53 protein-coding genes and 1 tRNA gene are annotated in these 50,316 nt (G+C 55.5%); 48 read left to right on the top strand and 6 right to left on the bottom strand.

Going from position 1 to position 50,316, the window contains the following annotated elements; translation table 11 throughout:
* Positions 1-739: 739 nt before the first annotated feature.
* Positions 740-892 carry a hypothetical protein gene (locus tag QZ302_RS01115; RefSeq protein WP_294591531.1) on the bottom strand — a complete coding sequence of 51 codons (153 nt, stop codon included), beginning with the start codon at positions 890-892 and terminating at the stop codon, positions 740-742.
* 241 nt (positions 893-1,133) lie between these two features.
* On the opposite strand from QZ302_RS01115, the gene QZ302_RS01110 reads away from it, so the two are divergent.
* On the top strand, positions 1,134-1,703 hold the full coding sequence (locus tag QZ302_RS01110; RefSeq protein ID WP_294591529.1) for a cyclic nucleotide-binding domain-containing protein: 570 nt from the start codon (positions 1,134-1,136) through the stop codon (positions 1,701-1,703).
* Between the two features lie 104 nt (positions 1,704-1,807).
* Positions 1,808-2,947 (top strand): acyltransferase, encoded by a 1,140-nt coding sequence (locus QZ302_RS01105; protein ID WP_294591527.1) that lies wholly within the window; start codon positions 1,808-1,810, stop codon positions 2,945-2,947.
* A 504-nt stretch (positions 2,948-3,451) separates the two neighbouring features.
* Here the strand turns inward: QZ302_RS01105 and QZ302_RS01100 are convergent.
* Both QZ302_RS01100 and QZ302_RS01095 read right to left on the bottom strand, forming a co-directional pair.
* On the bottom strand, positions 3,452-4,771 hold the full coding sequence (locus QZ302_RS01100; RefSeq protein WP_294591525.1) for a phage integrase SAM-like domain-containing protein: 1,320 nt from the start codon (positions 4,769-4,771) through the stop codon (positions 3,452-3,454).
* 1 nt (position 4,772) lies between these two features.
* On the bottom strand, positions 4,773-5,189 hold the full coding sequence (locus QZ302_RS01095; RefSeq protein ID WP_294591523.1) for a hypothetical protein: 417 nt from the start codon (positions 5,187-5,189) through the stop codon (positions 4,773-4,775).
* A 150-nt stretch (positions 5,190-5,339) separates the two neighbouring features.
* Here QZ302_RS01095 and QZ302_RS01090 point away from each other — a divergent pair, with 150 nt between their 5' ends.
* From QZ302_RS01090 to QZ302_RS00905, 38 genes are all read left to right on the top strand, one after another.
* On the top strand, positions 5,340-5,567 hold the full coding sequence (locus tag QZ302_RS01090; RefSeq protein WP_294591521.1) for an XRE family transcriptional regulator: 228 nt from the start codon (positions 5,340-5,342) through the stop codon (positions 5,565-5,567).
* Entirely contained in the window at positions 5,554-6,114 is a 561-nt protein-coding gene (locus QZ302_RS01085; RefSeq protein ID WP_294591519.1) for a helix-turn-helix transcriptional regulator, read from the top strand. Before QZ302_RS01090 ends, QZ302_RS01085 begins: the two co-directional genes overlap by 14 nt.
* Positions 6,111-6,431: a hypothetical protein gene (locus tag QZ302_RS01080; RefSeq protein WP_294591517.1), complete on the top strand. Its 321-nt coding sequence runs from the start codon at positions 6,111-6,113 to the stop codon at positions 6,429-6,431. Before QZ302_RS01085 ends, QZ302_RS01080 begins: the two co-directional genes overlap by 4 nt.
* Positions 6,428-8,182, top strand: coding sequence for a DNA cytosine methyltransferase (locus QZ302_RS01075; protein WP_294591515.1), 1,755 nt, complete (start codon positions 6,428-6,430; stop codon positions 8,180-8,182). Before QZ302_RS01080 ends, QZ302_RS01075 begins: the two co-directional genes overlap by 4 nt.
* Positions 8,182-8,619 (top strand): hypothetical protein, encoded by a 438-nt coding sequence (locus QZ302_RS01070; protein ID WP_294591513.1) that lies wholly within the window; start codon positions 8,182-8,184, stop codon positions 8,617-8,619. Before QZ302_RS01075 ends, QZ302_RS01070 begins: the two co-directional genes overlap by 1 nt.
* 89 nt (positions 8,620-8,708) lie before the next feature.
* A complete protein-coding gene (locus QZ302_RS01065) occupies positions 8,709-8,849 on the top strand; it encodes a hypothetical protein (RefSeq protein WP_294591511.1) in 141 nt (46 codons plus the stop codon).
* Between the two features lie 2 nt (positions 8,850-8,851).
* On the top strand, positions 8,852-9,397 hold the full coding sequence (locus tag QZ302_RS01060) for a phage antirepressor N-terminal domain-containing protein (protein ID WP_294591509.1): 546 nt from the start codon (positions 8,852-8,854) through the stop codon (positions 9,395-9,397).
* Between the two features lie 2 nt (positions 9,398-9,399).
* Positions 9,400-9,720: a hypothetical protein gene (locus QZ302_RS01055; protein ID WP_294591507.1), complete on the top strand. Its 321-nt coding sequence runs from the start codon at positions 9,400-9,402 to the stop codon at positions 9,718-9,720.
* 1 nt (position 9,721) lies between these two features.
* Positions 9,722-12,712 (top strand): hypothetical protein, encoded by a 2,991-nt coding sequence (locus tag QZ302_RS01050; RefSeq protein WP_294591505.1) that lies wholly within the window; start codon positions 9,722-9,724, stop codon positions 12,710-12,712.
* Between the two features lie 10 nt (positions 12,713-12,722).
* A complete protein-coding gene (locus QZ302_RS01045; RefSeq protein WP_294591502.1) occupies positions 12,723-13,235 on the top strand; it encodes a hypothetical protein in 513 nt (170 codons plus the stop codon).
* Positions 13,236-13,877: 642 nt separating this feature from the next.
* Positions 13,878-14,417, top strand: a complete 540-nt coding sequence (locus QZ302_RS01040) for a hypothetical protein (RefSeq protein WP_294591500.1) — start codon at positions 13,878-13,880, stop codon at positions 14,415-14,417.
* Positions 14,418-14,491: 74 nt separating this feature from the next.
* Positions 14,492-14,845: a hypothetical protein gene (locus QZ302_RS01035; protein WP_294591499.1), complete on the top strand. Its 354-nt coding sequence runs from the start codon at positions 14,492-14,494 to the stop codon at positions 14,843-14,845.
* A gap of 43 nt (positions 14,846-14,888) precedes the next feature.
* Positions 14,889-15,812, top strand: a complete 924-nt coding sequence (locus QZ302_RS01030) for a S49 family peptidase (protein ID WP_294591497.1) — start codon at positions 14,889-14,891, stop codon at positions 15,810-15,812.
* Between the two features lie 5 nt (positions 15,813-15,817).
* Positions 15,818-17,836, top strand: a complete 2,019-nt coding sequence (locus QZ302_RS01025; RefSeq protein WP_294591496.1) for a hypothetical protein — start codon at positions 15,818-15,820, stop codon at positions 17,834-17,836.
* Positions 17,837-17,899: 63 nt separating this feature from the next.
* A complete protein-coding gene (locus QZ302_RS01020; RefSeq protein WP_294591494.1) occupies positions 17,900-18,916 on the top strand; it encodes a hypothetical protein in 1,017 nt (338 codons plus the stop codon).
* A gap of 11 nt (positions 18,917-18,927) precedes the next feature.
* Positions 18,928-19,563 carry a hypothetical protein gene (locus QZ302_RS01015; protein WP_294591492.1) on the top strand — a complete coding sequence of 212 codons (636 nt, stop codon included), beginning with the start codon at positions 18,928-18,930 and terminating at the stop codon, positions 19,561-19,563.
* 26 nt (positions 19,564-19,589) lie between these two features.
* Complete coding sequence (locus tag QZ302_RS01010) at positions 19,590-20,006, top strand: hypothetical protein (protein WP_294591490.1); 417 nt, start codon at positions 19,590-19,592, stop codon at positions 20,004-20,006.
* Entirely contained in the window at positions 19,987-21,285 is a 1,299-nt protein-coding gene (locus tag QZ302_RS01005; RefSeq protein WP_294591488.1) for a site-specific DNA-methyltransferase, read from the top strand. Before QZ302_RS01010 ends, QZ302_RS01005 begins: the two co-directional genes overlap by 20 nt.
* Positions 21,282-21,590: a hypothetical protein gene (locus QZ302_RS01000; protein ID WP_294591486.1), complete on the top strand. Its 309-nt coding sequence runs from the start codon at positions 21,282-21,284 to the stop codon at positions 21,588-21,590. The genes QZ302_RS01005 and QZ302_RS01000 overlap by 4 nt, the downstream gene beginning before the upstream one ends.
* 4 nt (positions 21,591-21,594) lie before the next feature.
* Positions 21,595-22,251 carry a hypothetical protein gene (locus QZ302_RS00995; protein ID WP_294591484.1) on the top strand — a complete coding sequence of 219 codons (657 nt, stop codon included), beginning with the start codon at positions 21,595-21,597 and terminating at the stop codon, positions 22,249-22,251.
* On the top strand, positions 22,238-23,980 hold the full coding sequence (locus tag QZ302_RS00990; protein WP_294591482.1) for a hypothetical protein: 1,743 nt from the start codon (positions 22,238-22,240) through the stop codon (positions 23,978-23,980). Before QZ302_RS00995 ends, QZ302_RS00990 begins: the two co-directional genes overlap by 14 nt.
* A 290-nt stretch (positions 23,981-24,270) precedes the next feature.
* The gene (locus QZ302_RS00985; RefSeq protein WP_365320573.1) at positions 24,271-24,624 is read left to right on the top strand and encodes a hypothetical protein; all 354 of its coding nucleotides are present in this window, start codon (positions 24,271-24,273) and stop codon (positions 24,622-24,624) included.
* Positions 24,615-26,066 carry a hypothetical protein gene (locus tag QZ302_RS00980; RefSeq protein ID WP_294591480.1) on the top strand — a complete coding sequence of 484 codons (1,452 nt, stop codon included), beginning with the start codon at positions 24,615-24,617 and terminating at the stop codon, positions 26,064-26,066. Before QZ302_RS00985 ends, QZ302_RS00980 begins: the two co-directional genes overlap by 10 nt.
* Before the next feature lie 4 nt (positions 26,067-26,070).
* The gene (locus tag QZ302_RS00975) at positions 26,071-26,925 is read left to right on the top strand and encodes a hypothetical protein (protein ID WP_294591478.1); all 855 of its coding nucleotides are present in this window, start codon (positions 26,071-26,073) and stop codon (positions 26,923-26,925) included.
* Positions 26,922-27,896, top strand: a complete 975-nt coding sequence (locus QZ302_RS00970; RefSeq protein ID WP_294591476.1) for a hypothetical protein — start codon at positions 26,922-26,924, stop codon at positions 27,894-27,896. Before QZ302_RS00975 ends, QZ302_RS00970 begins: the two co-directional genes overlap by 4 nt.
* Entirely contained in the window at positions 27,890-28,345 is a 456-nt protein-coding gene (locus QZ302_RS00965) for a hypothetical protein (protein WP_294591475.1), read from the top strand. Before QZ302_RS00970 ends, QZ302_RS00965 begins: the two co-directional genes overlap by 7 nt.
* A gap of 114 nt (positions 28,346-28,459) precedes the next feature.
* Positions 28,460-28,960 (top strand): hypothetical protein, encoded by a 501-nt coding sequence (locus tag QZ302_RS00960; RefSeq protein ID WP_294591473.1) that lies wholly within the window; start codon positions 28,460-28,462, stop codon positions 28,958-28,960.
* Entirely contained in the window at positions 28,944-29,369 is a 426-nt protein-coding gene (locus tag QZ302_RS00955; protein ID WP_294591471.1) for a helix-turn-helix transcriptional regulator, read from the top strand. The genes QZ302_RS00960 and QZ302_RS00955 overlap by 17 nt, the downstream gene beginning before the upstream one ends.
* A 23-nt stretch (positions 29,370-29,392) precedes the next feature.
* Positions 29,393-29,854: a hypothetical protein gene (locus QZ302_RS00950; RefSeq protein ID WP_294591470.1), complete on the top strand. Its 462-nt coding sequence runs from the start codon at positions 29,393-29,395 to the stop codon at positions 29,852-29,854.
* Positions 29,855-29,966: 112 nt separating this feature from the next.
* Complete coding sequence (locus tag QZ302_RS00945; RefSeq protein ID WP_294591468.1) at positions 29,967-31,223, top strand: hypothetical protein; 1,257 nt, start codon at positions 29,967-29,969, stop codon at positions 31,221-31,223.
* A 248-nt stretch (positions 31,224-31,471) separates the two neighbouring features.
* Positions 31,472-31,702, top strand: coding sequence for a hypothetical protein (locus QZ302_RS00940; RefSeq protein ID WP_294591466.1), 231 nt, complete (start codon positions 31,472-31,474; stop codon positions 31,700-31,702).
* Positions 31,699-32,010 carry a hypothetical protein gene (locus QZ302_RS00935; protein ID WP_294591464.1) on the top strand — a complete coding sequence of 104 codons (312 nt, stop codon included), beginning with the start codon at positions 31,699-31,701 and terminating at the stop codon, positions 32,008-32,010. The genes QZ302_RS00940 and QZ302_RS00935 overlap by 4 nt, the downstream gene beginning before the upstream one ends.
* A gap of 18 nt (positions 32,011-32,028) precedes the next feature.
* On the top strand, positions 32,029-32,289 hold the full coding sequence (locus QZ302_RS00930) for a hypothetical protein (RefSeq protein ID WP_294591462.1): 261 nt from the start codon (positions 32,029-32,031) through the stop codon (positions 32,287-32,289).
* A 31-nt stretch (positions 32,290-32,320) separates the two neighbouring features.
* Complete coding sequence (locus QZ302_RS00925; protein ID WP_294591460.1) at positions 32,321-32,752, top strand: hypothetical protein; 432 nt, start codon at positions 32,321-32,323, stop codon at positions 32,750-32,752.
* Between the two features lie 97 nt (positions 32,753-32,849).
* Positions 32,850-33,308 carry a hypothetical protein gene (locus QZ302_RS00920; RefSeq protein WP_294591458.1) on the top strand — a complete coding sequence of 153 codons (459 nt, stop codon included), beginning with the start codon at positions 32,850-32,852 and terminating at the stop codon, positions 33,306-33,308.
* A complete protein-coding gene (locus tag QZ302_RS00915; RefSeq protein ID WP_294591455.1) occupies positions 33,305-37,663 on the top strand; it encodes a phage tail tape measure protein in 4,359 nt (1,452 codons plus the stop codon). Before QZ302_RS00920 ends, QZ302_RS00915 begins: the two co-directional genes overlap by 4 nt.
* A complete protein-coding gene (locus QZ302_RS00910; protein ID WP_294591453.1) occupies positions 37,660-37,959 on the top strand; it encodes a hypothetical protein in 300 nt (99 codons plus the stop codon). The genes QZ302_RS00915 and QZ302_RS00910 overlap by 4 nt, the downstream gene beginning before the upstream one ends.
* Positions 37,960-37,978: 19 nt before the next feature.
* Entirely contained in the window at positions 37,979-39,799 is a 1,821-nt protein-coding gene (locus QZ302_RS00905; RefSeq protein WP_294591451.1) for a hypothetical protein, read from the top strand.
* A 4-nt stretch (positions 39,800-39,803) separates the two neighbouring features.
* On the opposite strand, the gene QZ302_RS00900 is transcribed toward QZ302_RS00905, so the two are convergent.
* Positions 39,804-40,253, bottom strand: a complete 450-nt coding sequence (locus QZ302_RS00900; protein WP_294591449.1) for a hypothetical protein — start codon at positions 40,251-40,253, stop codon at positions 39,804-39,806.
* A gap of 133 nt (positions 40,254-40,386) precedes the next feature.
* On the opposite strand from QZ302_RS00900, the gene QZ302_RS00895 reads away from it, so the two are divergent.
* The 7 genes from QZ302_RS00895 to QZ302_RS00865 all read left to right on the top strand — a co-directional run bounded on the left by QZ302_RS00895 (position 40,387) and on the right by QZ302_RS00865 (position 47,202).
* The gene (locus tag QZ302_RS00895; protein WP_294591447.1) at positions 40,387-43,359 is read left to right on the top strand and encodes a hypothetical protein; all 2,973 of its coding nucleotides are present in this window, start codon (positions 40,387-40,389) and stop codon (positions 43,357-43,359) included.
* Positions 43,360-43,386: 27 nt separating this feature from the next.
* Positions 43,387-43,689, top strand: coding sequence for a hypothetical protein (locus QZ302_RS00890; protein WP_294591445.1), 303 nt, complete (start codon positions 43,387-43,389; stop codon positions 43,687-43,689).
* The gene (locus QZ302_RS00885; protein ID WP_294591443.1) at positions 43,686-44,369 is read left to right on the top strand and encodes a hypothetical protein; all 684 of its coding nucleotides are present in this window, start codon (positions 43,686-43,688) and stop codon (positions 44,367-44,369) included. Before QZ302_RS00890 ends, QZ302_RS00885 begins: the two co-directional genes overlap by 4 nt.
* A gap of 5 nt (positions 44,370-44,374) precedes the next feature.
* Positions 44,375-45,799 (top strand): hypothetical protein, encoded by a 1,425-nt coding sequence (locus QZ302_RS00880; RefSeq protein ID WP_294591441.1) that lies wholly within the window; start codon positions 44,375-44,377, stop codon positions 45,797-45,799.
* Between the two features lie 9 nt (positions 45,800-45,808).
* Complete coding sequence (locus tag QZ302_RS00875) at positions 45,809-46,180, top strand: hypothetical protein (RefSeq protein WP_294591439.1); 372 nt, start codon at positions 45,809-45,811, stop codon at positions 46,178-46,180.
* A 105-nt stretch (positions 46,181-46,285) separates the two neighbouring features.
* Entirely contained in the window at positions 46,286-46,699 is a 414-nt protein-coding gene (locus QZ302_RS00870; protein WP_294591437.1) for a D-Ala-D-Ala carboxypeptidase family metallohydrolase, read from the top strand.
* 83 nt (positions 46,700-46,782) lie between these two features.
* Positions 46,783-47,202, top strand: coding sequence for a hypothetical protein (locus QZ302_RS00865; protein WP_294591435.1), 420 nt, complete (start codon positions 46,783-46,785; stop codon positions 47,200-47,202).
* A 71-nt stretch (positions 47,203-47,273) separates the two neighbouring features.
* On the opposite strand, the gene QZ302_RS00860 is transcribed toward QZ302_RS00865, so the two are convergent.
* Both QZ302_RS00860 and QZ302_RS00855 read right to left on the bottom strand, forming a co-directional pair.
* A tRNA-Leu gene (locus QZ302_RS00860) sits at positions 47,274-47,355 on the bottom strand.
* A 125-nt stretch (positions 47,356-47,480) separates the two neighbouring features.
* Positions 47,481-48,173: a YjjG family noncanonical pyrimidine nucleotidase gene (locus QZ302_RS00855; protein WP_294591433.1), complete on the bottom strand. Its 693-nt coding sequence runs from the start codon at positions 48,171-48,173 to the stop codon at positions 47,481-47,483.
* A gap of 175 nt (positions 48,174-48,348) precedes the next feature.
* Here QZ302_RS00855 and dnaK point away from each other — a divergent pair, with 175 nt between their 5' ends.
* The gene (gene dnaK / locus QZ302_RS00850; RefSeq protein ID WP_294591431.1) at positions 48,349-50,268 is read left to right on the top strand and encodes a molecular chaperone DnaK; all 1,920 of its coding nucleotides are present in this window, start codon (positions 48,349-48,351) and stop codon (positions 50,266-50,268) included.
* Positions 50,269-50,316 lie beyond the last annotated feature (48 nt).

The following is a 50,316-nucleotide window of genomic DNA, read 5'->3' as shown; positions in this document are numbered from 1 at the left end:
GGAGCTCGTTGCATTCACCGCTGGCGGCGAACAGCTAAGACTAAGAGCTAATAGCGCGATGCAGAGTGACGCATTAGCAGTGCGAGGGGGCACACCGAGAGCGAATGTCACCGAATGGGAGACGGTAAATGGGCTGTGCTCTTGCGACCCAAAGGGTCGCCGGGCTTGCGGCGGGGCGTCTATGATGCCCGGGCCGGACGCCGCAGGCCGAACTCAACAGAATTGGGCTGAACTTTTGTCGTGGTTTGGGCTGATTTGTTGGTTGAGCTTTTGCGACCCTTTGGGGCGCGCTTTTACTTAATAGATAGGGGTGTCCACTTGTGATTCGGGTCGGAGCCAGCGTGGGCCGAACGAGCTCCGCGAAGTTGCGGCCCTACGCCTGGGGTGGCTCCGGCCCGGGCGGTTCTTCGAACCGCAGGGATGCAACTTAAATGCAGGGTTGAGAGGTCAGTTACTCAGGGTTGTTCCACTCCTTTGCCCACCGTGGGCCCGCAGCCCGTTTATTCCGAGAGGCAACGCAACGGAAAACCGAAAGCATGACCTGCCGTGTTGCAAGGGCGGAGTTCCGTCGCGTAGAAGCCTAAGTACATGCCATTGGAGCCACTGATCTGCGAAGCCCAGCTGTAGCCGCTATTACCGACATACCACAATGCGCCATCGCCGATGCCGCGGTGGCCCGGGGCTCGCCCATAGGGCATTTTAATGGCCGCCTCTACCCTAAATGACTCCGCCTTCTCGTTTATTCCGAGAGGCAACGCAACTGAAGAGCGTGGCCGCGGCTGCCTTTGTGGTTGCGATTGTGGTACGTCACGCCGAAACGCAAGTATATGCCATCAGTACCGTCGGCCCCGGACGACCAGCTGTAACCGTAGTACCCGGTGCCCGACAACACCCCCAAACGCCCATAGTAGCCCGTGTCGCGGAAGCCCGGGGCGGCCCCTCGGAACTTGTTTTAGATGTGGGAGAAATGAGGATGTTTTGCCCCTCCGAGAGGCGGGAATCGGAATATGTGCTATATTTATGATCGCATTTGCCGCGTACAAAAAGCCCCATCTTCGGTCGACCTCCGGAAAGAGGCCCATCGCCGGAAAGAAGTCGACCTTCAGAAACCGTGACGGGCGGAACGATTGACGATGAAAAAAGTGATAGATACGATTCGGTCGCAGTGGCCCCTTTCCGACCAGACGGTGCGCGAACTGGAGTCCGTCGTCGTTCCGTGTCGTTTCCCCAAACGTTATCGGCTGATTCGCAAAGGCGAGTATAACCGGTACGCCTATTTTATCGAACAGGGCATGACCCGCTCCTACTGGGTGGTGGACGGCGAGGAGGTGACCACCTCCTTTTCGGTCGAAGGCGGCATCGTCTTCAGCATGGACGAACTCTACTACGGTCGACCGAGCGAAGAGGAGGTCGAGACGCTGGAGGAGGTCGAAGCCTACCGTATTCCGCTGGCCGAGCTCACACGCCTGTGGGAGACCAACCTCGAACTATGCAACTGGGGGCGGATCGCCCACCAGAACGAATATCGCCGCCTCCATCGCAGCCATCAGGAGCGGCTGGCACTGCCCGCTCGGGAGCGGTACGAGGCCTTTCGGAGACAGTTTCCCGATGTCTGTCGGCGGGCCAATCTGAGCTACATCGCTTCCTATCTGGGGATTACGCTTTCAACGCTCAGCCGGTTGCGCGCGGGCGAAGGGCGGTGAGGCGCGGGCGGATTTTGATGTAGGACAAATTTTCGAGGCCCCGTTCTGTCATATCTTTGCGGGTGAACCTCCGGAAACCGGAAACTAACCCTCACGCTTTTCGTATGACCTCCAATTTACCCCTGCAATTCCCGCAAAAACCGCACTACGAGATTCTCGACGGCCTGCGCGGCGTGGCGGCCCTGATCGTCGTAGCCTTCCACCTCTTCGAAATCTACGCCGTCGATCCGCTCTATGTCGTGCCGTTCATCAACCACGGCTATCTGGCCGTCGATTTCTTTTTCGTCCTCTCGGGCTTCGTGATCGGCTATGCCTACGACGACCGCTGGGGACGGATGACCCTCTGGGATTTCTGCAAGCGACGCGTCATTCGGCTCCAGCCGATGGTCGTCGTCGGGGCGGTGATCGGGGGATTGTGCTTTTATTTCGGCGCCGGAAAGATGTTCCCTCAAATCGGAGAGGTGCCCGTCTGGCAGATGCTGCTGGTCATGCTGGCCGGCTGCCTGCTGATTCCGACAACGGCGGCGATTCGTCAGCCGTGGCACGAGATGTTTCCCCTGAACGGGCCGGCCTGGTCGCTCTTCTTTGAATACATCGGCAACCTCCTCTATGCGGCGGTCGTGAGGCGATTCTCGAAACGCGTGCTGGTTGCGTTCGTGGCTGCGTCAGGCGTTGCGTTGCTGTGGATGGCGGTGGGCAGTTCGGACGGCAGCGTGCTCGGCGGGCACGAGCTGACGGGCCGGCAGTTCGGGATCGGAATGGTGCGACTGCTCTATCCGTTCTTTGGCGGGCTGTTGCTCTTTCGGCTGGGGCGGCGGATTCGGATTCCGGGCGGTTTTTGGCTCTGTTCGTCGGTGTTGGCGGCGATTCTGTTTTTCCCGCGGCTGGGAGGCGAGCAGCGATTGTGGCTCAACGGGCTGTATGAGTCGATCAGTATTCTGTTCCTGTTTCCACTGATTGTGTTGGCGGGAGCGGGCAGCCCGATCCGGGGCAAAGTGTCGGTCGGGATATGTAAGTTTCTGGGCGAAATTTCGTTCCCGCTCTATATCATTCATTATCCGTTCGTCTATCTGTTCATGGCTTACGTGAAAGAGCACGATCTGGGATGGCAGGAGAGCTGGCCCCTGATGATCGCCGTGGGAGTCGGGTGTGTCGTGCTGGCTTACGGATTCCTGAAACTCTTCGACGAGCCGGTTCGGGCCTGGTTGCGGAACCGCTTTCTGCGCCATGCGGCGCAGCGGTGAGTGTTCGGTCGTGCGGTTCAGCGTCCCGCAAAATCTGAATAGGAAAGCGGGCCCAAGCCCGGGTTCTAAGTCCCCAATCGGTTCCGTCGAAAGCTCTCCTGCTCCGTTGATTCCGAGAGGCACCGCAACTGAAAACCGTAGCCGCGGCGACTCGGATAGCTCGCCTCGGACCATGTCATCCGGAAATCCAAATCGAAACCGTTGATTCCGTCGGCAGTGGATGACCAGCTGTACCCGCAGTTGCCGACGCCGTACAGTGCTCCCAGTCGATTTTGTTCCCCTGAGTCGCGGTAGCCCGGGGCGGGGTATCGAAAGGCGATGGAGTTGCCGGGAAAAACAAAAAAGGCTGTCGATCAAACGATCGACAGCCTTTTTGTGCCCAGGACAGGAGCTGTGATATTTCTCTTGAGAAAGGAAAAGAATTGATTCCCTTACTATTAAGATTTCTATGAGAGAAGAAATTGCGCCGTTTTCTATGCAAGAAATCGCAATTTAGTCCCCTTTTTAGTCCCCCTCTGACGGTTGTTTGAAGAACGACGATTTGGCCAAGATGTCCGCATTCTCTTCCAGCGAGATCTTTAGGTACGCCATAAAGGATTTCACTGTCGTGTGAGTGGAAATTTTCATCGCAGCAGCAATAGGAACTCCCGCTTTGACCATATTCGTTATGCCACTTCGACGGGCAGTGTGATTCGACACCAATTGCCATTTGGGCGACACTTCCGTGATGCGTCGTCCGCCCGCGTAGTGTGTGGTTTCGATTGGACTGTCAATGCCTGCCAACTTGCACACTTCTTTGATATGCTCGTTTAGCTTTTGCTCGCTAAGCGGTGTAGTGATGTCAAATCCGGAATCGAGTATTTCTCGAATCACCCAATGAACAGGAATGACTGTGTGAGCGTCTGTCTTCTTTGTGCGAATGCGAATACGATCGTCTTGGATGTTGACTTCGGAAAGCCGGTTGAAATCAGAAACTCGCAATCCCGTAAAAGCACCGATCAGGAACTTGTTCTTGGCCACGTTGTATCCCGCGATCCGGCGAGCCATATTTTGCGGTCGCTGGTCGGCTTTGGGGAAATGCTGCAACACCAATTCCGGAGTGATCTGAAGGCGATGGATGCGAACCAACTCTTCCACAGTCAAATAAATCGTGTCCGCCGTTCGCTGAACCGCTTTGAACTCCCTATGCGCCGTTCCGTTCAGGTTATGGAGACCGTCGGTATCTCTTGCCTCGCGATAGACCACCATGATGCACTTTACCAATGCCCCGAAATAGTTTAGGGAGTAAGGCATGTCCGAGTCTTCACGCTTTAGACCGTAAATGAATCGTTCGAAGTCGCGATAAAATTTGATGTCGATATGCTCAAAAGTCAGTCGCACTTTGCGGGCATCCTCGTATTGTTTCAACTTGCGGATTGCTGTTACATACTTATTGGTCGTTGAAACCGCACGAATGCCCCGGTAACGATCGATGTATTCTTGAAAATAATCGGTAAAGAAGATATCCGGAATGGTCTTGCCGCCGGACAAAAAGAAGTCTGTTTTTGCCCAGAACTCAGACTGGTTTGGAATCGATCGATGTTCGACGAAATAATCGCACGCTTGCGTTGCGGCCACGAAGATCTCGTTCAGCGTCTTGTTGATTCGCCGACCGGGAACTCGAAATTCTGAGGATTCTTTACAGCGTTGCGAGGCGCTATTCCAGTATCGCACAGGTACACTTTCGCCAACCGCTCTCCGGAAGGTCAATCCTTTGAAGGCGATCTTAGTGATGATGGGGGTGGATTCCCGATCCTTGTATTTCAGATAGAACCCAATCGACATATTATTTCTTCAGCAATACACCGATCAAGCGTTCCTTTTCTGCGATCATTTTATCTTTCTCTTCGATCAGCAGATTCTTATTGTCGAGCTCAGTCTGCAGATGCTTGATCTGCAAGTTGGCTTTCTCCAGTTCATCTTCACATGCAGCCCAATGGATGTCCCCTTTCACTTTGTTGCGATTACCAGAAACCCGATGCCCAATCTCAGTAGGGTGAATGACAGTATTTTCATCAAAAAAATAGGCTGCTGGGACTTGAAGGGTACTTGCTATTTTGGATAACAATGCAGCGTCGATCGATGCTTTGCGAAGAATCTTGTAAAGATTAGCTTCTGTGGTGCCGATTTCTTCGGCAAATCTCTTTTTGACAATATTTCTCGACTCCAGTATGGCGTTGATTTCTTGGCCGATATGCTTCATAGTTGCTCAATTAAATGGATACATATCAATATTTGATTTGGATAGTGCTATCCAAATTGTTATGTTTGTGATGTCATAAATACACTGACGCGACAAATATACACATTAGAAAAGTGTTGAGATAGGAATGGTATTCAAAAACGAGCAAAAATGACCTTCAAAGACTACTATGACGCATTGCCTAAGCGGGCTCCAATGGCGCCAAAGCGCATGTTTGTTCTGAAAATTGCCAAGTTATGCAAGCGTTCCGAACGGACAGTCTACATGTGGATAATGGGTATTCAAAAACCCGATGCGCTGGTTCGATCTGTAATCGCAAAGGAGCTCAACATTCCCGAAGAAGAACTATTCCCGTTGGATGGCCATGAAACGCATTGAATTTTTTACCGACCCCCGCACTGGCGAAGCGATGTTTCAGTTGATCGGCGACACCACAGCTCGTCAACTCACGGAAAATGATCGTGAAATCATCGAAGAGTTGCTGAGGATTAGCGAGACATTTTATCCGGAACAATTTGCTGCACTCGGTCGGGAGTATGCTGCAAGCGCACGTAATCCAAAGTATTACGATTTTCTTCGCGCCCGTCGTATTGCAAACTGCTGTTTTGGAGCAAATGAAAGCCATCCGGATATTGACGAACAGGGGAATTGCCAGTTCGAAGACGTGTCGTGTCCTCGTAAGGCTGAATGTAAATATTTCCGAGTCATTTGTCATCCCACATTCAGCACTTCACTATCCGATCGGGAACTGCAGGTGATGCAACTGATTTTCCGAAACGAGTCGGCCGACCAGATTGCGGATCATCTCTACTTGTCAGTTCACACGGTGCGTAATCATCGAAAGAATGCTTTGCGCAAACTCGGGTTTCACTCGACAGAAGAGTTCATAGATTTTGCCCACCGCACCCACATGTTTGAACGATGAATGCTATTGATTTGACTCCGTATATCAACGAGAAAGGCATGGCCCGTATCGATGATTTATTGAAAGATCTGGGGTATGTAGAGGCCGAAGAGGTTTTGGCGACACGGATAGATACAGTCGCCATTGCTCAAGTATTGCACATATCTCTGAAAACACTCTATACCTACATCGGATTAGAGTTGATCGAACTCGGCCCGGATCGTCGGATGCCACTCAAGAAAGTGCTGAGGCTGGACTTCAAACAGTTACAGCGTGAAGCGAAGTTGCGAAAAAGCGTCCCCGTCAAGAGGCAAAACAGAGGAGGCAAACGACAATGATCAAACTGCTCTACATAGATCTGTTTTGTGGAGCCGGTGGTACCAGTACCGGCGTCGAAAACGCCCGGATCGATGGCCGGAAGTGCGCCAAGGTGATCGCCTGCGTTAATCATGACGCAAATGCGATCGCTTCTCACGCCGCAAACCACCCGGACGCGATGCACTTCACCGAAGACATCCGAACCCTCGACTTAGCTCCACTTGCGGCCCACGTTTCCGCAATGCGTGAACTATATCCGACAGCCCGGGTGGTTCTTTGGGCATCTTTAGAGTGTACCAATTTCAGCAAAGCGAAGGGTGGCCTACCACGCGATGCGGATAGCCGGACACTCGCCGATCACCTATTCCGATACATCGAGGCCCTGAACCCCGAGTATATCCAAATCGAGAACGTCGAGGAGTTCATGTCATGGGGAGACCTCGACGAAAGAGGAAAGCCGATCAGCCGGGACGCCGGGCGGCTCTATCGGCAATGGGTCGGGAATGTGTGCGGTCACGGATACCGTTTCGAGCACCGTATTCTGAATGCCGCCGACTACGGGGCCTACACTTCCCGTCGCCGGTTCTTCGGGCAGTTCGCCCGGCCCGATCTGCCGATCGCATGGCCCCGGCCCACTCACTCGAAGACCGGTAGCAGCGATCTATTCGGCTCACTCAAGAAATGGAAGCCAGTCCGCGAAGTGTTGAACTTCGAAGATGCGGGCCGGTCGATTTTCGGCCGCAAGAAACCGTTGGTGGATGCGACGCTCGAACGCATCTACGCGGGTCTTATCAAATTCGTTGCCGGAGGCAAGGAGGCGTTTATGGTCAAGTACAATTCGATGTCCAAGCGCGGCGTCTATCACGCGCCCAGCATCGACGATCCGTGCCCCGTTGTAGCTACCCAGAGCCGCCTCGGACTGGCAAAAGCCCATTTCATTCAGCAACGCCACAGCGGGAACCCGGCACGCAAAATAGTCTCTGTGGATGGCCCGGCCCGAACCCTGACGACTACCGGCGGGAATCAAGACCTCGTACAAGCTCACTTCCTCGCCAAGCATTTCAGCGGTCGGCCGGAGGGAAAATGCGTCAGCGTCGACGGCCCCGCCGGGGCGGTTACAGTCCGAGACCACCACGCACTCGTCGGAGCTCGGTTCCTTCAGGTGTATTACGGGAACGGGTTCTCCAGCAGCGTCGAGTCTCCGGCTCCAACGGTCACGACAAAAGACCGATTTCAACTCGTAAGCCCGTGCTTCCTGGATATGCAGTATGGAAACGGGAAACCGGCGGATATAAACGCCCCAGCTCCGACGATAACCTCCACCCCGAAGCAGAACCTCGTCCAGCCGTGGATACTCAACCCGCAATATCGGTCGCCTGGAGGATCGGTAGACGCGCCGTGCTTCACCCTGATCGCCCGGATGGACAAGATGCCGCCCTACCTGATGGGTGCCGAGCGAGGATCGGATAGCCTGCCCACGTTCGTCCGCTCGGTCGACGGAGGAATGATCTACGAGATATATTCGGACGATACCCCGGCGATGGTCAAGATCAAGGAGTTTATGGCCCTCTACGGACTCTCCGACATCACTATGCGGATGCTGCGGATACCCGAATTGAAGCGTATACAAGGATTCCCGTCCGACTACGTACTGATCGGAACCCAAGAGGAACAGAAGAAGTACATCGGCAACGCCGTGGTGACCGAGCAGGCCGAGGCCATTTGCGTCGCTACTTGCGCGGCTCTCGAAAAAATCAGACTAACTGCGTAATGAAAACGAACCAAGTATTTGTAAATCCCAAGACGCCGGAAGAGTATGAATCTGTCGCCAGTCGAAACGGGGCAAGGAATATGGGCTGGAAACACGAAAGGATACCGTACAACTACCGCGAAATGGCATTTGCCAAAGAATGGGAGCGCGAAAATAAAAAGTCGTTGATACTCGGAGGGTCAATTTTAACCGAATTGCATCGAGGGCCAAGAGAGAGCCTTCTATCCGAAGGCACGCTTCTTTGCGAGCCAACGAATCGAGAACGTTGTATTGTGGCAACCATAATCCAATGGCTCGGTAGCAATGTCGGTTTCGCGTGGCTTGAACGAGTATTGAATAACTGCGGCTACACAATTGTTCAGATACCCAGAGATCAATGGAATGAAGAAGCTCGAAAAAATTATGCGAAATACGAACGGAGAAAACCCGATTGGTAAACAAAAAATCGGGTTATGAGACGAATCAAGAATAAAAAACAGCCATGTACCCTGACCGCGACGCCACTGGCCAAATAAGCATATTGGAGATGACCCCGGCGGAGGCCGAGACGCTCCACACCGCCTTGATGCGGATTTTGAACGACCTGCCGCCGATTGAGCAGGTCGCCTTCCGCCGACTCCTTATTCAACTCGAAAAACTGATGACACGAACCTCTAAAATTGAATAATCATGAAAGACACTATTATCGCCACGATCAACCATGTGGAAATCGTCGTTACGTCCGATATGTTCGTCCCGATCAAGCCGATATGCGAAGCACTGGGAGTCGATGCGAAGGCCCAGCGAGACAAAATTCAAGCACATCCGATTTTAAGTTCAGTTGGGGGGCTGAGCACCTCGACTGGAACTGATGGAAAACGATACGAAATGTTCTGCTTACCGGTGGAATTTGTTTATGGTTGGCTTTTCACAATCCATCCGGATAATGTTCGTGCCGAATCTCGTGATAGGCTGATCTCTTATCAACAAGAGTGCTACCATGCTTTGTACGAGCATTTTTACAAGCGATACATCAACTACGACGCGCGCGAGCAATCTTTCGAGCGGACGATCGCTTTGCAGAAAGAGTTGACTGATCTGAGACTCAAGGTAGAGAAGAGCGGTGCGGACTTCGATCGCTATCTGGAGATCGAACGGCAATTACGCCATGAAAAGGCCGTGCGGAAAGCCTTGACTGCCGAAAGCCTGACAGCCCTCAAGACTTTGTTCGATTAGCTATGAATGAGATTAGGCACGGGATTCCCCGGCACGACTATTTCGCCATTCTCCAGCCTATTTATCAGCGCGGCGGTACGGATTGCGCCGGGATCGGTCGGGGAATCGGCCAACGCCACAAGCTGGTTAATCCTTATATGAAAGAGGAAGTAATCGCCACATTGGTCTGCCGCCGGACGATTTATACCTCCAGCGCGGAGTTCGAAGCGTTGGCCTATCTGCTGTACGGTGTCGACAAAGACACCCTACTGGAACAGTTGCGCACCAGATATGAAGGCATTGTCGAGGAGCTTGTAGAAATATGGACATTTAAGAAAGACTGACATGCGCTATATAGACGAAGATAAGATATATCAAGAGACCGATGGCGGTAAGGATATCTTCCGATATTACTACCGCGATTACGATTTCGGCAAGCGTCCCCCGATGAAAATCAAAGTGAGAGACGAGAAGACCGCCTCTGCTCAGATCACCTATTATCAGGGATACTGGCGAATTACCGACTTCGGCAACCAAGACGAAGTGAATAGCCTGAAGGGCGTTGCTTTCGTAATGTACATGGAAAACCTGAACTATTACGAAGCCCTGAAGTTCGTCGAGGAGGTGATCATCCGCCATGAGGTCGGCGGTTCCGGCTGGCAGAAACCTCGCTGGCGCCCGGACTACGAAATGCGAGAGATGGGGCCGGAAGATGTCAAGGGCCGTTACAATTTCGTCTATAAAGAAGAGAGTGAGATCACCCGAAAAGACCTCGAAGCCTTCGGCCGGTATGTAACCAAAGAGACGCTGCAGGATTTCAATTGCCGGGTATTGAAAGAGTACGAGTACTGCTCCTTCAGCGAGAAACACAAACGGGATGTCGTGCACAAATTCATTGCGACCGAAGACTATCCGATGTTCGTTTTCGACTACGGCGATTTTCAGAAACTCTATCGCCCGCACGATCTGGAGAAGAAGAACCGGTTTCTTTACGTCGGTCGTAAACCGAAAAACTACATCTATGGGCTTCGACAATTACAGGCCGCCAAAAACGAACTGATCAGCGACGACGAAGACGGAGAAGAGACCATCGCGCCTCCGGAGAAGGCGAATGCTCGATTGAAAGACATATTCCGATGCAGCGGCGAATCGGACGCGCTGAACCTGCATAGTCTCGGATTCCACGTCTACTGGCTGAACTCGGAGACGGCCGAACTGACCTACGACGAATACAAAGAGATCGATGACCTCTGCGTCAATCATTACCAAATCATGGATTTGGACGCAACCGGTCGGGCGATGGCGCTCAAAAACGCAGTTAAATATATCGATCTGTTCACCATCGAGCTGCCCGAGTGGCTCGGTACGAAAAAAGACTTCCGCGGCAATCCCTGCAAAGATCTCAAGGACTTTATCAATCTGATCGGCGAGAGCGAAGAGGAGACCCGCAAGCAGTTTATCTACCGCAAGGCCAAAGCCCGCAAGGTGAAATTCTGGAGCCGAAGCGAAAAAGGCGAATACTCCATCAACATGGAGTACTTCTACTTTTTCCTTAAAGCCAACGGCTTCTACCAGATGGAGTACCGGCACCTGAAAAATACCGACTACTGTTACGCTTGGATCAAAGGCAAGGTGGTCGATTTGATTCCGCCGGACGGCATCAAACGGATCGTAAAACGGTTCACCAAGAACTGGATCAAAAGCAAGAACCTGACCGATGAGATCGCCATTCTGAATAAGCTGAATACCTCGAATCAAATATCCGAGGCCAATATCGACACAATGGATAACGTCGAGATCGAGTTTCGGAACGTATCGAAAGAGTACGAGTACCTGCACTTTAAGAACGCCTCGCTGCGGATATCAAAAACGGCGATCGAGCGGATCAAACACGAAGAGGTGCCGAACCATATCCTCGGAGCCATCACCATCAAGAACGAAGTGATTTCGCACGTGATTCCGCGGAACATATCGTTGCTCGACCGCCACCCCGTAGAGGTGAATGCCACGCCGACGTATCAGGCCCTGCTCGATCGGCAGTCGGCCGCCACGTCGATCGAGGAGCGGGAGACCATCGCGGCCGAGATCGCGCTGCTTCCGGAAATCGACCGTTACGATGTAACCTTCCGCGAAGGGTTCATTTTTACCGACTTCTTGCGAGACATCACCCGGATGCACTGGCGCAAAGAGCTGGAGGAGGGGCAGGAACTGACCGAGGCCGAGCAACGGGAAGAGATGCTGGCGCTGGCCAACGTGATGTTCTGCCTCGGATATCTGGCCGCACAATACAAGAATCAGGGGAAACCGTGGATCGTCTTTCTGCAGGACACGAAGATTTCGGAGATCGGGAAGTCCTCCGGCCGTTCCGGGAAATCACTAGTCAGTCAGGCGCTCAAGTATGTAAGACAACATTTCTACATCGAGGGCCGCAATCTCGACGACAAGAATCAGTTCCAATTCATTTATGACGGTCTGACCGAGTTTCACGATGTGATCGAGGTGGATGACCTCGCAGAGTTCGGTAACTTCACCTTCTTCTACACCCAGACTACCGGTAATCGTACCGTCAACAGCAAGCATACCTCGCCCTTTGTGTTGAGCTACGAAGACAGCGGAAAGATGATTATCTCCTCGAACTTCGAGCTGCCGAACACCGACTCCAGTACGATGGCCCGCCTCCTGAACTGCGGGGTATCGGATTATTACCACGAGAAGACCAAGTTCAACGACTACAAGGAGACCCGGTCGCCGCTATCGAAATTCGGTCGGCAACTCTATGCCGACTTCACCGACGACGAGTGGATCGAGTTCTACAACTTTATCGCCTACTGCATCCAGCTGCAGATGCGTTTCGACAAGATACAGCCGCCGATGGAGAACCTCGAACGTCGCCAGTTGCGCCGCGAGATGAGCGAGGGCCTCGGCCGCGAAGAGAACTTCCTGAAGTGGGCGGACGATTATTTCCAAGTCTGGGAGACGCAGAACGGCCCCCGGCCGGCTCGCTCTGCGCCGGATGCCGAATGTGCCTACCTCGACACCTTATTCAGCCGATCGGCCGCGTTCCTGCATTTCATGGAGAATAGCGGGATTTCGGAGAACAAACGGAAATCGTACAATGCTCAGCGCTTCAAGACACATCTGGCCGCATGGGCCAAATATCACGGCTTCGTTTTGAACCCGGAGCGGATAGCCAATACGAAGGATGGCCGGATCATGCAGAAAATCGACGGCAAGGTCGTCGAACTGTTCTACATCTCGACCAATCCGAATGACCTTATCGAAATAGAAACTGAAACGACGGCCCCAGTGCCGGATACACCAGACTTACCATTCTGACCGATCGCTTATGGAAACACAATATGATCTGATCGACATTGTCATCGCCCGGATCTTCGACATCGACCCGGCCATGTTGCGGGCTGAGACCCGCAAGGAGCGCGCCGCTTTCGCACGGTTCTTGGCTTTTCGTCTTCGGAGTGAAAGCGGAATGAACACGGTTGAAATAGGCCGGCTCTATCATCGGGATCAGGAGACCGTCCGGCGCGGCATCCGGAAAGCGGCAGAGCTGGAACAGTACGATAAGGGATTTCGGGCGCGTTGCCATAGCGTCATCCGGATGCTGGACGAAGGGATGATTCCCTATGACCCGTCGAAGCTCAGCGTCGGCCAAACCGTCCGAACACGGCCGGATAGCGCGGGAATTTCCCGACTGGGCATTGTAACGAGAGTCTCGGAGGAGACCTTCACCGTCGAGTCGTTCGAGAATCCCGGCTACCACACCACTCACCGCATAGAGAGCGGCCGCCTTTCCTCACAGTTTGAAACCTCGCTCGATATTGTGCTAATACAGGCTCTCTAAAATGTTCGCCCGGCAGGAACGCACGACCGTAAGGCCGTGCGTTTTTCGTTGCGCAGCAACGTTACAAGGTTCCGGAACAGACCGCATGCCGGCGGTCTGATCCGGAACACCCTTTTGGGGTGAGGCAAATGAAACATTGCCTCCTACGACATCCAACGGAAACCCCGATTTTTCCCGGCCCCCGACCCCCGAATCTGGAAAAACAGTCGTAACCTGTAACTGTAACCTCTATATGTTTGTCGGCTTGTGAGTTGTTAGGTTACAACTTGGTTACAACTCTATTTAAAAGTTGTAACCTAAAAAGAGGTGTAACCCGAAGAGAGAGCCCGGATCGCTTTCCGAAAGGCCGGGTTACAACTTTTTTGCAACGGATCGGAAAATTTCATATTTGGGTATCAAACGGTTACAAACTCAGCAAATGGCTGTAACCATGTAATGATTTGGTTGTCAAGCGAATCCGAGGCCGGTTACAAACTTGGGCCGATTTTGCCCCTCCGTAACCTATGCAACTACCGCCGGGCCGCAAGCGGCCGGGAGTGCCCTTACGAAATCCAACGCCGATTTTTACTTGTAAGGAGGCTGCGCCGGGGGCTTCCCATTGCGGAGAAATAGCAGTAACTTTATCAGTGAGTGATAGTTGACATGGAATTACTGTTGCACATAAAAGATCCGATCCTGCGGTGTTACTTCGTCGGTCGCTTTCCGCGACAGGACGACGGATATTGTTTGGTCGACAGTCGGAGTCTGACCGGGATGGCGATCACGAGTCTTGTTTCTCATTCCGATCGGATATTGCCTTCCGCGCCGGATCCGGACGACAGTGCTGTGGCCATCCGACTCTCGCGCTCGAAGTACAGCGATCCCCACCGGGGAAAGGCTCTCTTCCTGACACCTCATGCGGAGGCGCAGATCAATGCCACCCTCAAGCGCGAGTTCGACAACGACTTCACCGCTTTTTGCAGCACAGCCCGTGTGTGCGGGTTTCAGGTCAAGGACGCCATCGAAGCCTTCATTCAGGAGTACGGAATGGAAACCCTCTTCCACGGCGACATCGAAACACTCAAGAAGAAGTTCTACCGCTATGAGGTTTCGACCCGGACTCAGCTGCACGAAACTTTGCGCCAAAAGGCGAATTATGCTGTCCGAAAAGTGCGCCGGATCATGAATAAAGTTGCATTATAGTGTATATCAGTGCTTTATAATATTTTGCCGCGATTTTCACCGAAAACTGTTGAAAATAAAGCAAGCCGCCCGCTATGAAAAGAGAATTTTCGTCCCTTGTCCGGATCGCCCCCGTCCGGAACCGACAGGTCGGTGAACCGTCGACCCTGACGACCTATTCGGATGTCTCGTTCGATGAAGAGGCGAAGACCTCCACGCAGGGAGTCTTGTACGACCAGTCCCTCAAGATCGCCGTACCGCGCGCGGAGGCCGAGGCGCTCCTGTCGCTGATTCCTCGGTTTCGGGCACAGGTATGGCTGCACGACGGTGCCGATTTCCACTCGTGGGGTACGATCGATATTCCCGTTCTGGTGGTCGTGATACCCCGCGCCGAGACCGTTTCGTTCGAGATGAGCTGCAAATCTCTGCGGCCGCTCCTGCACGGTTAGTCCTTTACTCTCCAGCCGGAGAAGCGGATTTTTGCAATAAAAAATGGTCTTCTCTCTCGCCCGGCTGATCGACTCCCATCTGCTTGTCGAACCGAAGTTTCTCGACCGTTTCGTTGTCGAGAGTCTTCTCCATGCCAATACCCAGCCGCCTGCATTCGACCCGTGCGGCGTCGTCAAAGCACTTCCGGCTTTGTCGAATAGCGATATTTCCGTCACGTTCGACCTCTCGGAGATCACCGCCGACAAAGAGTTCGTATTCTACCATCCCATCTCCGGGATGATTCTTTCGCATCCCTCTTTCTATTACGACTGGGTCTATGGCTGGCGCGAGATGTTCTCGACCACCGGATTCCTGAATAACCTGAAGGCGGCCGACGCCCTGCCGAACGTACTCGCCCATTTCCTGCATATCAATTCCGGGGGCGGCATAGCATGGCTGCTCGATGTGGCGGCCGAGGCGATGCGCGCATGCAAAAAGCCCATCTACGCCTTTATCGAATACCAGTGCTGCTCGGCCGCCTATTATCTTGCCAGTCAGGCGACCGTCGTTAAAGCCTTCACGCAAAACGACGTCATCGGCAGTATCGGTACCATGACCACCGGAATCAATCTGGACGGCTACTACGAGCAACTTGGCATCAAACGAGTGGAAGCCTATGCCACCCGTTCGGATCGCAAAAACAAGACAGTGAACGATCTGCTCGACGGCAAGCCGGAAGAGTACATCAAGACCATGCTCGACCCGCTCCAGCAGCAATTCGAGAAGAATGTGCGTGCCGGTCGGCCGCAGCTGAACGACCTTCCCGACGATCATCCCGTATTCCGGGGGGAAATCTTCTTTGCCTCCGAGGCACAGGAGCTCGGTCTGATCGACGGCATCCTGCCCGATCTAAGCGCCGCGCTGCGGGAAGCCTATGACCTCGGCGTCAGTGTACGCGACAGTAACCAAATATCAACCAATATCTAACCAACATGAAGTTCATCGAACAATTGAAAGCCGTGTTCATCTCGCTCAAGATGGTGGACAAGGCTCGGAATCAGGAGATGACCAGTGCCGACTGGAAGGCCATTCGGGTAGCGTACCGCAAAGAGTACGGCACCGAACTCGCCGACGATCAGGCCGAGTTCCAGCGGCAGCAGGAAGCAAAAACCTCCATTGCCGGCGATCCGTCTCAAGAGGCAGCGGACAACGCCGCCGCCTTGGCCATCCTGAATGCCGCCCTCGCCGAAGCCAGTGGCGGTAATGACAACGAGAATGCCCCGGCCGGATGTGCTGCCACCCCGGTTCAGCGCACCGACTCCGTCGTCGATGCGGCACAGGCCATCGCCGGCGCACTCCGCGAAATGAGCCGGCAGACCTTGCCTGACAAACCGGCCACCGTGAACGGTTCGGCTCTGTCGCCGAACGGCCCCGGCCACACCGAAGCCTATTTCTGCGGCATCGAACACCCGCTCTACTCGATGGAACGACGGTACAACCGGATCGCGCTGAATCCGGCTCTCGCTCTGACGCAACCGCTCAACGCCGTCATGGAGAAAGAGGTCGGCGCCGAGTTCCGGGAGCAGCTCAGTGCATATGCCGGTATCGTGGCCGGTCGTATCAACGAGTTGCGGCAGGCCAATCTGCTCAATCCGGCCCTGTTGGCCGAAGGCGTCAGCATCGGCATCGACCCGAAAGGACTGGGCGACCAGTATCTGACCCGGCGTACCGACCTGTTGATTGCCCGGTTGGCCACAATCCGTAATGTCTATGACATCTTCCCGCGCCGCTTCGGAGTACAAGACCGCGAGGTGATGATCAACGCCTTTTTCGGCGACTTCTCGCAGGCCTACCAGAAAGGCGGTATCTGGAAAGGGAACGTCGAGTTGCAACCGGAGATCTGCTACGTGGACGACGCGATGTTCAAAACGCTGTTCAACTCCATGAAGGAGATCGAACGCCAGTACATCGGCTATCTGAACACGGAGGGCTCCGACCCGATCAAGTGGACGATGATCGAATGGGCGATGTTGAACATCTCGACCAAACTGATCGAAGAACAGAACCAGCGGAAGGTGCTCGGTCTCTACGTGAAACCCGAAGACGGCAAATCGGGCCACACGCTGAACGCCGGTACCGGAGTGTACTACACCCTGCTGCGGTACTACAACGAAGGTAAGATCGCACTGGTGGACGACTCGGCCTTCTCCGGTTATACGAGCGGCGCGACGATGGTGGCCTGCGTGACCAATTTCCTGTTGTCTCTCTCCGAACGCGTTCCGGATCTCGACAAATACGAGGTTATCCTGAACGCCAACCACCGGGCCATGTGGAAAGCCGGTATCCGCGAGATTTACGGTAAGGATACCGACTTCACCGGGCCGCAGGGCGACGTCGTTCCCGACCACCAGAACCGCATTCGCTGGTGTCCGTACGGCAAGACCCTGCCGTTCATCTGGGTGCAGAAGCCGGGCAACATCCAGTCGATCGAACTGACCGCCGGCGAGATGCACGCCGTGCAATTCGAGTCTGACATGGAAGACGTCAAGGCGTGGAGCATCTGGAAAGAGGGAACTTCGGCCGCCTATGCCGGCAAGCCGTTCAAGACGAAAGCCGAACGGGCGGCGCACGGTTTCGAGGATCAGGAGATCTTCTGCAACAAGCCGTGCGTCGCACTGGCCGCCGATGCCGAGCAGGTTACCGTCAGCGGCGACTTCCGCCACTACGTTACCGGAGTGAACACGGCTGCCAAAGCGATCACCGACATCGTCGGCGCGAAAGCCGGCGTGGCCTACCTGATCGAAGTCGGCGACGAAACCCATCCGCAGACCATTGCGAAATCGGGCAAGTTTGCCGATCTGACCGAAGCCTTCACGCCGACCAAGAAGGGCGATTACCTGATGGTGATCCTGAATGCGGACGGCGACCGTTTCCGGGAGCTGGAACGCTGCGTCGGCGGTACCCGCACCATCAATCAGGCCCTCCAGCCCAACGTTCCGGGCGGCAGGTAGGCTGTCAACGATTCGTGGGAGCCGTCCGGCGGCTCCCCTTTTAACCTCAAAATTCATCGACACATGAAAAAACAAACCATCAAGCGGGCCATCCGTGCGCATAGAATGGACATGGCTCGTAAACGCAAACTGATGCTGACCCTGTTTCTCGTGGTGTTCGGCCTGTTCGCCGGTACCGCGCTGGCAGCCGCAGCCTTCGACACAACCCTGTTGCCCGACGCGCTGACAGTGAGCGGCGGCACGGTTCTGGCCGGCAGCATGGCGCTGATCGGCGACATCGAAGACACCTCGGACAAAGACGCCGCCGGCGGACAGATCGCCTATCAGGTGTGGCTCGTTCACTTGAGTCAGGTGGATCAGAACGTACCCTTTCCGAAACCGAATGCCGATCGGGAGGTCGGCACGATTCCCCTCAAGATCGGCGAGGTCATGTATTACTTCGAGGCGCACGACATTCCGACGGACGACGGGAAGAGCGAGAAGGGAGACTTCACGACCAGCAATACGAATACGTTCGTCATCCAGATGTCCGGGAACCGGGACAAGCTGCTGAACTTCATGGAAGAGTTTACCGGCGGTAAGTTCGTGATCATCTATCGGGAGTGCGAGTCGGACAACTATTTCGTAATGGGTAACCCCTGCAAGCCGATGATCCTGAAGACGTCGGAACGGGCCAACAACAAGGAGAAACGCAGCCTGACTTTCACCTTCGAGAATACGACATGGAGACAGCCGTACAAATACGTCGGCGCCATCGTTCGTTCGGAACCGGTGTCGCTCGCGGCCGATACCGACACCCTCGCGATCGTCGCCAACAACGACCGGTATATTCTGCCGAACGGAACGACCGAAGCTGTGCCGGTAACCAAAGTAAGCGGACTGACCGATAGCGACAAGGGGCGGACGATCACCGTCACCGGCACCGGTTCGGACAATGCGGCCACCATCGAGGACGGCGCGGCATTCGTTCTGGAGGGCGGAGCGACTTGGACGGCGAAGACCGGCAGCTCCATCACCTTCCGCGTGCTGGATCCGACCCGGCTGGTCGAAGTCTCCGGCACCCGTGTTCAAACCGCATAATTCCTTCGCTCATGGATTTCATTGAAAAGAAAAACGCTCACGATCGGCTTCTCGGTGTAACGCATCTCGAAGCCGACCGGGAGCTTCTGAAACAGAAAGCTCCCCAGCACCACCTGCTCAAGCGCGGTGTCTTCAATCGTCTGCAGGACGCCTCCTCGATTTTGTTCGCGTTGCTCGACTTGGCGACCGAGGAGGAGATCGTTCGTCATCGTCGTACCCTCGCAGCCGTGAAGGAGCGGGCCGCAGCCGAGGCTACCCGTCTGAAGGAAGAGGCCGAAGAGGCTACCCGGCTCAAGGCAGAAGAGGAAGCCCGGTTGAAAGCCGAGGAGGAAGAAGCCGCCCGGCTCAAGGCAGAGGAGAAAGCCCAGCTGAAAACTGAGGAAGAAGAGGCCGCCCGCCTCAAGGCCGAAGAGGAAACCGCCCGGTTGAAAGCTGAGGAGGAAGAAGCTGCCCGCCTCAAGGCCGAAGAGGAGGCCCGGTTGAAAGCCGAGGAGGAAGAAGCTGCCCGCCTCAAGGCCGAAGAGGAGGCCCGGTTGAAAGCTGAGGAGGAAGAGGAAGAACAGGCCAAAGCTGCCGCAGCGGAGCCCAGCGAAAAAAAAAGCTCCTCAAAGAGCAAGAGTACCCCAAGATCCGCTGGGGATGCTTAGAAGATCCTGACACGGCTACGGCCCTCGTGATCTACGAAGACCGTATCCGGACTTATCGCCAGATGAAGGTTCTGGATGAACGACTCGACACAGCCCCCACCGACAGCGATGTCAAGGAGATGGCCGAGCTGCGCATTCAGAACCTTCTTTGCTTTCGCGAACTCCAGTCGTTGAACGACCGGGGCGTCTTCCTGAACGAGCATCCGTACCTGAAGAACAAGGCCGATTACGAAGAACTGCTCGCACTCTGGAACAGCGACCGCGACCGGTTCATCCGGCAGTACGAGAACTGCCGCAACAACATCCGCCGCTACACAGGGCGGATGAATCGCCGGGGGGCCACCGCTGAAGCGATCGAAGAGGCCCGCCGCCACAAAACGCGCCACGAACAGCGCGCCGCCATTTTCAAAAAAATACTATCCCATGCAAATACAGGTTCATAACCTCGGCCACCTGCCGACCGCCCCGCTGGACGACTTCCACGAACTGCAGGAAGACTTCAAGCTCCACGACGAGGAGAAGATGATGAAGCTCGCGCTGATCATCGTAACACGGGGCTTCAAATACTCCTTCAAGGCGTGGCGCGATCCGGACGGCAAGCTCTGGATCATCGACGCCCATCAGCGCAAGAAAGCCCTCTTGCACCTGCGGAACCGCGGGATGGAGATTCCGGAGATCCCCTACGAGCCGATCTACGCCGCCGACAAAAAGGAGGCCGTCGAGGAGATCGCCGCCTACAATTCCGAGTTTGCGCAGAAGAATCCGGACACCATCCTGTTCGAGAAATACCAGATTACCTCCGAGTCGCTCTCGCAGTTCAATCTCGATCTCGGCGTGGAACCGGAAGCGCTCGACCTGAAGCTCGATACCAAGATGACCCTCACCGAACAGCTCGACGAGCTCGATTTGGAGAAAGAGTATGCCGAAGCCGACCTTCCGGAACAGGCTATCACCCGCCCCGGCGACATCTGGTTGCTCGGCCCGCATCGGCTGATGTGCGGCGACTCCTGCTCGTCGGCCGCCGTGGTCACCCTGATGAACGATCGCCGGGCCGATCTGCTGATTACCGACCCGCCCTACAACGTCGAGTACGAGGGAAAGACGGAGGATGCCCTGACAATCGCCAACGACTCCATGTCGGACGACGCTTTCGACAGGTTCCTTTTCCGGGCATTCCGGAACATGTACACCGTGGCCAAACCCGGTGCGGCGATCTACGTATTCCACAGCGACAGCGAAGGGCTGGCCTTTCGGCGCAACTTCGCGCGGGCCGGGTTCAAGCTGGCTCAGTGCTGCGTTTGGGTCAAGAACTCGATCGTGATGGGGCGTCAGGATTACCAGTGGCAGCACGAACCGGTGTTGTACGGTTGGAGAGAGGGGAAAGGGCACCGCTGGTATGCCGATCGTTCGCAGTCCACCGTCTGGCACTACGACAAACCGACGCGCAACGACATCCATCCGACCATGAAACCGGTGGCGCTCATCTCCTATCCGCTGCTGAACAGCTCGAAAGAGGGAGACGTAGTGGTCGATCTCTTCTGCGGCAGCGGCTCTACACTGATGGCCTGCGAACAGCACAAACGGGTCTGCTATACGATGGAACTGCTGGAGAAGTTCGTCGATGCCACCGTGGCCCGGTATATCAATGCCGTGGGCAGCGGCGAGGTCTACCTGCTGCGAGACGGTAAGAAACTGAGCTACGAGGAGGCGGCCGCACAATGACGATCGACGAACAGATACTCAAGCGGATCCGCGACATGGGAGCGATCGGACACACCCCCGCCCAGATCGCCTCCCTGCTGCGCATCCCCGCCGCCGAACGGGAGGCCTTTCTGGACGAGTTCACCCGGCCCGAAACGAAAGTCTACGAGTCGTATGCCAACGGCCGGGCCATGATGGACTACAACACCAACGTGGAGTTGGCCCGCGCCGCCGAGAAAGGCGATGTGGAGGCCATCTCGAAATTAGACGAACGCAAACAGGAACAGAAGGCCATCGAACTGCTGGCCGACCTATTCGGAATCTGACGTTATGGATAATCTGGAGAAGATAGGCAGCATCCATCCCGACGTGATCGACGAGTTCATCCGTACCGGCAAGAGTACCGTGATCCCGCCGGAGTTGCAGCGGATCATCAATCAGATGGTCTTCGCCATGCAGATCTGGAGTACCGAGCGGAACATCACCCGTGCAGCCAAGCGGCTACAGGTGCGCACCAAAGCCGAACAGGGCGTGGAGATCAACATCAACACCGCCAAGAGCCGGATATACGCCGCCCTGAACTATTTCGACGTCGATTGCAACGTGGCCGAGAATGTGTGGTTGCGGGACTATGCCAACAAGTTCGAGGATCTGGTGAAAGTCGCGCTGGCCAAAGGCCGGGTCGACATCGCCGAGCGGTGCATGGACAAAGCGAAAGAGTGCCGCCTGCAGGCGACCGCCGCCGACAAACAGGCCTCGCTGGGCGTGGTTTACGTCATGTCGAACGAGATCACCCCCGAAGACCTCGGCTTCACCAGCCGTTCCAAGAAAGAGATTGCCCGCAAGGCCAATGACGGCATCTACGCCAAGATCATCGACTCGCTGGATATTCCGGAGCCGGAAAAGAGACGCCTGCGTGAAGATGCCGAAATCGAGGAGGTACCCTTTACCGAACTTCAAAACGAGATGGACGATGACCCACGATAAGATCGCCGAGCTGGAGCAGAAATACATGAACCGGATGCAGCTGCGGGTGAACTGCATCGACACGAACGTGATTATCGCCGAGGTGGCCCGCGCCACCGGTAAGACCGAAGGGATCATCACCTCGCGGATGATCCGGGTGGCGGACGCCATGCCCGGCGAGGTGTCGTTCATGGTGCATAAGACCTACGTGGCCCTGATGACCAACATTATCCCCAACATCCGGGCCGCCTTTTCGCAGCCCACCGCCTCCGGCCGGCCGCTTCTGGAGGAGGGGATTCACTACGTGGTCGGGGCCAAGAAACTTCCGTCGCACTTCTGCAAACCCCGCCGGCCGATCACCTACCCGAAGCACAGTCTCGTCTTCGCCACCGGCCACCACCTCAAACTCGTCAGCAGCGATATGCCGGAGTCCTCGGCCGGCGAGAGCGCCGTCCATGCCTTTATCGAAGAGATGAAGCTGCAACGCGGGCAGAGCCTCAAGTCGCGGGTCTTTCCGGCCCTGCGGGGTGCCGTCGGAAAGATTCGCCAATGTCCCTACTACCTCGGCATCACCGGCGTTACGGACACCGCCCGGCTCGACCTCGGCGAAGACAATTGGTACGAGGAGTACGAACGGCATGTCGATGAAGAGGTGATCTGCGACATCGTGAACGCCGCCCTGCATCACGATAAGGCGTTGGGACGGTTGTTCGAGGTGAACAATGCGATCCGGTCGGAGACCAACCCCCTGACGATCGCCCGGCTTCAGGAAGAGCAGCGCCGGCTGAAACACCGCGTCGAAATCTGGAAACCGATTCTAAACGAGATGCGCCGGAACCAAAGCTACTACATCCGTGCCTCGTCGTTCGCCAACAAGGACTTTCTCGGCCCGAAGTTCTTCCAGACCCAGTACGAGAGTCTGAGCGCCGACGAGTTCCTGTCATCCATCTGCAACATCCGGATCCGGCGCGTGGTGAACATGTTCTTCTGCAACTTCAAGCCGGAGGTGCATTGCTACTCGGACAGCTACCGGTATTCGTCCATCCTGTCGTTCGACTTGGGCGACGACTTCCGTCTGACCGCTTCCTACCTCAAGTATTTTCGCCGCTCCGAACCGTTGATTCTCGGCTACGACCCCGGTTCGTTCCAGTCCGTCGTCGTCGCTCAGCAGGACGAACGGATGAACGAGTGCCGCATTCAGAAGGAGTTCTTCGTCTACTCCCCGTGGGATCAGGTGCAGCTGGCTAACAAGTTCGACGAGTTCTACGGCGAGGACTACGACAAGAGCGTGGAGATCCTGCTGTACTACGACCGCGCCGGGAACAAGCGGCGCGAGGATCAGGAGCAGATTACCACCGACGCCCGGCTGCTCAAGCGGGAACTGGAGAACCACGGTTACCGGGTGCGGCTGATGAACGAGGGACAACGTACGATCTACCACTACGAGCAATACAAGTTGATGGCGATTCTGTTCTCCAACCGGTACAAAGGTCTGCCTCGCATCCTGATCGACGAGAACGAATGCCCCATGCTCAAGTCCGCCCTGCCTCTGGCGCCGCTCAAGAAGCGCGCCGACGGCCGTATCGAGCTGGACAAAAGTTCCGAGATCAAAGTGCCGATTCAGTACCAAGCCGGCCTCTCGACGCAGATACCCTCCGCCCTGATATACCTGCTGTTCGGGCTGTACGGCAACAAACTGCCCGCCGAGATGCAAAATATCCCGGAGCTGCCGGAAAATATCGTCCTGTAACCGAATAATTTCCGCCGAACCCGCAATAATCGGCCGAATTGATAACGAAAACAGGGGCAAAGGGTTGATTTGCAGGCTTGTTGCCTTTCAAAACGCCGCATAACAAAAACGCAAACGAAGAAAAACAGCCGCCCCGCTAATTCCGAAAAAGTGTGTGCACGGCCCCGGCCGGGGCTGGAAATATGACAACCCCGTCAGAGTCATGGCGTTGCGGCGCGCTTCTCGCTTCGCACCGGAAACGCGCCGAGAAGGAGAATAAGGCTGCCGGACGAGGCCATAATCCCCCTCCGGTGTCCTTTCGGTCGGACCGCCGGTCGGCTATCTTCGCTGTCGGGATGCACAACATGGGAGGCATAGAGGCGCTGCGGCTGGCGCGGGAGGTGTCGAAGGTGCCGGACGGTACCTTCACCATCGCCTTCTTTCCCTACAACCGGGTCAGGGGCGAAGCCTCGGCCACGCTGCGGGTGGTGGCCGGATGCAAGGTGCGGGCGCAGCTGCCGCGCGATCGCTTTTGGGTCGATTCGGAGAACTACTTCCTCTTCACCGACGCGCGGGGCGAGTGCAAGACCTGTTACCGCATCCTGATCCGCTTTATGGGATTCCCGCAGGATAACTTCAAACTACGCAAGATAGAATGGCTGTAAGACACAACGACAAGTTCGGCTACTGCGTGAACGAGAATACCGTGCTCACCTTCCAGTTCGGCGGCGACTCGATGGCCGACCTCGAAGGCCGCCTCTTCGGCCGAACGCCCGCTTCGCTCCGCACCGGGCATTTAGTCAAGGTATCCGGTTACAACGTCCTCACCCGCGGCGTCAACGATACCGAGATCACCGACATCCGCGAGAACATCAAGAGCAACCGGCTGCTGCCCGAAGTGATCGAGAAGCAGGTGCGGATCATGTACGGCCTCGGTCTCTACGTCTACCGCATCGAGTTCGACAGCGACGGGAAATTGGTACAGCGGTGGGTGGACTGCCCGCCGATCATGGAGTGGCTGCGGTCGTGGAACGACTGCGGAATTACCGACGACGCGAACGATTTTGCACTGGAGTGCATCCGCCGGTACTACTATTTCGAGGACTTCTTCGTGAAGTGGCGCTTCTTCAAGGGGCGGGCGATCGGCGGCCTGCCGGTGGCGGGGCTGGAGCTGGTGGAGAACTCCCGCGCCCGGCTCGCCTCCGAGAAGGAACTCAGCCCGTTCGGGAACTACACCTACGACGACTTTACACATGTGCTGGTCGGCGACTGGCGGTACCGGGGCGACTTCTCGGTCTATCCGCTGCTGCGGCCGCAGCACATCCACCGGTACGATGTGGCGATCTCCCATCACGCGAACGGCGATGTGGACGGCATTTACGGCCGCAACAAAGCCTACGACGGTTCGCGGGAGTGGCTCTTGGGGGCGAACGAGAACCCCCGCTTCATCCGCTCCTTCCTGCGCAACTCGATGGCCGCCAAAGTACACGTCATCATCCCGAACGAATGGGTGGCCGCCAAGAGAAAGCAGATTCAGGATCTGTGCGAGTACAACCGGAAACTCAAGCGGGAGAACAAGGAGCCGGTGCGGTATAACGGCGTGGAGATCGGTACCGACTTCCATGAAGGGCTGTTGACCCAATATACCAACATCGAGCTGGAGCGGCTCACCACCTACCTCTCCGGGGCCGACAATCAGGGCAAGATGTTCGCCTCCTTCTCGTTCCTCGGCAGCAAGGGCGAGGAGGTGAAGTGGAAGATCGAACAGATCGACCTCAAGTACAAGGAGTATATCGAATCGCTCATCTCGTTCGACCGACGGGCCGACGAAGTGCTGCTGAGCGCAAAGGGGATCGATCCCAGCATCTCGAACGTCTCGAAAGAGGGGGTGATCTCCAAGTCGGGATCCGACGCCTACTACAACTATCTGCTCTACCTGTTGCAGCTGCCGGCGCCGGAGAAGATCTGCTGCGACGCGATCAACATGGCCGTCCGTGCCAACTTCCCGCACCTGTGGCGGCAGGGCTATATGGTCGGCTTCTACCGGCCTGTCCCGGCCCGCCAGCAGGAGGTCTCCCCGGACGATCGTATCACCTCGAATCAATAGAGCTATGTCAACCATCGATACCATCATCACCGTCGAAACGCTGCGGGAGTATGCCCCCGGCGTGGACGGCTCGCTGCAGGAACAGACCATCCGCCCCTATCTCCGCCCGGCCCACAAGACCGTCGCCCTGATCGTCGGCATCGACGTATTCAACCGGGTGGCCGGGATGGAGGAGGGGGCCCTGCCGGAGTCATTGCGGGCCGCCGTCGCCAACCGCATCATGTACGACTACAAACTCTTCGAGACCATCCGTAAACGGCAGACCGAACAGTCCGACACCTACAAGTACGAGCTGCAGGCTATGCAGGATACCTATCTCGGCTACTATTACGACGCACTCGACTCGCTGATCCGCGGCCTGAATGCCACTGACGATCTTCCGGAGTGGCAGCAGACACCCGCCTGCAAAGCACTCGCTGCGCTTCTGATTCGGAATGCCGACGAGTTTCAGGAGTTCTACGGTATCGACTCGTCGGACTACTTCTTCTGGTCGTCGATCTTCATCCAGCGGCGCGTCATGGACGACTACCTGACCGGTATCGACCTCCCGGCGCTGGAACCGGAGATGTTGCGGCGGGTGAAGACGGCGGTGGCCATCCTGACCGTAGCGTTCGCCCTGCGGCAGTTCGACATCTCCATGCTGCCGCGATCGCTCCGCAATCCGAATCAGGACGGAGCTTTCCGCCACGCCTCCTCCGAACAGGAGGCGATGTATAAACTCTCGGACTTCCTGCTCGGTCAGGGCGAAGCGGCCCTGCAGCAGATCGTCTTCGAGTTGAACCGGCCAGAACCGGGTACCGACCTGCCGTCGGAGACGAATCTGAACAAACCCCGAAACAAATTCTTCCTCTTGCCATGATCACGCTCTATTTCGGTGAGACGCCCTATCGCTTCCCGAACGCTTGGGAGGAGCTGACCGCGGGACAATATTTGCGATTAGTCGAGCTGCTCGGTCTCTTCTGGGCGGGAGCGCTCTCGATGTGCGACCTGCGGATCGCCTTTTTTCGGCACCTCGCCGGGCTGGAGCATATCCGCGTCCCGGCCCATGCGCGGGAACGCTTCTTCGACAACCTCCTGACCGCCTCCCGCCAGTTCGACTTCTTCTTCAAACTCGACTACGGCAACCAAATCAATCAACTCTCGGCCGATGTCCGCAAGCTGCTCCGGAAGTGCCCGCCGGACGAACTCCTCTCCGACAACGCGGAAATCCGGTACGCCCGGACGCTGGAGTACGAATACCGCATCGATGCGGTGTGGGTCGGTAACCTGCTGCCGACCATCCGGCTGAAAGACGACGTGCTTTCCGGCTGGAGAGCGAATCTGGAGGGCGGGGCACTTACCACTTCTCTCAGCTCGTACCAGTATGCACAGGGGTACGATTTGTTGATGGCGATCGGCGAGGGGGCCAATCGCCGGGCGATGGCCCTGCTGGTCGGGCTGCTCTATGGGGTGGATGCGAACGACACGGCCCGGATCGAACAGATCGATCGACTCCCGGACATCCTGCTGCAGGCGGTGGTGCTGAACTTTCAGGCGTTCGTCACCTTCATCTTCACCCGCACCGCCTTCTCTGTCCTGTGGTCGGCCGACAGCGACCGCCCCAAACGACAGGAGCGGATATCGATGAGCGATTCGCTCTACGGTCTGTGTAAAGACGGGTACGGGAACTACGAGCAGGTCGAGAAGATGCCGCTTTTGACCTACCTCGGCATCATGCGAACCGAAACCATCCAAGCCGTCCGGTCGATGGCGACCGACGACACCACGCCGGAGGAGATCGCCGGTCGAATGGGGCTCTCCGTCGGACAAGTCAAGAGAATGCTATGCTAACGACTATCAGAGATTACTTCAAGGCCAAATGCCCGGCTTTCGTCAATCCGGCAAATTTCGTCTTCGGCGCGGACGAAAAGACGCTCAAGGAGCGAATCGGCACGTTCGGGGACTACTACCTGTTTTTGGATTACGGGGCCTTCGGCAGCGGGCGGGACGGCAACAACCGAATTACGGACACGTTCGAGCTGGCGATAACGATCGCCATGCCGATCGGGGCGAACCATCCCTCGCCGGCGGAGGTGGAGGGATACCAGCTGGAGTGTTTCTCCCGGATCGCCGCGCTCCGGAAAGCGATGCTGCAGGAGCAGCGCGAGACGCCGTGGCTGAAGTTCCTCGACGACGACCACCAGATACTGCCGTTCGTCGCCCCCGACCTCTGTCTGTCGGTGGGCAGCACACTTTCTTTCCGCCTCAAAGGCTTCGATCTGCTGGGTGTGAAAGGGTAAAATCTATTAATAGCAATTATTCCCTGAGAGAAAATTAGTTTATGCTTTCAAATGACAATTTCACTTATAAGTGAAATTGATTATCTTTGCAGCATGTAAATACGTATTAACAAAGTGAAATTTAAAATTGTTAAGATAAAAAATCTTTCGGGACCAGCAGCTAAGATTTATTCGGTTGTGTTAGAAGGGGAAGATGGCACCCTCTTTGCTAATTTTCTTCAACAATATAGAACAACCCATCCTGCAGCAATAAAAGATATTGCCCATCGGTTGCAAATGATGGGGAAAAAGGAGGGAGCACGTGAGCAATATTTTAAATTGAAAGAAGGAAAACTGGGGGATGGAGTTTGTGCGTTATACGATACACCGGACAAAAACTTACGGCTTTATTGCATACGATTTGGGGGTGTTGCCATCGTTCTTGGAGGTGGGGGTGAGAAAAAAGTTCGGGCATACCAAGAAGATCCTATTTTGAATAGACAGGCCGAGATAATGAAGTATGTCTCACAAGAAATAATGAAAGCTCAAAGTGAAAAAGATATAAAGCTCACAGCCAATGGAGAATTGGTGGGTAAACTGATTTTTAATGATGAAGAAAATGAAGACGAAGAATAAAGCAGAAGAAGTTTCCATTCCATTGCTTGATAGTCTAATTGATGAAAATTCGAAGTACTATCGGATGGTGGAATGCCGAATGAGACTGGCAGGGTTCATCGCTGACTTGATCAAACAGAAAGGGTGGACAAATGGTGAGTTTGCCCGAAAAATGGGTAAACAACCTTCTGTGATTTCTAAATGGTTGAGCGGAACTCATAATTTCACCACCGAAACACTATGGGAAATCGAAGAGGTCATTGGAGAGAAAATTATTCCGATGGAATTACCCAAAAGTAGACAGGAGCATAGCGTGAGATATATACGGTCACTGCCAGAGTCTAAAATTCCACTGACTAATTCTTTTGACTTTCAGAGAACATCTCGTAACGTTTGTACTAATAGCAAGTTTAATATTCGTCTTTCTTGACGCATACAACGAATAAGGACAAAATGAGTGCAAAAAACAAAGAACTCAATATTCGACTTCATAGTATTGAAGAATTAGAATATCAAGCACCGTCAACACAAGTAGAGATAAAGAGAAAAGCATTAGCTTTTGGTGGGGCATTACAAATTAAGACCCATGAAAATCTGTTGTCTTTACAAGTTGAAACGACATATTCATTGAAAAATGGAGAGCTATTGTCAAAATTAAAAGTTGAATTTAGTTTTGAGATTAAACAACTTCAAGACATTATAGAAGTTGTTGATGAAAACTCAATTCGATTTACCCTCGATATAATACCTGAGCTGTTTCGAATGTCAATGGACATGATGCGGGGTATTTATTATGAAAAGCTTAAAAATACAGCATTAAAAGAATATATAATTCCGATTGTTGATACTCAAAAAATGCTTGGAACTATAAATAAAGACCAAAAAGAAAAAGCACAGGAAGAGAAAGAAGGTTAACTATTCATATATGATATATCTTAAGTGTCGCTGCCGATACGGTGGCGGCACTTTTTTGTTCCCCGGCGGAAAAATGCTACATTTGAACAATTCGATCAACAATTCAATGATTATGAAAAAATACAACGTAATACTTCTATGGAGCGGCCTGTTCTTGTATGTTCCAGTGCAAGCCCAGATAAAAGAATATCGAGTTCAGACCCCTGATGCTTTGGATACTACATATTGTATCCCTCATTATGACAGTACGTCCAATATAACTTTTCATCTTGACAAGAGAGATTATTTTCAATATATTGGGCAACAATTGTGCTTTTATGAGAGGGCATCTAAACAAATGCAGAGCGACACCCATGAGAACTATTATAGTTTTAAATTATTGCAACCGGATACGGTATGGTACCGTAAAAAGAAAAAACCTGTAGAATATAAAGATTATGTGGTGTACGATGCTTATCAACATCATTTAACAACAAAACATGTAAATGCAACTCCATGCCAAGAAATTGAAGGTAAAACATTTACAATAACGGCATTTAACAGCAAATCGGATACTCTAGTATTTACGTTGCATTCGCCCGAAGAAGATATTTTTTTCAATTGGGAAATAAAATCACCTAAATATATAAAGACAATAAGGTACTCATTCCCAGCTATCGTTATGGGGTACTATCAGAAAATAAAACAGCAATATGTCAATAGATCTTTTGTTGTTACTGCACAAAATCACGGGATGAAAAGAGTAATAAAAGACATTAGTTCAAGAACTCCTGTGGAATTACGGAAAGCAAGTATGCATGTAGGACTATTTGGAGAACCGATAATATTCAAGTGTGTAGATGTTGCTATTGCGGATATCGACAATGAATACAAAATTCCCTATTTGATTTTTGAAGATAGCCTAAAACATCATATAGCGATTCGTTTTGTTGAAAATCCACCATTGACATGTATGTTGAATAAACGTGATATGGAGTCTGATAGTGGACCGATGGGAGGATGGTGGACAATAGATGATTTTGAAGATGTTATTAAAGTTGAACAGCGTGCTTTGATAAAAGAACAACAAAGAATTGCAGAACAAAAAAAGATTGAAGAGCAACAAATCCAAGAAAGAAAATTACGGCAAGAAAAAGAAGCACAGCATTTGGCTGAGTGTATTAAAAAATTCGGAAAACATTTAGGTACCTTAATTGCGGAAGGTAAAGTTCAATTGGGGATGACTAAAGAACAATGTGAATGGGCATGGGGATATCCTGATGATGTGAATAGAACAACAGGTAGTTTTGGGAGCCATGAACAATGGGTTTATGGAGGTGGTAACTACTTGTATTTTGAGAATGGACGCCTCACAGTTATTCAAAATTAGGATTTGTCTATCGGCGCGAATTTCGCGCCGATTTTGGTTTTTTGAAGAAAGTTTTTACATTTGCAATGCTCTATTTCCAACAAGGCGAGTAATGCTCGCCGATTTATCTGTGCGAGCGTTTTTTATGCTTGCTAATTTGGGTTTCGTACCCCCGTGCCGAGAGTTAATGCTCCGGCTGCCTTGTTGGTGTAGAGCAGCGGGTCAGTACGAAGCCCTTTTTGTGTTTAATTTTTAATGCTCAAACCAACATGAAAAACAAACTCATTCGACGGGAATCTTCCGTCATGCCGTTCGAGAGCCTGATCTTGCGTCTCGAACAGATCCGCAGGGAGTTCTATCGTCAGATTCCCGACTCCGACGAAATCGACCAGAACACATTCGAGAACGCCATCAATGAGGCGCAGACCGTGATTGGTGTGTGCATGGCACAGCAGCTGGTAGACCGTTGCCGGCGTGAGAAAGGAGGGCGCGCGTTATGAGAATCGTTACTTATATTCCCTCCGCACGACCGCCGTTCCCGGCTGCTTACGTACACGCCACCGTCTCCTGCGACCGGACGCGGACATTGCCGACATTCAGTTGTCGGATATCCTACTACTTCTACGAAGAGTTGTTCGAACGCATCTTTTTGATCCAGCGCGATCGGAACTTCGCCGATACGCGGATCCTCGTTACGCTGCACGACGGGCGACGGTTCGAATGGGACAGGGAGCGGGCCTTGCAATGCTTTACCCGGCTCAAGCCCGACCCGCGTCAGTTGCTGGATATGTTGCCCCCGATCGTTTAATTTTCATACCTTTCAGACATGAACGATCAGGAACAAGAGAAGATCATCGAGGCGACGGTGGCCGTGCTTTCGGAGACGTTCGCTCCGGCCGCGTCGATCGACGAGAGCGCAAAGCGGTACACGTCGGCGCAGCTGGCGCAAGCTATCTACGAACTGACCGGTGTTTCACCCAGTATTGAGATGTTGTATCAGATTATGACGGAGTGCGGTTACCGTTACGTCGTCGATGAGACCTCGGCCACGCTGCGATACGTCTGGCTGTTGCAATATCGCGGATAATTTCGTAACTTTAGGAAAAGGAGGAATCGCTATGGGGACTTTGTTTTGGGGATTGATCGGCATTCTGATTCTCGTGGGAATCGGTCGGGCGATCTACGACTGGTTCCGGAAACAGCCGGAACCCGATTGGCGCGATATTTACGGTCATCAGGATTGGGTACCTCATAAATCCGGCGACAGAAGCACCCCGGATAAGTCTGCAGCCTTAAGTCGTCATGAAAAACAACCGTACCGTTTGTATTTCGGACAATGGACAGAGGAGGTGGACGACGCTACTCGGATTATTCATTGCGTATGTCCCGATCCGGTGGAAGATGATTTTAATCAAATCCGGGTGTTTTTGAATACAGAATACAGGGTGTCTGTCATCGAAAAATACCTGGAAGACGCAAAAAACATGCATGCGTCGGCCGAGGTGATCGACATGATCGAAAAGCACTTACAGTATTTGAAACAGAAATAAGACCGATTCGGCAAACTCGAAGAGGCCGGTAGGAGATGATCCTGTCGGCCTTTTTTGTGTCCTTTCGCGAGGGGTCGCGGCGAAGCACCTTTGCGGTATGCTGACCGAACAATATAACCGAACGGTTCCGTTTAATGTTTCCGTCGCCGAAGCTGCGACGGACATCATGCAGCTGTTGGTGAAACGGCAGGCCGCTATTGCCCGAATCGATTACGAACCGCATCTGAAACCGTTGTCGAAACGGAATGCACGATCACATGCCGGCCCCCATCTGATGGATCGCTTGGCCTCCATGCAGCCGAAGATCGACCATACGGATAACGAATTACGCATCGAACTGAACTACCCGGCCACCATCCGCTTTCTCGACCTGAAAAAGACCAAATCCGGCAACAAGAAACGCCGGTACACGGCAATCTATAACCGGCCTCTGTTCGGCCACCTGTACGGGCGCGGCTATTCGCTGTCGAGCATGGTAAATCTGGCTCTTCAGCAGCAGTACCGGAACTATTTCTCCATTCTTCAGGACGTCATGAAAACCATCGATCTGTTATGAGTATCAAGGAAGAGATTATCAAAAGTGAAATCCGGACGACCGGATTCAAAAAGGTACAGGAAGGTATTATCAATACCATCAAGACGCTCAATAAGTACCAAGATGAACTGAAAGAGCTGAAGCACCGGCGCGAGGAGTTGATCGCTTCCGAGAAGAAGGGGACACAAGCCTATCGGGACGTAACCAAACGGATCACGGAGGTAAAATCTCAGATCAAACTTCAGACGGCCGAATTGGATAAACAGGAGAAGCAGCTTTCCCTGACCCAGATGAGCTATAAACAGTTGTCCAAGCATGCGGCGGATTTAAGGAAAAAGCTGCAAGGGATTTCCGAGGCGGTCGATCCGTCCGGTTTCGCCAAAGCACGGGCCGAGTTGAAACTCTACGAATCTCAAATGGCCAAGATACGTCGGGGATTGAATGACATTGAGGGTAAATTCGGAAATGAAGAATCTCCGCTGTGGCAGAAACTCGGCAAATTCATACCGGTTGATAGTGCTTTGGCGGTCATTTCGAAACTGAAAGACTGGGGCGGGCAAGTTGTTCGGATTTTCTCCAGCTTTCAGTACCAGATGTCGAAAGTACAGGCCGTATCGAACGCGACCGGGGAGCAGTTCAAGGCGCTGAAGGAGAACGCCAAGGAGCTCGGCGCCTCGACCGAGTACACCGCTACGCAGGTCGCCGAGTTGCAGCTCAATTATGCCCGTCTCGGCTTCACCCCCGGCGAGATTTTGAAGATCACTTCCGCCACCCTCGACCTCGCCACCGCCACCGGTTCCGACCTCGCGTCTGCCGCCGACGTCGCCGGGTCGACGCTGCGGGCCTTCGGGTATGACGGTTCGCAGATGACCCGCGTCGTGGACGTCATGGCCGCCTCGTTCAACAAATCGGCCCTCGACTTGGGGTACTTCTCCGAATCGATGAAGTACGTCGCCCCGATCGCCGCCAAAGCGGGCGTTTCGCTGGAACAGGCCACCGCCATGCTCGGCATCCTCGCCGATCGCGGCATCCGCGGGTCGCAGGCCGGGACATTCCTCAAGCGGATTTTGTCCGAGATATCGACCGAGGGCAAGAGCGTCTCCGAGGCCCTCGCCGATCTGAACGAAAAGGGGCTGACACTGGCCGACGCCGAGGACGAAGTCGGTAAATACGCCATGACAGCTTTGACCGTCCTTGCCGACAACGCCCCCGCCGTCGAGGGACTGACCGTCGCCCTGAACGACTCTGCCGGAGCCGCCGAGCATGCCGCCGCCATCATGCGCGACAACATACAGGGCGACCTCGATACCTTCAAGAGCAAGCTCGAGGGGCTGATCATCCGCCTCGGCGACGGGTTGAACCCCGTGATCCGCGGAACCATCCAGCTCTTCACCTCCCTGTTGACTCCGCTCTCCGTAATCGGCGTCGCCTTTGCCGCCTGGTTCGTCAGCCTGAAGGCCGGTCGGGCCGCCGTCGAAGCCTATAACGCTGCTAAACGTCTATTCACCGCCGGGACGAAAAGTGCCACCCTCTCGCTGGTTTCTGAGACTGCTGCGATGAATGTCAATACGATGGCCGCCAAGCGTAACCTCGTGCAGATTCGCAGCATGCCCGCCGCGACGAAAGCGTGGGCCGCGGCGAAACTCCTGCTGGCGGGGAACTTCCGGGCGGCGGGCGTGGCTGCCAAAGCGTTCTTCGCCTCGATCGGACCGATCGGGTGGATCGCGATGGCGATCGGACTGGCCGTCGGAGCGATGGCTGCCTTTTCCGGAGCGACCAAGAAGGCGAGCGAGGCCAGTTCGCAGCTGGCGATGGAACTGTCGCAGGAGCGGGCCACGCACGACGACCTGAAACGCGCTGTAACCGAGAGTGCGCAAGGGTCGAAGACGCGGGCCGAGGCGATCCGGCTCATCAACGAGCGCTACAAAGAGTACCTGCCGTACCTCGTTTCGGAGAAGATGAGCAACGAGGAGGTTGCCGCGGCGCTCGACTACGCCTCGCAGAAGATGGAAGAAAACATCAAGGTACGGATCCGGGCGCAGGAGGAACAACGAATACAACAAGCCTTATTCGATTCGGAAAAGAAAGCGCTACAGGGATTAATGGGAGAATATCTCGATAAAGGAGAGCGAACGGCCGATCAGCAAGCTATGATGTCTCAGCAGTTTGTCGAATTGATTCACCAACTAAAAGAAACGGGCGATCAGGTGGGATTCGTCAGAGAGGCTATGCAGCTATTGGGATATAGCGAACAAGAGTATATCAATGCAACGAACGGGCGTGGGAAAGCAGCCGGTGAGTATCGAAAGTTATGGGGAATCTTGCAAGAGATCGTGCGAGAAAGTCAAAAGGCAACTAATGCACTGACTATTTTGGATGCTCTTGTCAATGGTGCTTCAAAAAAAGCGAATCCTTATGAAACGATGACTCTCGAACAGTTGAATGATGCATTGGAAGCTGTTAATTCTGAGTTGGAAAATAAAACTGATCTTACAGACGAACAACGCTTATCTGCGGAAACGGAACAAAAAGAAATCGCACGGCAGATTGAATTGCGGAAACAGCAGATCAAAACGGAGAACAGTTATGCCGGGGTACTGCAACGCCTCAAGGATGAGAAAAAGGAGTTAGAAGCCCAGCTGAATAGAACCGACGGGGCGAACCGAAAAGAGATCGCCCGAATTCAGGCCCTGATCGCCGCCAAGCAGAAAGAGATCGATTTATATGAGAACAAGAAGACTACGAATAAGACAGGGAGACAATGGTCAATCTCTTCCGACGAGTCTTATCTGAAAGCTAAGGCCGAGCTCCGGGAGAAACAGATGAGCGGCGAGATCGCCACCGAGGAGGAGTACAGCCGCCGGCTGCTCGCGCTGGAGATCCAAACCCTTGAAAACCGGATCGCGGCCCACAAAGAGAAAGGCGCCGACCTCGCCAAACTCGAAGAGCAGCTGCTCGACAAGCGTTACCAGCAGCAGAAGAGCGCCCGCGACCGGGAGAAGAAGCTACTTGATATCGCCGCGCAGGGTGACAGCGCCGAGGACAAAGAGAACGACGCCTACGAGAAGCAGTTGCGGGATCTCGGTCTGTTCGGTCGGGAGCTCGAGGAGATGACCGCCAACGAACAGGCCGCCTACCTCCAGTTGAAACGGTCGCACTACGAGAAGTTGAGTTCGATCTACGTCGATGAGCTGTCGAAAGAGCTGAGCAAGCAGCAAAAGTCGATCCAGCGCAAGGCCACAGCCGAAAAGCAGGCGCATAACGATGAGTTGGCCGCCGCGGATACTTTCGAGAAGAAAAAAGCATTGCTCCGGAAATGGTACAGCGAGGAGGAGCTGCGGCGTGTGCGAACGGACAAACAAGCCGACTCGATGCTGAAGCGGCAGTATGCCGCCGAGGAGCAAGCCGCCCTGAAAACCGACCTCGAAAAGATGCTCGCCACCTATCAGGCCATTGTCGAGGAGGTCGGCGAAACCGGTCTGTTGGCCAACGGCGTCGCCGCGACGGAGGAAGACATCGAACGGTTGCAGAAGATCATCGACGACCTGAAGAAACAGCTGGCTGAATTGGGGGCGACCCCTCCTCCGACCCTCGGCGGGGAGGATAAGAACGATCCGCGGAGCAACGTCGACATTTTGGGGATGACCCCGGACAAGTGGAAAGAGTTCAAGAAGAATTTGGATGACGGGAAGTTCGGGATGGAGGAGATATTGGCCATCGCCGGCGCGATCGGCTCGGCGTTCTCCGACGTCAGCAACCTGATGACCGCAATGGAGCAGCGGGAGCTGAAGAACTACGAGAAGGCACAGAACAAGAAAAAGCAGTTGCTCGAACGGCAGCTGAAGAGCGGCACTATCTCGCAAGAACGTTACAACGAAGCCGTGCAGCGGTTGGACGACGAGACCGAGGCCAAGCGGGAGGAGATTGAGCGGAAGCAAGCCAAACGCGACAAGGCGCTGGCCGTTTTCAACAGCCTGATCAATACGGCAGTGGCTGTTACTGCGGCTTTGCAAGTTCCGTTTCCAATGGGTGAGATTTTGGCCGGAATCGTAGCGGCATTGGGGGCCGTCCAGACCGCCGCGATCCTCGCCACCCCGCTGCCCGGAGCAGAGGAGGGCGGGCCGATCGGCGTCGTCCGGGAGCAGGACGGCAAGCGGTTCGACGCCGAGTTCTCGCCCCGCAAGCGCGGCTTCGTCCATCGGCCTACCGTCATTCAGACTGCGGGAGGCCAACCCGTGCTGACCGGCGAGGCCGGTACCGAGTACGTCGTGCCGAACGACCTGTTGCGAGTGCCGGAGGTGGCCAGCATGGTGAACCTGATCGAGGCCGCCCGGCTGCGCGGCTCGTTCCGCCCCGTGAACCTCTCCGCCCCGTGAACCTCTCCGCCGCGATGGCCGCCGGAGCGATCCCCGGGCGCGAGAGCGGCGGATACGTCGGCGGGGACTCCTCGGCCAACAGAGCCTCCGGGAACGATGCGCCCGGTACCCCTGTCGACGCCTACGACGCCGAACTGCTACGAGAAGTCAAAGAAGTCATCGGGAAGTTCAGCAAGCAGTTGGATAAGCCGCTTCCCGTATTCATCTCCGCTTACGGCCGCGATGGGATATTCACCATACAAAAGAAGATCGAACAACAACAGCGCCGCGCCGGGATCGGCGGACGGGCCAAGTAACCCTTAACGAGAGAGTACTATGTTACAGATATTCGTAGACGACCGTCCGATTGACCTGAGCGACGACATCAGCATTGACCTCGTGTTCGAGAACCCGCTCTTCTCCAGCGACCGGATTCCCGCCACCTATTCGCTAAGCTATGACCTGCCGCTGACCCCGCGCAACCGGCAGGTGTTCGGCAATCCCGACCGCGTGGCGGCCGCCGGTGACCGCTTCCGGGAGCGGCCCGCCCGGATTCTCTTCGCCGGTCTTGAGATCGCCAGTGGTGTGCAAACCATCGAGGAGATCTCCGACGTCATTACCGTGAATTTCGCCGGCAGCATCCTCCCCGCCGCCCTGAACCGGAAGCTCTACCACGTCGAGATGGACAAGATACCGTTGGCCTACAACGGAGCATACGCGGTGTCGAGCTCTCAGACCGATTGGGACGGTATCCTCCGGCGGAACATGAAAGATCCGGACGCTCCCTTTGTCGCCGCACCCGTCGCGATCAAAGATGTGGAGTGGTTGGAGCGCGACCCCGACAACCCGGAGGACTTCCTGCTGAACACCCGCGCCCGCTGGATCAACCCGATGCACTTGGAATACCACAGCTACGAACACTTTCTGAAGAATGCCGAGCAGCGGTTCTACCTGTTGAAAATTCTCCCGGCCGTCAAGGTGTGGTACATCTTCGACAAGATTTTCGGCGGGAAGCTGGAGCACAACATCTTCCGGGAGGGCGAGTGGAAGAAGCTCTCGTTACAAACCTTATGGCACCCGTCGTACAACATCACCGACAACCTCCCGTGCTGGTCGCCGGATACCGACGCGTGGGGAAATGACGGCTACGCCGTCTGGTTGCAGGACTTCATGCCCGACGTCTGGTCGGCCGACTTCGTCGTGGAGATGCTCAAACTCCCCTGCGCATCGATGTACGTCCGCGGCGACAACTTCGCGATCGAGAGCAATGCCGACGTGCTGAACCGGAACGTCGTCCGGGATATCCGCCCCGACCGGCTGATCGGGACGCCCGTCATCTCGCGCGAGGTCGGTCAGCGCTATACGGCCGGTTTCGCCGACAGCGAGGAGGGCGAACAACCGGAGGGAGAAATCAAGGAAGTGGATAACATATTGGAGGGGATTCACTACATGGCCAGCCGGGGCTACCTCTCGGACGGAACGGGTATCGTAACTTCCGTCCGGGTGCGGAATCCCCGGCAGGTGCAGACCATCATCCTAGACAAGGATAGCCGGGCCTACTATGCCGTCAAGCAGGAGGACATGCCCGACGAAGAGACCGCCGACGACGACGCGGAAGAGACCGAGTCGACGGATAGCGGTTACGACATGACGGTGAACGCGAAGCGGGTGCAGTGCGTGGCGAACCGCTATTGGTTGAACGACGACGACATCGGCAAGAACTGGTACCACCACATCCTTTGCCCGGAGATCGAGGCGATCGGCAGCGAACGGTTAGACGAACTGCTCATCGGTCTGTATCAAGGATTGCAGTCGGAGATCCAGCAGTGGAGCATGAATCCGGGCTACACGCCGAACACCTTCCCGGCGCTCTCGGCGACGAACTACGGGGCGAACGGGGAGCGGTACGGCGACCTGTCGCTCTACTGGCACGGCCCGGACGGGCTGCTGGCGCGCCACAAACGGTTCGCGGAGTGGCTGGCCAAAGACCGGATGGTCGTCACGATAGAAGTGCTCTTCACGGCACTCGACCTGCACGAGCTCGACCTGCGGGACAAGTTCGCCCTCTACGGCCGCCACTTCTTTATCCGCTCCATGAACGTCTCCCTCAAGAAAAACTCCATCGAACCGGCCGAGGTCGAGTTCGTGGAGGTGTGAAAACTTACAGTTGCACCGTGCATTCGTTCGTTCGGTTTTTTCCTGACTCGTCCGACCACATTATGCGAACCGGGATCTCTCCTCCGTCACCGAAAGCCCAACGAAGTTGGTATTCCTGTTGTATTTCGGGAAGAAGTTCTTTAATTTCAATATGTGGAATACTGTAATTCTTCCTTTGAAAAAACGAATGACTGACCAACTGGACGTTGCGTGCAACGGCTTTGCCGTAATTCTTAACGACCAAAGTCCCGGTATGGTTATAATCTCCTCGAATATTGGTTACATAAGCCCGCACATCTGCTTTTTTCTGCACCACGACCTCTTTCTTGATTCTCTCAATTTCATACTTATTGATGAATTTCTGTTGCGCCTTGAGTTCCTTGTCGTGTTTAAGGTACGTGTACAACGCGAATGCCAATGTGCCTAAGGCTACGACTAAACTTACGATTTCCATAGTGATGTCGATAAAGCACAATGATAGTGAATCGTTGAGTTTCCGACAATAACTACGAAAAGCGTTGGCTTTCTTTTTTGTCCTTTCGCCTCGTGTGTATCCCGGTACTTTTGCTGAAAAGTAAGAGATCGGGATGTCCAATATCGTACAGCAGCCGCAGGAGTATAGTTTCGCCGGGAATTTGGGCGACCTCGTCGTGATGAGCGACCGGGCGATCGCGTTTGCCATCGACGGGCTGTTAGAGGAGCGGTATGAACCCGACGCTTCCGGTCGCGTCGTGATACCGTTAAGAGCCTTCTTCGAAGCCCACCTACACGCCCCCAGCATAGACGATATTCCCTCCGAGGGGCTTCCCCTGACTACCTACACCTACCGTATCGACGGCGAAGAGGCCGGTACTTTCTGCGTGCTGCCCGGCGGCGTGAACGCCGGGAGCCTCGATACTCCGCTTTTTCTCAAGAGTAACTTCCTGACTTGGCAGCCTCAGACCCGGTACGTCGGGTATCACGAACCCCAGTGGCTGCGGTACGTCGCCCTGAACGATTGTACCGTGCGGGTCAAAGGCTACTTCGCCCCGACCGGCGACGAAACCGGGGCGGATCCGGAAACCGTCATCCTTCAAGAACTGACCGCCGGACGGGTATACAGCCTCGATGTGAACTACGGCCGTGTTCGGGGGCTGTTCGAGCGGCAGCCTACCTACTTCGACGTGTGGGTGGAGAACGCCGAGGGCGATCGTCAGAGCTTCGTGCAGCGGTATGTGCTGCGGGAGACCGGGGACGAACAGACCGCCGACTGGTTCGTTTTCGAGAACAGCCTCGGCGGTTACGACACCATCCGGTTTACCGGCGATCGGAAAGAGGTGGGCGAGTCCGAGAGCCGGAACGCCGTCTTCGACGGAGATACCTTCGAGTTCGGCATCGACTACGGCAAGGCATGGACGAAGTACACCGGCTACCTGCCCGACGAACGGACGCGGCAGTGGGTGCTGGAGTTCTTCGGCAGCTGCCGCCGGTACCACCTCGCCACCTCCTCGCTGGAGCGCATCTACGTCTCCAAGCCCAAGCTCGAGGCGACCGCCGGGGAGGCCGCCGGGTACGAGTTCACCTTCGCCTACTCCCACCAGTCCCGCTATCTGAATATCGCCCGCGACGAACTACCCGAACAGCTGGAGATCGTCGGGCCGGGTGCGGAACTTTTTTTTTTGACGCCCCGGCTCAATGAGTTCCCGATCCTCGACCCGGATAGCGATGTCCTGATCCCGGCCCAATACGCCTATTCCGGTCGGTGGGGCGTGATCCCCGCCTCGGCCCTCGGCGGCGGCACGGGCGGCGGGGGAGACGTCGTAACCGGAAAGGAGCCGATCCGCGTCGATCGTACCAACCGTATCGCCCGCATCTCGCACGAGCCGCCGAACCTCCCCGATCCCGAACGCTTCAACCGTTACGGCAATGCCGACGAGTGGGGCCATATCATCGAAGACTACCACCCTCACGGCGGGCGGGCCGATCTCGATTTCGCCGCGCAGGATATCACGGGGCGCGACCTGTCGCTGACCGGCCCGATCGAGCATCCCGAATACGTTCCCGGCGTCCTCGGCAGCGCATGGGGCGGCACTCCGGAGGGCGACTTCTGGTTCCGGGCGCTCGGCGTGCGGGACGGCATCACCACCACCGAGCTCATTTATAACCGGCAGTCGATCGAAGGGAATATCAAGTACTTCACCGACGGCATCAGCGTCGACCGGGTGAGCGACACCGCCCGGCTCATCGACAACCTCGGTCGGCCGCTGCGGACGCAGCACGACGTGCAGCTCGTCACCTCCATCGGCCCCGGCATGTACCATATCGTGCAGAAGAGCTGCGACGGCGACGATCGCGTTCCCTTCCGAACGGACGACCTGTTGGTCGGCTACTTCCGCCACGACGGCGTGCTGCCCACCGCCACCTACCTGCGCGTGGTCTCTGTCTTCGGCCCCGGCGAGGGCTTCACCGCCCGCCTCGTGCAGGGCGCACCGCCCCAACGCCACATGGTGCTCGCCCGGCGAGGCAACTACACCGACCCCGCCCGGCAGAACTCCGTCTACGTGGACGGGAAAGCCGGTAAGATGGTCTTTCTGCGGGGCGTGAACGACACCGCCTTGCGTCCCTACAACACCGCTGCGCAGATCGGGTATATCGGCGACGTGGTCGACAACGATTTCCCAGACATCGCCCCGGAGGAGGTCGGCCTCTACACGCAGAACATCCGCGCCAAGGGCGACTTCGTTCTCAGAAACGGCAAGGACGTCGCCACCGAGTTCTCAATCACCGCCGGCCAGATCGAGTCGGCCGTGTCGAGCATCGAAACTCTCGACGGACGCGTTACGCAGGAGGTCTCGCAGCTGACGCAGACCGCCTCCGACATCTCGCTCTCGGTGAGCAATCTCTCTACAGACCTGAACAGCCGTATCGATGCGGCCGAGTCGCGAATTACGGTCAATGCGCAGGGCATCGAGCAGAAGGTGGGGTTGAACGGCGTCATCTCGGCCATCAACCAAAGCGCCGAAGAGGTGAAGATCGAGGCGAACCGCATCCGACTGATCGGCGAGACGACCTTGGACGGTATCGTGAACCTGAACGGCACCGTCAAGGTCGAGTACATCGACGTGGAGAATTTGATTGTCCGAAAACTACGCACCAAGGACAGCGGTACCCGGATCGAGATCGACGATCAAACACAGCAGATACGTGCCGTGGATTACCGGGATCGTGAAGTCTTCGAACTGTCCGGGTTCAATTGGAACGAACTCCCGTCGATGGCGTTTTACGATGAATACGACGGTGATTATTCCCGAATGACTAAAAACGGATTCTATGTCTGCAAAGGTAGCGGGAATCCATATGTTTCCGCCACGGCGATCCTGACGGATCGTTTCGTCATTGTCAAATTGCCGGGAGGTGAGGATATGGGTAAAATGGGATGCGCGGACGGACTTGCTTTCCTTCAATTGAAAGCACCCAAAACGCTCGTCACTTTTTCCGGCCTCCAGTCGAAATCCGGCGTCAACGGGAACTGGAAACCGCTCTATATCGACATCGACACCGGAGACGTACGAACCGCCTGACGATGATTCACTAAACCAATCCATACCATGACACAACAGGAATTGCAAATCACCACCACCGCGACGGAGACCATCACCCACGCCAATGCCGAGCGGCACGGGCGGAAGTACATCTTCACGTATAAGCGGACGAACGGCGGCTCTCCCTCCGGCATCGACCTCGCCGTCCACGCGCCGACCCCCGACGGCAACTTCGAGCAGCTCGGCGTCGGCCAGCAGGCAAATGGCCGCCTGCTGCTCAACTTGAAAGAAGATATCGGCGCCACCATCTACTGCGAGATCACCGCCGACATCCTCGCCATTATCGAACAGATCAAACTGCAGGCATGAGTGCACAGGACTACACCAACGGCGCGAACCTCGCCGAAGGGGTTCGCGTCTTCGACGACCTGACCCGGTTCGAGAACTCCGGATTGGAGTGCCCCGTGCTTGTGGGCGATATGGGCGGCGGCATCGGTCAGGCCCGGCTGCGTGTCCTGCGCGACGTCTTCCGCGGGCTGATCGAGGCCGACAACGCCGGTTTTCCCACCGGCGGGGCGGTGTTCATCGCCCTCCAGCCGCTGCGGGAACACATCGATGAGACCGAGATCCACATCACCCCGGAGGAGCGGACGGCATGGAACGCGAAGGCCGACGCCAACGCCGTGAGCGAAGCCCTCGCCGATACGCTGAAAGCGGCGAAAGAGTATGCCGACGAACAGGCCCGGAACCTCGCAGACAGCTTCGCCGCCGCGCTGGAAACCGCCGTGTCGGAACTCAAGAACGAGATTCGCGACACCGTCGCCACGCTCATCGACAACGCCCCCGAAGCTCTCGACACCCTGCAGGAGCTTTCGGCCGCCCTCGGCGACAACCCGAACTTCGCCACCGAAGTCGCTACAGAGCTGGGTAAGCGTGTAACGAAAGAGGCGCTGGCCGAGGCCCTCGCCGGCTACGTCCCGAAGAGCGGCGACACTACCATTGCCGGCACCCTTACCGCCACCGACTTCCGTATCCCTGAATCCGAATAACGACCATGGCCATCACGCTACGACAGATCGTCTCCCGCAACGGCGGTACCACCGGCAGCTTCCGCGACCAGACCGAGAACTGCCGGAACCCCGGCTTCTTCGCCGACCGCGACATCCGCTCGATGGCCGCGTGGGAGGGGTACCGCTACCTGCTGCGCACCGACAGCGAGAGCGAAACGACGACTCGCTACTCAGACTGGGCCTGCGACACCCCTGCCGTGAACGGCCGCAAGACACGCGTCCGGTATACCGACTCCCGGAGCCGGACGCGGGCTGTCTGGTCGGACGGCACCACCGATGCGTGGGGCGAGTGGTCGGACTGGCAGGAGACCGCCGCCGAGACCGAAGAGGCCTTCGACGGTACGAGCTGTCCGTATAAGACCGACACCGAATCGCAGTCCGAGGCCAAAACCGAATACAGCGGCTGGACGTGCGACGTCCCGGCGGTGAACGGCCGCATGACGCGACACCGCTACACCTATGTCCGGTACCGCTATCGCGACATCTACAGCAACGGTACTGCCGGCGCGTGGGGCGAATGGGAAGGATGGGTACTGACCGCCGACATCATCGAGGAGTCGTACAGCGGCACGAGCTGTCCCTACCAAACCGGCACCGGCTCGCGCCACGTTTACGGCACGTGGGCCTATACGCTTCCCACCGGCACCGGCGCACAGGGGAGCCGCACCCGATCGCACAACCTCGTCACGTGGCCGATCTACAGCAACGGCGCAACCGGAGCGGAAAGTTCCACCGCCCAGCCGAACGAGACCGAAACGGTTACCTCCACCCGCGAAAGCCGGGGGAGCGGTTATTCCTGTTCCGGCACCTACAAGCAGAACTACACGACCTATCGGAATGTCTTCAAGTTCAGCGACACGACACAATATTCCGCCAACTACAATGTGAACAGCGGCTCGGCGACGCAGGTAGACGGCTATTGCGGCTATACGGCTACAAAATACTACATCTGCGGAGTGGGCGGGAACACTTTTGCCCAATGCCCGGACTACTACTATTTCGGGATCGGCCTCTCCGCCAGCTGGCCGGGGATGAGATTCGAAGTTCCGAACAATGCCAGGGGGTGTCAGTGTCTGTGCTTCTACAAAACCACCGATACCTCCGCGCGGGTCAAGATTCAGAGCGCTCGGCTGGTGAACGTCTCCTCGCCGTTCTATGTGTCCGTGCGTGAGAGCTTTTATACTTCGCAAGAATATGTGACGATCGAGTGGAACCCGTATTACAACTCCAATGGCCCCGGTTCGACGGCATTCGGACAGTCGTCATTGAACTACGCCTATTTCACGCTGGAGGTGACGTTGGTAAGCGGCAAGAAATTCAACATCGAAGGCATCATCACCCGCAACGACTACCAAGCGGGCGTCACGCCGTGGCAGACGCCCCCGCGCAACAAGAATACGCAATATTAAGAGTGAACTATGACCGAATGGCTGACCCATATTAGCAACCTGCTGAGTGTCCTCTCCGCCGCTGGCCTGCTGGGCGGAGGCGTGTGGATGTACCGCCGCGAGAACCGCCGCATCAAGCAGGCCGAAGCGGCCCGCGCCGAGGCTGACCTGAACACGCTCGCGGCCCACGAGTGGCGAGAAATCGCGGAAAACAGAGAAGTGAAGATTAATAAAAAGGATGAAAAGATAGAGGAACTGTACAAAGAGAATAGGGAGTGGCGCGACAAGTACAACGAACTCGAGAGCAAATTACATAGGTTGGAGGTGGAACGCATCAAGGAGCAGATCAGAATTTGCAATAAGCCGAAATGTGCCGACCGGGAGCCGCAGTCGGGGTTCTGAGGCTATGTAAAGAAACCGCACGATTCCTTTACACATCGATTGGTCGTGTAAAGAAAATCGCGCTCTTTTGATAAGTAGTAACTGAGATTGAAAACAGATTTTAAGATGACCTATTTTACCATCGAGGAGCTTTGTGCGTCGGAAACGGCCTGCCGGCGCGGCATCGACAACCGGCCTTCGGCAGAGATCGCCGGCAAGCTACAAACCCTCATCGAGCAGCTCTTAGACCCGATCCGGGCGGCGTGGGGCGGCCCGATCTCGATCAACAGCGGCTACCGCTGTCCGAAACTGAACGCGGCGGTCGGAGGCGTATCGACCTCCCAGCACCTCAAAGGCGAGGCGGCGGATATCTCGGTCGGAACTCCGGCCGATAACAAGCGGTTATTCGACCGGATCGTCGAGCGCCGCGACGAAGGCCGTATCGCTTTCGATCAACTCATCGATGAGTCGGGCTACCGGTGGATCCACATCTCCTACCGCGCCGGGGCAAACCGAAACCAAATTCTGCACCTGAAATGAAACGAATACTTATTTATAGTATAGCCGCGGTCGGCCTGCTGTTGTCTGGCTGCAATACCACGCGCCGAACAGCCAGCAAAACCGTGACCGAACATCGTGACTTGTCGCAGATGGATAAACGAAAAGATAGCAGCGGGCTGTCGATCCGGACGAATTGGGACTCGATCTACTGGCGGGTGACGGAGAACAAAAAGCTGCTGTTCCGTAAACTGGAATACGATACCGACAAGCCTATCGATTCCATTACGGGGAAGCCGCCGTTGAAATCCGAAACTCAAGGAGAAATCGATATGAGCCGGGATTCGCATGGCGGCAGTCAATCCAAGTCAGAGGCTAAGGATACGGTCAACGTCTCGGAACAGGATCACAGCAAGATCGACATCGACACAACGGATCAGCATGAAATCGAAACGGAGAAAAAGAGTCGGTCGCTCCCGTGGCTGCTGGTCGGGATCATTCTCGTTGCCCTCGGCTGGGCGGCGTGGAAGAGGTGGGGGCGATAAAAGTAGTCCCCCTTTTAGTCCCCCGGTAAAATAAAAAAGGTTGCTAATCAAACGATTAGCAACCTTTTTTGTGCCCAGGACAGGAATCGAACCTGCACGCCTTGCGGCACACGCACCTGAAACGTGCGCGTCTACCTATTCCGCCACCTGGGCAAAAAGAAGCGCATCTGAAGTGGATGCGGGGACAAATGTAGGAGATTCTTTCGAGACCGCCAAATTTTTCCGGCGGAATTTTCGGACTCCCGTTCTCTTTGCCGCCCCGTCGGGTCGGAGAGAACTTAAAAAATCTCCTTCAGCGCCCGCAGATCCCGAATTTCGTGCCGCGGATGCTGGTCGTGTTCGATCCCCCGGAAATTGACGAACACCGACGGCATCCCCACCGTCGAAGCCCCGTAAATGTCCGTGTAGACATCGTCCCCGATCATGATGCACTCGTCCGGCCCCACCCCCGCCTTCCGCATCGCGTATTCGAAAATCCCCGGATTCGGCTTGCCGATCCCCGCAAACTCCGACGTTGTGATCCGGTCGAAAAACGGCTTCAGTCCCGCATGCTCCACCTTCAGGAACTGCACCTCGTTGAACCCGTTCGTAATCAGCGACATCGAATGCCCCTTCGTCTTGAGGTACTCCAGTACCTCCAGCGAGTGCGGCATCAGCGTATTGCACGTCGGCGAAATCCGCAGGTACTCGTTGCTCATGTCCATCGCCATCCGTTCGTCGTGAATGCCCGCCGACTCCAGCAGCCGCACGAACCGCTGGTTGCGCAGCGTCTCCCGATCCACGATGCCGTCCCTGTATTCCGTCCACAGCCGCTGGTTGATCTCCCGGAAAATCTCGTAATACGAATCGAAATCCGGATACCGGTCGCCCAGCCCGAACGCTGCGAACAGTTCGCGCTGAGCCGTCTCCTGGTTCGTGCGCACATCCCAGAACGTATCGTCCAGGTCGAAAAAAAGATGCTTGTACTCCATAGAATGGAACGAGATTTGGTAACAAAAATAGGGAAAATTCATCGAAAATCATGCGGCCCGGCAAAGTGACAACCCGAGGCTGACATTTTGACATAAATTCGGTTTGGCACGACACTTGTACGGAAAGAGTCTGATCGAACACGAAATAAACAAATAAATACACACATACACTATTATGGGAAAGATTATCGGTATCGACCTCGGGACCACCAATTCATGCGTTGCCGTTATGGAAGGCAACGAACCCGTCGTCATTCCTAACAGCGAGGGACATCGCACCACCCCTTCGGTCGTGGCATTCACCGAAAACGGCGAACGCAAAGTCGGCGACCCGGCTAAGCGGCAGGCGATTACCAACCCGAAACGGACGATCTTCTCGATCAAACGTTTCATGGGCGAGACCTACGACCAGGTCAAAAACGAACTCGGTCGTGTGCCTTATGTCGTGAAAGACGAACACGGCGTGCCGCGGATCGACATCGACGGGCGATTGTACAGCCCGCAGGAAATTTCGGCCATGGTGCTTCAGAAAATGAAGAAAACCGCCGAAGATTACCTGGGACAGGAGGTCTCGGAAGCGGTGATTACCGTGCCGGCTTACTTCAACGACTCGCAGCGGCAGGCTACTAAGGAGGCCGGCGAAATCGCAGGCTTGAAAGTGGCGCGGATTATCAACGAACCGACCGCAGCGGCGTTGGCCTACGGGCTCGAAAAGTCCGACAAGGACATGAAGATCGCCGTTTACGACCTCGGTGGGGGGACGTTCGATATCTCGATCCTCGAACTCGGCGACGGCGTCTTCGAAGTGAAATCTACCAACGGGGATACGCACCTCGGGGGGGACGACTTCGACCACGTGATCATCGACTGGCTGGCCGGCGAGTTCGAAGCGCAGCATCACGTAGATTTGCGGAAAGATCCGATGGCTTTGCAGCGCCTGAAAGAGGCGGCCGAAAAGGCCAAAATCGAGCTGTCGAGCGCTACTGAAACTGAAATCAACCTGCCGTACATCATGCCGATCGACGGCGTGCCGCAGCACTTGGTGACCAAACTGTCGCGGGCGAAGTTCGAACAATTGGCGGATAAGCTGATCCACGCTACGATCGAACCGTGCCGCAAGGCGTTGGAAGATGCCGGTCTGACGGCTTCGCAGATCGACGACGTGATTCTGGTCGGCGGTTCAACCCGTATCCCTGCGATTCAGCAGGTCGTTAAGGACTTCTTCGGCAAAGAACCCTCGAAGAGCGTCAATCCGGACGAAGTGGTCGCCATTGGGGCGGCTATCCAGGGGGGTGTGCTGACGGGCGAGGTGAAGGATGTCCTGCTGCTCGACGTGACTCCGCTGTCGCTCGGGATCGAAACGATGGGCGGCGTGATGACCAAGCTGATCGATGCCAACACCACGATTCCGAACCGCAAGTCGGAGGTCTTCAGTACGGCGACGGACAACCAGCCGTCGGTCGAAATCCACGTCTTGCAGGGCGAACGTCAGATGGCTCGCGACAACAAGACCATCGGGCGGTTCCACCTGGACGGGATTCCGGCAGCGCCGCGCGGTGTGCCGCAGATCGAGGTGACGTTCGACATCGACGCCAACGGGATTCTGAACGTTTCGGCCAAGGACAAGGGGACGGGCAAGGAACAGAGTATCCGGATCGAGGCCTCGTCGGGGCTGAGCGAAGCCGAAATCGAACGGATGCGTGCCGAAGCCAAGGCCAATGAGGCTAAGGATAAAGAGGAACGCGAACGGGTCGATAAGATCAACGGTGCCGACTCGCTGATTTTCAGCACGGAAAAACAGCTCAAAGAGTACGGCGACAAGATTCCGGCGGACAAGAAGTCGGCGATCGAGACGGCGTTGAACGGTTTGAAAGAGGCGCATAAGTCTCAGAATCTGGCCGATATCGACAAGTATTCCGAAGGGCTGAATGCCGCATGGCAGGCCGCTTCGCAGGATATCTACAATGCGGGGAACGCCGCAGGCGGTGCTTCTTCGACCGGCGGTGCGGGAGCTTCGGGGTCGGCGGGTTCGGCTTCGCAGGCGCAGCCGGAAGACGACGGCCCGCATGATGTGGAATTCGAAGAGGTGAAATAGCATACGGATAGCCGTGTGTCACTCACCGGGACAGTCAGGCGTGTCAGG

It is taken from the genome of uncultured Rikenella sp. (genome assembly GCF_910579375.1).
Taxonomy (GTDB): domain Bacteria; phylum Bacteroidota; class Bacteroidia; order Bacteroidales; family Rikenellaceae; genus Rikenella.
The sequence above is the reverse complement of the archived record's forward strand: the minus strand, read 5'-3'. Positions and strand labels throughout refer to the sequence as shown.

Coding starts and splice junctions, on each gene's coding strand:
- QZ302_RS00925 (WP_294591460.1), top strand. CDS start 32,321: ATGGGGACTTTGTTTTGGGGATTGATCGGCATTCTGATTCTCGTGGGA.
- QZ302_RS01045 (WP_294591502.1), top strand. CDS start 12,723: ATGGAAACACAATATGATCTGATCGACATTGTCATCGCCCGGATCTTC.
- QZ302_RS01030 (WP_294591497.1), top strand. CDS start 14,889: ATGGTCTTCTCTCTCGCCCGGCTGATCGACTCCCATCTGCTTGTCGAA.
- QZ302_RS00920 (WP_294591458.1), top strand. CDS start 32,850: ATGCTGACCGAACAATATAACCGAACGGTTCCGTTTAATGTTTCCGTC.
- QZ302_RS00855 (WP_294591433.1), bottom strand. CDS start 48,173: ATGGAGTACAAGCATCTTTTTTTCGACCTGGACGATACGTTCTGGGAT.
- QZ302_RS00900 (WP_294591449.1), bottom strand. CDS start 40,253: ATGGAAATCGTAAGTTTAGTCGTAGCCTTAGGCACATTGGCATTCGCG.
- QZ302_RS01090 (WP_294591521.1), top strand. CDS start 5,340: ATGACCTTCAAAGACTACTATGACGCATTGCCTAAGCGGGCTCCAATG.
- QZ302_RS01065 (WP_294591511.1), top strand. CDS start 8,709: ATGACCCCGGCGGAGGCCGAGACGCTCCACACCGCCTTGATGCGGATT.
- QZ302_RS00875 (WP_294591439.1), top strand. CDS start 45,809: ATGACCGAATGGCTGACCCATATTAGCAACCTGCTGAGTGTCCTCTCC.
- QZ302_RS00965 (WP_294591475.1), top strand. CDS start 27,890: ATGCTAACGACTATCAGAGATTACTTCAAGGCCAAATGCCCGGCTTTC.
- QZ302_RS01080 (WP_294591517.1), top strand. CDS start 6,111: ATGAATGCTATTGATTTGACTCCGTATATCAACGAGAAAGGCATGGCC.
- QZ302_RS01055 (WP_294591507.1), top strand. CDS start 9,400: ATGAATGAGATTAGGCACGGGATTCCCCGGCACGACTATTTCGCCATT.
- QZ302_RS00880 (WP_294591441.1), top strand. CDS start 44,375: ATGGCCATCACGCTACGACAGATCGTCTCCCGCAACGGCGGTACCACC.
- QZ302_RS01015 (WP_294591492.1), top strand. CDS start 18,928: ATGGATTTCATTGAAAAGAAAAACGCTCACGATCGGCTTCTCGGTGTA.
- QZ302_RS00885 (WP_294591443.1), top strand. CDS start 43,686: ATGAGTGCACAGGACTACACCAACGGCGCGAACCTCGCCGAAGGGGTT.
- QZ302_RS00915 (WP_294591455.1), top strand. CDS start 33,305: ATGAGTATCAAGGAAGAGATTATCAAAAGTGAAATCCGGACGACCGGA.
- QZ302_RS01100 (WP_294591525.1), bottom strand. CDS start 4,771: ATGTCGATTGGGTTCTATCTGAAATACAAGGATCGGGAATCCACCCCC.
- QZ302_RS01070 (WP_294591513.1), top strand. CDS start 8,182: ATGAAAACGAACCAAGTATTTGTAAATCCCAAGACGCCGGAAGAGTAT.
- QZ302_RS00990 (WP_294591482.1), top strand. CDS start 22,238: ATGACCCACGATAAGATCGCCGAGCTGGAGCAGAAATACATGAACCGG.
- QZ302_RS00975 (WP_294591478.1), top strand. CDS start 26,071: ATGTCAACCATCGATACCATCATCACCGTCGAAACGCTGCGGGAGTAT.
- QZ302_RS01050 (WP_294591505.1), top strand. CDS start 9,722: ATGCGCTATATAGACGAAGATAAGATATATCAAGAGACCGATGGCGGT.
- QZ302_RS00945 (WP_294591468.1), top strand. CDS start 29,967: ATGAAAAAATACAACGTAATACTTCTATGGAGCGGCCTGTTCTTGTAT.
- dnaK (WP_294591431.1), top strand. CDS start 48,349: ATGGGAAAGATTATCGGTATCGACCTCGGGACCACCAATTCATGCGTT.
- QZ302_RS01025 (WP_294591496.1), top strand. CDS start 15,818: ATGAAGTTCATCGAACAATTGAAAGCCGTGTTCATCTCGCTCAAGATG.
- QZ302_RS01060 (WP_294591509.1), top strand. CDS start 8,852: ATGAAAGACACTATTATCGCCACGATCAACCATGTGGAAATCGTCGTT.
- QZ302_RS00995 (WP_294591484.1), top strand. CDS start 21,595: ATGGATAATCTGGAGAAGATAGGCAGCATCCATCCCGACGTGATCGAC.
- QZ302_RS01095 (WP_294591523.1), bottom strand. CDS start 5,189: ATGAAGCATATCGGCCAAGAAATCAACGCCATACTGGAGTCGAGAAAT.
- QZ302_RS00970 (WP_294591476.1), top strand. CDS start 26,922: ATGATCACGCTCTATTTCGGTGAGACGCCCTATCGCTTCCCGAACGCT.
- QZ302_RS00870 (WP_294591437.1), top strand. CDS start 46,286: ATGACCTATTTTACCATCGAGGAGCTTTGTGCGTCGGAAACGGCCTGC.
- QZ302_RS00940 (WP_294591466.1), top strand. CDS start 31,472: ATGAAAAACAAACTCATTCGACGGGAATCTTCCGTCATGCCGTTCGAG.
- QZ302_RS01000 (WP_294591486.1), top strand. CDS start 21,282: ATGACGATCGACGAACAGATACTCAAGCGGATCCGCGACATGGGAGCG.
- QZ302_RS00895 (WP_294591447.1), top strand. CDS start 40,387: ATGTCCAATATCGTACAGCAGCCGCAGGAGTATAGTTTCGCCGGGAAT.
- QZ302_RS01005 (WP_294591488.1), top strand. CDS start 19,987: ATGCAAATACAGGTTCATAACCTCGGCCACCTGCCGACCGCCCCGCTG.
- QZ302_RS00955 (WP_294591471.1), top strand. CDS start 28,944: ATGAAGACGAAGAATAAAGCAGAAGAAGTTTCCATTCCATTGCTTGAT.
- QZ302_RS01020 (WP_294591494.1), top strand. CDS start 17,900: ATGAAAAAACAAACCATCAAGCGGGCCATCCGTGCGCATAGAATGGAC.
- QZ302_RS00905 (WP_294591451.1), top strand. CDS start 37,979: ATGTTACAGATATTCGTAGACGACCGTCCGATTGACCTGAGCGACGAC.
- QZ302_RS01105 (WP_294591527.1), top strand. CDS start 1,808: ATGACCTCCAATTTACCCCTGCAATTCCCGCAAAAACCGCACTACGAG.
- QZ302_RS00980 (WP_294591480.1), top strand. CDS start 24,615: ATGGCTGTAAGACACAACGACAAGTTCGGCTACTGCGTGAACGAGAAT.
- QZ302_RS01110 (WP_294591529.1), top strand. CDS start 1,134: ATGAAAAAAGTGATAGATACGATTCGGTCGCAGTGGCCCCTTTCCGAC.
- QZ302_RS01035 (WP_294591499.1), top strand. CDS start 14,492: ATGAAAAGAGAATTTTCGTCCCTTGTCCGGATCGCCCCCGTCCGGAAC.
- QZ302_RS00930 (WP_294591462.1), top strand. CDS start 32,029: ATGAACGATCAGGAACAAGAGAAGATCATCGAGGCGACGGTGGCCGTG.
- QZ302_RS01075 (WP_294591515.1), top strand. CDS start 6,428: ATGATCAAACTGCTCTACATAGATCTGTTTTGTGGAGCCGGTGGTACC.
- QZ302_RS00935 (WP_294591464.1), top strand. CDS start 31,699: ATGAGAATCGTTACTTATATTCCCTCCGCACGACCGCCGTTCCCGGCT.
- QZ302_RS01040 (WP_294591500.1), top strand. CDS start 13,878: ATGGAATTACTGTTGCACATAAAAGATCCGATCCTGCGGTGTTACTTC.
- QZ302_RS00950 (WP_294591470.1), top strand. CDS start 29,393: ATGAGTGCAAAAAACAAAGAACTCAATATTCGACTTCATAGTATTGAA.
- QZ302_RS01085 (WP_294591519.1), top strand. CDS start 5,554: ATGAAACGCATTGAATTTTTTACCGACCCCCGCACTGGCGAAGCGATG.
- QZ302_RS00890 (WP_294591445.1), top strand. CDS start 43,387: ATGACACAACAGGAATTGCAAATCACCACCACCGCGACGGAGACCATC.